Genomic DNA, 56,211 nt, shown 5'->3' with positions numbered 1-56,211 from the left:
TTTCGCAGTCCCAAAGCCGGATCACCCATTTTGGCGCAGGACCGGCAGCGTACCTTCTGGTTTGCCAATCCACTGGGCGTTTTGCGGCATCGGGGCAATGGAGCGTTTGCCTACGACAGTTTGAGTCTGTTGCCGATTCAGCGAAGTGGATTTGCCATTTTACCCGAAGCGAATGGTACGGTCTGGATCGGCAACGACGAGGCTTTATACCGTTACAAGGGCGACCACAAACAACCCTCAACAACGTTTGGAACCATTTTACGAAGTATCCGCCTTACGCAGTCCGACTCCCTTTTGCCCTTAGTAACTCCAAAATCCGGCATTCAACTCATCTATACCGACCGGGCTATCGCCTTTCAGTTTGCTGCCGGTAGTTACGTAGGGGAAGGGGGTAATGACTATCAGTATCGGTTGATGGGGCATGGCCTGATGATGGACGATACAAACTGGTCGAAATGGACAAAAGAAACAAAAAAAGAATACACCAACTTACCAGCTGGCATGTACACGTTTTTCGTACGGGCACGGAATCCCTATGGGCAATTCAGTCGGGAAAGCGCCTATGTGTTTGTGGTGTTGCCTCCCTGGTATCAGACGAAACTGGCTTATCTGATCTATATCTTTACTGCTGCCCTGAGTATTATCGGGATTATTCGGTTCTACACGCGCCACCTGGCCAACGAAAAAACAAAACTCGAACTATTGGTACAGGCCCGAACGGTTCAGGTGGTCCAGCAAAACGAAGCCCTTGAACGTCAGGCCGTTGATTTGAGGGCTGCCAAAGAAACCGCCGAAACGGCCAGTCGGGCCAAAAGCGAATTTCTGGCCAATATGAGCCACGAACTTCGCACACCGCTCAACGGAATTCTGGGTTTTGCGCAACTGCTGCAACAGGACACATCTCTGAATGAAAGCCAGCAAAAAGGCGTTCGGGTGATTCAGGAAAGTGGCGCAAATCTGCTGACCCTGATCAATAAACTCTTGACGATTACCCACGTCGAAGGGCTGGAGAATGCAACATGGAACAATAGTACTGAGCCATCTTCGCTTGATCTAGTAGGTAAGAGTAAGCTCGATGAACCCTGCCTGTTACCGCCCGGTGCTTATTTACAAACACTGCACAGTCTGGCCATGACGGGCGATATTCAGGGAATTATGACCCAACTCCGGCTGATCGAAGACCTTGATCCGGCGTATGCCCCGTTTGCCCGAAAAGTTCGAGCCATGGCTAATGTATTTGACACAAAGCAAATCCGACTGTACCTTAAAACTTGCCTGGAAACCGATGATAAATGAGTCTGACCGTATACCTGCCAATATTCTGATTGTTGACGATACACCCAACAACATTAGTATCCTTTTCGAAACCCTGAGCAGCCATGGGTATAAAGTACTGGTAGAACGGGATGGTAAAAGTGCTATCGAACAGATACGCTATGCCCAGCCTGATCTTGTCCTGCTGGATGTGATGATGCCCGGTATGGATGGGTTTGAAACCTGCCGACGGTTAAAGTTTGACCCCCAAACCCGCGATGTACCTGTCATATTCATGACGGCCCTGTCCGAAACTATCGACAAGGTCAATGGCTTCAATATGGGCGCTGTCGACTACATTACCAAGCCTTTCCAGCTTCAGGAGGTTCTTTCGCGCATTCATACGCACCTGAGTATTCGCCGGTTGCGCCTGGAGTTGCTGGAAGCGAACCAACGCCTTGAGCAACGTGTGGCCGAACGAACCGAAGCCCTGTCCAAAGCTCTGGCCGAAGTAGAACAGCTTACGAATCAACTTCAGGCTGAGAATACCTACCTGCGGGAAGAGATTAAATCGAGCAGTAATTTTGAGGAAATTGTTACCCAGTGCAAACCATTTCGGAAAGTGCTGCGACAGGTGGAGCAGGTAGCCCCGACCAACACATCTGTGCTGATTCTGGGCGAGTCGGGAACGGGCAAGGAGTTACTGGCCCGTGCCGTACACAACCTGAGCGGTAGGCGGAATCGGTCGCTGGTCAAGATCAATTGCGCTGTGCTGCCCGCTACCCTGATCGAAAGTGAGTTGTTTGGGCACGAGAAAGGGGCATTTACGGGCGCAACGGGTCAGAAGATTGGTCGGTTCGAGCTGGCCGATGGCGGTACTATTTTTCTGGACGAGATTGGCGAAATGCCCATCGAACTTCAGGCAAAGCTGCTCCGGGTATTGCAGGAAGGTGAGTTTGAACGGGTGGGGGGCAGCAAAACGCTGAAAGTAAATGTTCGGGTTATTGCCGCTACCAACCGGGACCTGGAAAAAGAAATCCTGGAAGGGCGCTTTCGGGAGGACTTGTTTTACCGACTGAACGTATTTCCGATCCAGAGCTTGCCTCTACGCGACCGAAAAGAAGATATTCCCCTGCTGGTGCAGCATTTCTGCGCCAAACACGGCCCTGGTATTGGTCGCCGAATTGACATCATCAGTCAGGATGTGATCGATGCCCTGATGTCGTATAACTGGCCGGGCAACATTCGCGAGCTGGAAAACATCGTTGAGCGGTCGCTCATTATTTCGTCGGGCCGCAAACTCGAACTAGGTGACTGGCTCACGCGCCGGACCACGCTCGACAAGAAAATAGGTCCTGTGACCCTGGAAGAATGCGAACGGATGCATATCCTGTCGATTCTGGAAATGACCCGTTGGAAAGTAAGTGGCAAAAATGGAGCAGCGGCCATTCTGGATGTGATTCCTACAACGCTCGAATCGAAAATGAAGAAATTAGGTATCAGTCGGACTCCATGAACTAGCTTTTTCCGTTGCGGTTAAAATTACCAGTTGTATTTAGTGCCTACGTAAAGCGCCTACTACGTTTGGATGCGGGTCAAAATCATTTGGTTAAGCCGTGGTCACTGACCAAGTCAGGTTCATCATCCTGCCAGGGCGGGGCGGTGCTGATCGCTCCAGTTGTATAGGCCGTTAATCCAGCGCCAGCCGGATATGAGCGAGGTGATGCTCAAGGTGCCAGGCCGACATGGCGAGTGCCTGGGCCTGATTCACCCAATACTGACGGATTGGATGGTAATACTGAATAGCCCGTTGTGCATCCGTCAACGATTGACCCAGCCGTACATAGCGCGGAGTGATACCTTCGAGCAACCGTATCGAATCGTCGATGGGGGCTGTGGTGGCGTCCGGGGTGTTTACCCAGGCATCCATATCGATCAGGGTTACGGTTGTATAGTCCGATTCGGTCAACGCCTTTTTCATCCGAAAAAAATGCAGGCATTGAATATCGGCTACGTGATGGATCAATTGCTGTACGGTCCAGCTTCCTTCCCGATACGTTTTGGATAGGTCGTCGGGGCTGAGGGTAGCGGCAAGGGCCCTATATTGGGCAGGACTGTCGTCTATGCGCGCCAGAATCGTGTTCAGGTCATCAGAGGAGTAGTGGTCTTGCGGATTGAATGGGCCGATGGGATACCGACGGTCTTGAGGGATGTACATGATAACAAACTTTCGAAGAGGGGAATTTATATTTTAACTATAACTACAGTTTTAGTTTACTGGCAAGCTGATTCTTGTACGTTATGAACTGCGCCTGATTGGCCTGCTTATCCGTTGCAATTTCCAGCAGTTTTGCCTGATGACCCATGCTGAAAAAATCGGGTAGGAGCGATGCTAACCGTTCCCGGGTATCGACCTGTTCGTAAAGGAGTCCAGCGTCGGCAGCCGTATTCCGGGCCGTGTATCCATGGGGCGTCTCGAAATACGTTTCCAGCTCGGGTTGTCGGCTGGGACCGTCGATAATGCGAAAGATGTGCCCGCTGTCATTATTAAGAAGGATAATCCGCAGGTTGGTGGGAATAGTGGCCGACCAGAGGGCGTTTCGGTCGTAAAAAAAGGCAACATCGCCAATGAGCAGGGTAACGATCTGGTCAGTTTTGAGAGCAGCCCCTAAGGCCGTACTCAGGCACCCGTCAATGCCGCTTACGCCCCGGTTGGCCGATACCTGGATGGCCTGTTGTTCGGTCAGACCACAAAGATTGGCATAGCGTACAGGCATGCTATTGGCCAGGTGGAGGCCTGAATTCCGGGGGAGTTGCTCCAGCACGGTTTGCACGGCCGACCAGTCGGTTAGGGGTTGATCGGGTTGAGCCAGCATGTGTTGTACGTATCTGGCAGCCTGTCGGTCGTGTGCCTGCCATTGGTTTAAAAACGGCCGCTCGTCGTCATCATCATCCCCCTGTAAGAACCGCTGGTAATCAAGATCCGCGAATAATTTTTCCAGAAAAGCTATTGGGTCACTGGGAATAAGGGTTGTCAGGCTCTGAAAGGCATCGGTAATCCGATCAATTGTCAGTTGAATATGCCAGTGTCTGTGAGCAGGATAGGTTCGAAAAAAGGTTTTCAGGTTTCGGGTCAGAAACGAACCGCCGAGGGTAATGAGCAGATCCGGACGGAGTGCATTGGCCTGCTGCTCATCCAGACTCGCCATCATCGTATCGGTATGGGTGATGAAAGCACCGTTGGCGTGCAGGTTGCTGATGATCTCGCCAACTACGGGTATTCCCCATTCGTCAGTAATCCGATTCAGAATCGACCCTAAAGCGGGCGTGTAGGGGAATTGGCCCACCGCTATCAAAATTCGGCTACTTTGTTCCCACTCTTGCTGTAACCGATGCCAGGTGTCGGGGGCCAGGGTGGGTGTGGCTGGTAACGTCTCAATACGCCGTACCCGCTCAAAGGTGAATGATTCGTCCGCTTTTGGGTAAAAGGGTTCCCGCAGCGGGACATTGATATGAACCGGCCCGGCCGGTTCCAGCCGGCAGAGGGTGATGGCTTCGTTGAGCGATCGTTCAATGGCCCAGCGGGCATCCGAATGAGTATAATCGGCGGGAAGGTCATAGCTTCGTTTTACCTGATTGCCGAAAATCCCGATCTGATCGATCGTTTGACCATCCTGCTGATGCAGCCATTCGTGTGGCCGGTCGGCCGTAAGGAGCAGGAGGGGGACCTGTTGAAAAAACGCTTCGGCGACGGCGGGGGCGAGGTTATAGACGGCACTGCCTGAGGTACAGATCACGGCTACCGGATTACGAGTCTGCTGGGCAATCCCCAGAGCGACGAATCCCGCCGAACGTTCGTCGGCCATGACCCGAACCTGCAACTGGGGGTGCCGGGCAACGGCCAGGGTTAACGGAGCGGAACGGGAGCCCGGCGAAACGACAACATCGGAAATCCCTTTTTGATGGAGCAGTTCAGCGATGTTGACGATGGGTTGAAGGACGGGCATGGTACACGAATGATTTACAGAAATGGACTGTCGACACAAAATGAGGGTTTATCCCCCCGAATTACAAACATACATGGAAAGCAGATGTCCTGACGGGCTTTGTATCGGAGAATTTATGTTACTTTGTTCTGTTTACAACCTACAGATTCATCTTGCATAAACGATGTGCTTGGTTTCTGCGTTATAAACCCACACATGAGGTTGTAACGCATCTGAACCGATCAGATCCCGAATTAGCCCAACAAGTTAGCCATGAACCGCATTACATTCGAAAACGAAGACGAAATTCGGGTCAAATCCCTAGCCGGAGCCGTTGTGATCAACGTCCTGCTGATCATCCTGCTCCTGCTGGTGAAGCTTACGCAGACCATCCCGAACCCGCCCCCCATTCAGTTCGTGGAAGTGAATTTTGGTACCGATGCGCGGGGCAGCGGGCGGATTCAAACCTACAATAAAGCGTCGGATTCGCCGAGGGAGGAGGATGTGAAGCCGGCCGAGAAACGCCCGAACCGAACCGTCGGACCGCCTAAAATCAATCCAACCCCGCCTATTGAAAAAGTAAAGGCTACCCCAAGTCCTAAGGTGGAGGAGGCTAAACCGGCAAAGACCGCTACAGAGAAACCCCTAATTGTCAGTAAAGCCGAAAGTCCGGTTACGACCCCAGAGCGGCCCGAACCCAAACGAGTGGAAAGTCCGAAGAATACGGCCCCGGTAGAACGGCCGGTTCCACCAGCTCCCGCAAAAAAAGTAGAGACCATCAATACGGATGCGCTGTTTAAAAAATCGTCCGGTGGCGGTGGATCGAATGGTGGTGGGTCGAACGGTACGGTTGGTAAAGCAGCCGGAACGGGCGGTAACAACAATGGTGACGACGCCAGCGGTGTAGGGGATAAGGGGAATCCAAACGGAAAGATCAACGCCAAAGAATTTTACGGCACTCCAGGTGGAGCAGCAACCGGCGTGGCTTTCGATGTATCCGGATGGGCGATGGCCAGTCGGCCGGCAGTCAACGACGATTCGGACGAAACCGGAAAGATCGTATTCAAAATTACCGTCGATGGTGATGGCGAAATCATCCGGGTGCAGCAACAGCAATCGACCGTAAGCCCATCGGTAGCCGAGCAGTATCGGAAAGCCGTTCAACGGCTCCGGTTACGGCCCAAGGGAGGCTCTACGCCCCCCACCTCGACCGGAACCATTACCTTTATCATTAAGGCAAGAGATTAATGCAGTACACGGAAGCGATCGACTACTTGTATAGTCGGCTCCCGGTTTTTCACCGGATCGGTCCCAAAGCCCTTAAACCCGGTCTGGGTAATACCCTGGCCCTTTGCGAAGCCCTCGGCAATCCGCATCAGCAGTTTCGGAGTATACACGTTGGGGGTACCAACGGCAAAGGCAGTACGTCGCACATGCTGGCGGCTATTTACCAGTCGGCGGGTTACCGGGTTGGTTTATACACGTCTCCCCATCTGCAATCGTTCACCGAGCGCATCCGGATCAACGGGCAACCCATTCCAGACGCTGAAGTAGCCAGGTTCGTTGCGCAGAATCAGGCGTTGATTGAATCCATTGAACCCTCGTTTTTCGAGGTGACCGTGGCCATGGCCTTTGCTTATTTCGCTCGGCAGCAGGTCGATCTGGCGATTATCGAAGTCGGCCTGGGTGGACGGCTCGATTCAACGAATGTGATTACCCCACGGGTGTCGGTCATCACCAACATTGGGTACGACCACACGGATATTCTGGGGGATACATTACCCCAGATTGCCGGAGAAAAAGCGGGAATTATTAAACCGGGTGTACCTGTCGTGATTGGGGAGACCCATCCCGATACGGAGTCTGTGTTCACCCAAACCGCTCGTCAGCAACAAGCCCCCCTGGTATTTGCCGATCAGGAATATGTGATAACTGATCTTGGGATTCTGCAGGGGTATCGACGGGTAGCCGTACGGACTTCAAGCGACGAACGCCCGGAAGTCTATACCCTGGATTTACTGGGGGCTTACCAGTTGCGTAATCTGCCGACGGCGTTAGCCGCCGTTTCGACGCTGCAAGCTGAATGGCCCGTATCCGTTGACGCCATCCAGAAAGCCCTTCGGGCGGTCACAGAACTGACCGGATTAAAGGGGCGGTTTCAAACCATACGTGAGCAGCCCCGGGTTATTGCCGATACTGCCCATAATCAGCCTGGACTGGAAGCCCTGTTTGAAACGATTCGGAGTTTCCCGTTCGATACATTACGGATCGTGATTGGGGTAGTGGCGGATAAAGACCGGGAGAAAGTTCTGGCGGTTTTACCTCCGTCAGCCGTCTATTATTTTTGTCAGGCTCATACACCCCGGTCCCTGTCAGCTGAGGTGCTACAGAGTGAAGCGGCTGCGGTTGGGCGAGTAGGTAAAGCGTATGCCGATGTGAATCTGGCCCTGGCGGCCGCCCTGCAGGAATCGTCCGGTGGGGACCTTATCCTGATTACAGGAAGCAACTATACCATTGCCGAATTGACCGATCTAGGATCGTTTTGCTAAAGAACTGTTTTTGCTTATGAAATCCATTGCTGTTTTGCTAATGCTTTGGTTGATTCTCTCGACCAACCTTTTTGCCCAGACGCCCGCTGTTGAGAACGAAAAATTCGTGTTTCTTAATAACGGCGCCACAGTCGGCATGATCATCAAATCGGTTATCAAGGCCGATAAACAACGGCTGAAATTAACCGATCAGCAACTACCCAAAGCCAAAGAAATTATTACCGCTGCGGTGGTTAAATTTAATAACGGGGTTAAGCAGTTGAAGGCAACGGGCATGAACCAGGCCCGACTGCGTACCTTAGCCGTTGGGGTAGAGAATGAGAAGGTGCTTGCCTATAAGTCGATCCTCACCCCTCAACAATATTCTACTCTGGTTACTCAGCATAAAAAAGTTTACCCAGAAGCTAAGCTGTAAGCTCTTATTTAACCGGGGAGAATCTGTACGCTGCGTACTACAGCATGTGTTGTTTTTACTAAGATTCACCCTGCTTTTGCTGGATTTTCCAGTCCACATACTACTGTATTTTATTTCAATCAATGGCTGCTTTGGCGGCCTTAATTTTTTTAGTTCTGTGACACGACGAAAAACGCATCGGTTTATACAAAATGCCGAAAGTTCAAATGTAATTGAAGCTGGAAAAACACTCTATAAAACGATTCGTGGAAACTGGCGATCGGAATATTTTGGCAATGATCATCCCATTGTGTTGGAACTGGCCTGTGGCAAGGGAGAGTATACGGTAGGGTTGGGGCAGGCTTTTCCGACAACCAATTTTATCGGGGTAGATATTAAAGGGGATCGGATCGCGCGTGGTTCGAAAGCTGCCCAACTGCTGGGTTTATCGAATGTCGCATTTCTACGAACCGATATAAATTTTCTGCAGGAATTTTTTGCCGCAGGTGAGGTAGCTGAAATCTGGATCACATTTCCTGATCCACAACCCCGGCCTAAACAAGAGAAGCATCGCCTGACGCATCCGCGTTTTTTAGCGATGTATAAACAACTTTTAACTCCTGGTGGGACCTTGCATTTAAAAACGGATAATCCAGAATTATTCGCGTATAGTTTAGAGCAGGTTAAAGAAAGCGGAGCTATTGATTTACAATTTACAACTGACCTTTACAATTCACCACTCAACGAAATTCACATGGGTATAAAGACAAAGTATGAGGAATTGTTTTACAATAAAGGATTTACAATTAACTATTTACAATGTAAAATAGGGTGCGATTCACGTATGTAATCGCACCCTATTTTACAAGTTAGACAAATGTAAACAAGCGGTGAAGTTTATAAATGTCAATTATGTGAGCTTGATTTACAATATTAAAATAGCTTCTCCATTAAATCGGCCACCCGGCTAGAGTAACCGTACTCATTGTCGTACCAGCCAACAACCTTTGCAAGGTTACCATTTACAGCCGTTAATTTCGAATCAAAAATGCAGGAGTGAGGATTCCCAACGATGTCGATCGAAACGATTTGATCGGTCGTATATTCTAGAATTCCCTTTAGTGAGGTTTCCGATGCTTCTTTGATCGCATTATTAATTTCCTCAATGGTAGCTGCCTTTTTCAAAATAACCGTTAGGTCAGTGAGCGAGCCATCTGGGGTGGGTACCCGAAGAGCATTTCCATCTAGCTTACCTTTTAATTGAGGCAATACCAGCCCTACCGCTTTAGCCGCACCAGTAGAGGTTGGTACGATAGAGAGGGCTGCTGCCCGAGCCCGACGCAAATCAGAATGGGGAGCATCCTGTAAGTTTTGGTCAGCGGTGTAGGCGTGAATGGTGGTCATGTACCCTTTTTCGATGCCAAATACATCATCGAGTACTTTAGCCATTGGAGCCAGGCAGTTTGTGGTACACGAAGCGTTCGAAATGATTGTTTCACTACCTGTCAGGGTGTCATCATTAACCCCTAATACTACGGTGGGTATATTCCCTTTGGCAGGAGCGGAAATAACAACTTTTTTAGCCCCCGCCTGTAAGTGCATACCGGCTCCGGCCTCATCGACGAACCGCCCGGTCGATTCGAGTACGACATCGATTTCTAGTTCGTTCCAGGGGAGATTTTTAGGATCCCGTTCGGCATACGCATGAATACGCTGTCCGTTTACTGTTAAGCTTTCACTATCGGAAGAGACTTCACCCGTGAATTTTCCATGGACGGAATCATATTTTAGCAGATGGGCCAGGGTCGCATTATCAGTTAAATCGTTAATAGCGACAACTTCGATGTTTTCCTTTTCCAGAAGCCGTCTGAACGATAACCGTCCGATACGACCGAAGCCATTAATAGCAACGCGTATTTTTTTCATGTACAGAGAAAATTGGTTTGTTTTCGGGGCCAAATATACTGATTTAATATGCCGATAGCTAGAAGGAGATAAGTGAAGCAAAGGACAATCATTAGTAAAGATATTTAGTATTTTTAAAGGAATATTTTAGCAAAACCCTATAATTTGTTAAAAAATTAGTATTATTATTAGCATTATGCCATTTTTTCTAGTTAAACGTGCTTATTTTGCCAAAACAGGTAGTATAATACTATTATTTTACTAAAATATTTTGTAATTTCTTCAATTGTTGCTAAATATATTAGTAAATACTATACTAATTACTAAATAAGTTCCATAAGGCCTTTATAATAAGTAATTAGTATTTAAAGATAGGAGAGAAGCTTAAAGCGTTATACTAATAACCCATTCATCAGCTTCTTAAAAATTATTTTAGCACGTAGATACAGAAATACTGTCGTCTTTTAAAATATGTGTTATCTCGATCACTGGATTACTCTATTTTCTCGAAAAGTTTTATTTGTTAGACAAACAAATTCTCCTAACATCTTTTTAAAGTGGTATAAACCCAGTAACCATCATATCCCTGTTAAAGATTCAAAAGCCTACACTGTCTACATTACTTTATCAGTACAAGCTCATCAGCAAATACCTTTTAAATTGATTCCTGCTAACCACAATTCCTTCTACGGCATGAATATTGTAGATTATTTAATGAAATAGATATTTTCTTACCTCTAATGTCATAGCGACTGTTATCTGTAATACAGTGTCAAAGTTCCTTTATAGAGGTGGTAAAACAGTATAATGGTATTCGTGTTTCAGCCAAGCTATTGCTTGGCTATATATGAATATCGCTAATATAATAGTTATTATATGCAGCATCCAAAGGCCAAGCAGGTGCTTGGCTGAAACCATACTCATTGAAAAAATTTGGGTATATGTTTCAACTATACACGCCTTCTTCTTACCTTTGAATTCAGAGAAGATATAGCCTTTGTATTATTGATGTAAGACAATATAATATTTGGTCTTGTTTCATAAAAAACTGTATATCAGTTATTTATAACCCTATTAATAAACAATTACTTTATTTAATGACTGCTGAAATTGAACGTATATGGGCTAATCGTGAGCTATTAGCTAATCCGGAATCAACCGACCTTATTCGGGAGGTAATAAAAAAATTAGATAGGGGGGAGTTACGAGTAGCCGCTCCACCTAAAGCCGAGGGAGAAGAATGGACGGTAAATGAGTGGGTCAAAAAGGCCATTTTACTCTACTTTATTAGTCAGCAAATGGCTCCTCAGGAAGTAGGTATTTTTGCCTTTAATGACAAGATTCCGTTAAAGACGAATTTTGCCGAAGCTAAAGTACGGGTTGTTCCACCTGCTGTAGCCCGCTATGGATCTTATCAGGCACCGGGTGTTATACTGATGCCTTCATACGTAAATATTGGTGCCTACGTAGATGAACGGACAATGGTCGACACTTGGGCAACTGTAGGAAGTTGTGCTCAAATTGGGAAAGATGTTCATCTCAGTGGGGGAGTTGGTATTGGTGGCGTACTGGAGCCGCCCCAGGCTGCACCAGTTATTATTGAGGATGGTGCTTTTATCGGTTCCCGATGTATCGTCGTAGAAGGGGCTCATATTGGTAAACAGGCTGTTTTAGGAGCAGGTGTTACCATTACTGGTTCATCGAAGATCATTGACGTAACAGGGGATAGCCCGATAGAATATAAAGGATTCGTTCCTGCTAATTCTGTAGTGATTCCAGGCAGTTATACTAAAAAGTTTCCGGCTGGAGATTTCCACGTTCCCTGCGCGATTATCATTGGTCAGCGTAAGCCATCCACTGATTTAAAAACTTCGCTGAACGATGCGTTGCGTGAGAATAATGTTTCTGTATAGATTGGTAAATTTGTTTCTTGTTAATTACAATAAACAAAAGCCAATGTAAACATAGTTAACATTTAACAATTATTTACATAAATCAAATTGACAAAAGCCGCACTTATAGTGCGGCTTTATTTTTGTAAAATATCAATTACAATCAGGTTATTACTTATTTAATAATATATTTGTAACACGTTACAGCATTCAACTAGGGTATACCCAATGAGCGATATGAGCATAAATGACAAGATTAAACAGATCCTTATCGATAAGAACCTAACCCCATCTTATTTTGCCGATGAGATTGGTGTTCAGCGATCTAGTATTTCTCATATCCTTTCTGGTAGAAACCGTCCCAGCTTTGACATTATCCAAAAAATAATTCGTCGCTTTCCTGAACTTGGCTATGAATGGATCATGGAGGAGGAGGCCTATGGATCGGCACCCACACCCATGTCCTCTACCTATGGGAATCGAAATGGGAATCAAGTCAGGCCAGCTACTGAGCGCCCCGTCACTGGTCAACCAGCTTTTTATTCCTATAACAGCCAGCCATCCGTCCGTACTCAACGCAATGAGATTCCCCCCGTTAATCACGCTGGACCTTCCACTCCAGTAGCCGACCTGTCAAATCCTGGTTCAGTTACGGAATCTAATACACCCATGTCTGTGGCGTCCGATAAGAAAGTAGAACGGATACTGATCTTTTATACGGACGGATCATTCCGAGAATATACTCCTTCCGCTTAGGGTGTGTTGACAAGACAGAGGCCAGATAAATGAACCCAACCAAACTGATCGCTGTCATCTCATAGCGAGTTACGACTCGCCGGTGTTGCTTTTGCTTGTTGAAGTCCCGCTCCACCTTGTTGCGATCCTTGTACAAATTCTCGTCAATCAGTCGCTAATTACTAATTGATTCTTTTTGGCCGGTATGGCGGCCTCAATTAGGCCATTGGCTAACCAATCCAGCAATGCAGTCGATCATCGGCCAATCTACATTAATAGGGCATGAGATCGTCATCAGTTGGGAGAGTAAAGGGCGAGCTTTGGATACTATCTACCCGGGCCGAAGGGCGGATGTTTATTTGCCAAATTACCAAACCGGGAATGACTTACGAGCAGGTTTAACCAGGTATTTTCAGTACTATAATTAACAACGACCTCATCAGTCTAGGTACCGGACACCAGCGTCAGTGTTCATGGAAAGAAACCAAAACCAACATCATTTGTCGCTCATCATTTGTTGCTATTGAGTTTCTAATTTGTTAGAGTTCGTGCCAGGTCAATTGCTCTTAATGATCGGCTTCTTAGATTTTACTACATAGCTACTAACTAGTTGGTTGCCATTTTATGTTTTAGCCAAGCACTGGCTTGGCTTGCGGCTGTTAACGATTTATTGAAGCCAGAGGAATAATTGATTAGCCTCTTCATCGCTTTTATTCGATTCAATTATGGATCAGATTTAGCATCGATTATAAGATAGGCTTGGATAAAAAACCCCTTTCTACGCTCGAAACGACCTTTTTTTTGCTAGTATTAACCTAACTCCTTGTAAAGCAATACTTTACTGTTCCACGTGGATAACGTGTTGATAAGTGTGTGGATTAAAGAGCTTCTTTTGTTGTATAATTTATATTATGTTAAGTAAAAATAGCTTTAAATAGGGTCGGCAGCTTTTCTACCGACCCTATCCGATTACTTGCTTTCGATGCAGGTAATCTTTTTCTCTTCATACTGCTTCAGAATATTTTCTGTATTCGTCAGGTTTTCTGTTACCTCAGCTTCGTCTTTAATCGACTTGGCTTTCTGGAAATATGGAAGCGCAGCTCTGAATTTGCCACAGACCCGGCCATCCATTTCTTTACCGTTTTTATTGTACTCAGCCATGTCCATTTTATCAACGGTATTTTTCAGGTTTACCGCATCATTGAACAACCAGACCGCCATGTTGAAATTAGCGTCGTAGTTATTCGCATCGACAGCCAGAGCTTTTTCAAGGTATTGTTTTTCCAGCGCTTTATTGTCAGCTACTACCTTCTTAAGCTCTGCCAGCTTGCTTTCATTCCCTGCATTAGCAGCGGCATTGGCAGCGGCTTCTTTTGCCTCACCTTCCAGACGGGTCACTTCCGTTTTCTGCGCAGCCAGTTTACTCTGCACGTCGGCTAATTGCCGTTTCAACTCAGGCTTGGGTGACTTCTTGATGGCCGCCGTTAACCGGGTTATTTCAGCATTATATGCATCCACAATACTTTTCGCATCGGCTAATTGCTTGGCACTGTTCCCTGATTTTTTGGTTGTTCCCTCCAGCTTCTTGGCATCCTCGTCCGCTTTGCGACCGATGTTGTTGTATACAATCGACAGATTGACCAGATTCTGGACGTTATTTGGATCTTTCTCGATCATCTGCTTCATGCTGGCAATGGCTTCATCCATGCGGTTGGTACGCAACATGATGTTGATCTTTTCATTGGCCAGGTCCTTATTGGCTGGAGCCAGGGCAATCCCTTTGTCCAATGCTGCTATCGCCTTATCCACTTCGTTATCGGCACTATACAACATGGCCAGCGATCCATAGATGGCCGCATCTTTCCCACCTCCGGCAATATACTTTTCCAGTTGGGTTTTGGCCGTTGCATTATCCTTTACCTGCTGAGCGGCAATAGCGGTGTATAAAGGAGCCAGCGTATCTTTTGGATTGATCTCTCCCGCCATCGACATCGCCTTGATCGCATCCGGGAAATTCTTAGACTGGAACTTAGCTACCCCCTGCTGCATAAAAGCACTGTACAGGTTCGGGCTTTTCAGTGCCTCCTCCGCTTCCTTCGCTAGTTTTCCAGGACCACCCTTTTTGTCCTTGTCCAGCTCAATTACTTTTTTGTACGCTTCATAAGCGGTTGTGGCTGCCGCCGAATCGATTTTAATGTTGCCACCTGCCGCAATATTCTGATACGTTTTTGCACGATCCATCCAGGTGCTGGCCTTCGCTCCTGCTTTAGCATCGGTTATATCCTTGTCACTTTTTTCCTTCTCTTTTTTAAGGTTATCCAGCATAGCTGCATCAACGGCATTGCCCTGCTGGGCGCGAACGCCTACCGATGTCAGGCTGCACGCGAGGAGAATTACCAGAACTTGTTTCATGTGTAAATCGGGGTTGTGTTATTATTTCAGAAACGAAATTACGGAATCTGTCTGTATAAGCATGACAGGTTCTAAATTGTTTGAGCCGCCTGTTTGATTATCACATCAATACAGGCGGCTCAATTTACTCTTTTTGACGTACTTATCCGTCGTTATTCGCTCACAGGCATTTCAGAATCAGTGGCACCGGCACTATCGTCCTCAACCTCTTCCTGCTTAATTTTGGTTACTGACGAGATTTCGTCCCCATCGCGCAGACTAATCAGCCGGACACCCTGGGTGTTTCGGCCTATAACACTGATCTCGGCTACCGGGGTCCGAATGGCAATCCCCGATTTATTAATGATCATCAGATCGTCGGCATCTTCCACGTCAAGAATCGCGACCAGCCGACCAACCTTCTCGGTGACCTTCAGCGTACCTACCCCTTTGGCGCCCCGGTTGGTAATGCGGTACTCATCGATTTCGGAACGTTTGCCGTATCCTTTCTCGGATACGACCAGGAGTTGAGCCTGCTGCGAGTCGATGCATACCATCCCGACCACATGATCGGTTGTATCTTCTTCATCCAGCGAAATCCCCCGAACTCCGGCCGCCGTACGACCCATCGGACGAACCCGACTTTCGTGGAACCGAACCGCTTTCCCGGCACTCGACGCAATCACAATATCATTATCCCCGTTGGTCATACAGACCCCGATCAGTTGGTCATCTTCATCAATCGTAATGGCAATGATACCGTTCTGACGCGGGCGGGAGAAGGCTTCGAGCATAGTCTTCTTGATCGTTCCCTGCCGAGTACACATCACAATGTAATTATTGTTGATGTAGTCTTCGTTCTTCAGGTCGGTCACGTTGATCACCGCCCGCACTTTATCATCCGACTCGATATTGATAAAATTGGCCAAAGGCCGTCCTTTTGAAATCCTTGACCCTTCGGGCAGTACATGAACAGGCACCCAGTACAATCGGCCTTTCTGGGTGAACGCCATCAGGGTGTTGTGCATGGTAGCCGTAAAGAGGTGTTCGGTAAAATCCTCTTCTTTGGTGACGGCTGCCTTGGCCCCCACGCCACCGCGTCCCTGCGATCGGTACTCGGTGGTTGGGGTTCGCTTGATGTAGCCCTCGTGGGAAATGGTAATGACCATGTCCTCATCGGCAATCAGCGAGAGATCGCTAATGTTGCCATCGCCAAGCGGGTTGATCTGTGTACGGCGCTCATCGCCATAGCGGGCGCGGATATCCACCAGTTCCCCTTTGATTACCTCCCGCTTACGCTCTTCGCTGGCCAGGATTGCTTTCAATTCGGCAATCTCTTTCATCAGCTCATCGTACTCCTGCTGCAACTTGTCCCGCTCCAGGCCAGTCAGCCGTTGCAGACGCATTTCCAGAATCGCTTTGGCCTGCACATCACTCAGTGAGAACTGCTCCATCAGACCGGTTCGGGCAATTTCCGGATCCCGCGACGAGCGAATCAGGTTGATGACCGCATCGATATTATCCAGTGCAATCAACAGTCCTTCCAGAATATGTGCCCGTTTTTCGGCTTCCCGGAGTTCGTACTGGGTCCGACGGGTGACTACATCGAATCGATGTTCGACGTAGTACTTCATCATATCTTTCAGGTTCAGCAGCATCGGTCGTCCTTTCACAAGGGCCACGTTGTTGATGCTGAACGACGATTGAAGGGCTGTATGCTTATAGAGGTTGTTCAGGACAACATTGGGGATGGCATCTTTGCGCAGGTCATACACGACCCGCAATCCATCCCGGTCCGACTCGTCCCGGAAAGCGGTAATGCCTTCGATCTTCTTTTCATTGATCAGTTCGGCCGTTTTTTCGAGCATCACCGCTTTGTTGACCATGTACGGCACATCGGTCACGATGATCTGGGTTTTACCCTTGTTTTCCTCGATGGTCGCATTGGCCCGGATGACGACTCGCCCACGACCCGTTTTGAAAGCGGACTTTACCCCTTCCATGCCGTAGATGGTGGCGCCCGTCGGAAAATCAGGGGCTTTTACATACTGCATCAGTTCTTCGACCGTGATGTCCGAATTGTCCAGGTAGGCAATAATTCCATCAACTACTTCGGTCAGGTTATGGGGGGCCATATTGGTAGCCATCCCCACCGCAATCCCCGACGACCCGTTGAGCAACAGATTCGGCAGCTTGGCAGGCAAGACCATCGGCTCTTCGAGCGAGTCGTCGAAATTCGGCTGAAAATCAACCGTTTCTTTATAAATGTCGTTCAGCAGTTCTTCGGCAATCCGTTTCAACCGGGCTTCGGTATACCGCATAGCGGCCGGTGAATCGCCATCAATAGAGCCAAAGTTCCCCTGCCCATCGACCAGCGGATACCGGAGCGACCAGTCCTGCGCCATCCGTACCATGGTATCGTATACGGAAGCATCGCCGTGCGGGTGGTATTTCCCCAGTACTTCCCCAACGATACGGGCCGATTTTTTATGGGGTTTGTTGTAACTAACACCCAGTTCAGCCATTCCGAACAACACCCGGCGGTGTACCGGCTTCAGTCCGTCACGCACATCGGGAAGGGCACGGGAAATAATAACCGACATCGAATAATCGATATAGGCACCGCGCATTTCGTCCTCAATGTTGATGGGAATGATGTTACTGGGGGATTCGAGGTCGGGATTTTCTTCCGCCATTTGTTAAAGGAGTTTCGCAGAAAATTACTATTCCGGCTTACACAATTGCTGCAAACCGCGTTATAGACAAATATACAAAATTTTCGGGAGAAAACAGAAATAAACCCCTAAAAATGGGCAAAAATGCGCTAAAAACGGCAAGATTCCACGCATCTGACCACCCATAAAACCGATTGACATACCCCGTTTATCTTCCAGTTGAAATACAATTCTATTTCAACTAAAACCTATACTTTTTTTAACCAAAACTATGTCCCCTGGCGACTGGCTTTCAGGAGTTGATTAACAGGCAATTGGCTAATCAACCCTGCTATCTGATAAAGACTGCTACACGGGGGATTTTATTGGTTGAGGCCAGGCTACTGCCTGGCCCCCGTACTACAACTTAATTCTGGGGTCGAATAGAAAGGGCTCGGTACGTACCAGATTAATTTGTGAAAAGTCAGGATGGGCTGGATTGATCAGGTAATTGGCTTCGTGCGGTATGATGGCCGATGGCACTTTTAGTAGAGCCGTCTGCCCTTTCCGGAGCCACTCCCCTCCTATCTGCTGGCAGCTATCGTACTGCTGAAAGTCAAACCAGTTTTCGGCTAATGTTTCCGGTCGGATCACCGTTATCGCTATAGAGTCGGGAACCTCGATCTCCATCACCCTAAAATCGTCCAGAAGCCCTTCCCCACTCCGGTGTACTACATTTTCCAGACAAGCCAGTGCCCGGCTGGCTGCGGTATAAATAACGAACTGCCCACGACTATTCCAGCGAGCTGCTCCACCTGAGGCCACCAGACGGCTGGCGTAGGCCGCTTTGGTAATTCGATACACCCGCATCAGGCCAGATCCCCATATTCGATCCGAATCAATTCATCCAGAATCAGGTCAATACCGCCGGAGGTATGCAGCAGATCGAACGGAACCTGATTTCCTAATCCATAGGCAGGTTTATCCATCCACCGGCGAAAAGCCGCTGCGGATCCAAATACCGACTCACCCGTTTGAAAAAGGGCCATAATCTTGAGCACTTTCTCACTGTCCTGCGGGTTCAGTTTCTTTTTTTCACGTTCATACCGCTGAAACGTTTTTAGCGAGGTATCGAACACTTCAGCCAGTTGTTCGCGTTTATAACCGCTCAGGTCGGCTATTTCAAAAAAGCGCGTTGCCGGAACCCCCTTGAGGGCTGAAAAAACGAGTGCTGTTCGGTCTAAAGGTTTCATAAGACAAACGTACGAATTTTGTCTTGTAAACACAGAATTTTGTCCAACAATTCGCCACTCCCTCAAATAGTGCAAACCTAATAGCTTCTGACGAGTTGTCTAGGCATGAATCGATCGGGCAGTATTAGCCTTCGGGGGTACTTCCGCTGCCTTTTATTTCATTTTCAATAAATTCAATAACGGTATGAAAAAGGTAACTTTAATGGTATTACTGGCTGTGAGCACTCTCAGTTTTCAGGCATGCAGTAGTAAAAAATCGGAAAGTACGGACAGTGTTGAAAACGCGGAGAATGCCAATGAGGCCAAAGAAGACGCGGGTACAGGTCAGGATGAGCAAACCACAGAATTTGCCGTAAAAGCCGCCAGTGGGGGCATGATGGAGGTCGAACTTGGCCGACTGGCTCAGGAAAAAGCCGCCAGCAAAGATGTAAAGGATTTCGGGGCCATGATGGTAAAAGATCATTCCATGGCCAATGATGAACTAAAAAATATTGCCGCTACCCAGAACATAACCCTCCCGACGACACTCGGTGAAGACGAACAGAAACATGTGAACGATCTGGCCAAACTGTCGGGCAAAGAGTTCGATAAAAAATACGTGAGTATGATGGTTGATGACCATAAAGAAGATATTGATACCTTCAAGAAAGCGGCCGAAGATGATAAAACGAATCCAGCCGTTAAAGACTTCGCCACTAAAACGCTGCCAACGCTACAGAAGCACCTGGATGCCATCACAGCCATCGATAAGGCAATGAAGTAATTTGAGAACGCGCTTTATCTTGCTCAATACCCGTAATGGTCGTTCTGGATCATTACGGGTTCTTTTCATTCACAGGCTATGAAATCAATTGGAATTTGTATGACTTTAGGCGTGTGTCTGCTTTTGTCGAAGCCAACCCGGGCTCAGTCGACAACAGGCGGACGCAGTGGCGGTTCGACGGCCTCAACGGGCACAGGGTATGAGACCAGTGGCCGACGCCCGGCCGAAACCAGCGCATCCAGCATGACCATTGCCGACGAAGGGTCTCAGCGAGGGTATTTGTTTGTTCCTCCGGGCGCAAAACCGAACCGGGCTTCATCGCCTGCACCAGAATCGTCGCAGCCAGCCCATGCCCGGCCATCGGCAGATTCGGTTTATCAGGCCCCTTCTACAAGCCACAAATCGACCCGAAGGCGGCAACCCTAAACGGATTTATATCAATTGAACAGGCTAAAACCAGATGTCAACCCGAAACAGGCATCTGGTTTTAGCCTGTTTGTTTTTAACGGACACCCATCGATACAGCCTGGAGCCGACAACACGGGATTGGAGGCCCCGTATAGAAACCAAAAGCCTCTACCCTTTCGGGCAGAGGCTTTTGCAAATTCAGGTCAATCAGAAAAATCGGATAAATCCTGCCGGGCCGCCAGAGCGGTTCATATTTACTTCACTTCTTCATAAGGAACGTCGGAGACATTGTCACCAGCAGGCTCGCCCTGGCTGGCTCCGTTGCCATTTCCGCCGAAACCGGCCCCATCGGCGGGGTTAGCCCCGGCTCCGTTGGTAGCATTGTATAATTCCTGCGAAGCCGTCGACCAGGCTGCGTTCAGTCCTTCGATCGCACTATCGATCGCGGCTGCGTCACGCGAACCGTGTGCTGTACGCAAGGTAGTCAATGCCGCTTCGATGGCCGACTTATTCCCTTCCGACAGTTTATCGCCGTACTCTTTCAGTTGTTTCTCAGTCTGGAAGATCATCGAATCGGCCTGGTTGACTTTCTCGATCTTCTCCCGCTCAGCTTTGTCGGCAGCCTCGTTGGCTTTAGCCTCTTCACGCATCCGGTTGATTTCGGTTTCCGTCAGCCCGCTCGATGCTTCGATCCGGATTTTCTGTTCTTTGCCCGTGCCTTTATCTTTAGCCGTTACATGCAGAATACCGTTGGCATCCACATCGAACGTTACTTCAATTTGTGGTACCCCACGAGGAGCAGGTGGAATATCGGACAGGATAAACCGGCCTAACTGCCGGTTCTGAGCCGCCATCGGGCGCTCACCCTGCAACACGTTGATTTCTACGCTCGGCTGATTGTCGGAAGCGGTCGAGTAAGTTTCCGTTTTCTTGGTCGGAATGGTCGTGTTGGCATCGATCATCTTGGTAAACACACCACCCATGGTTTCGATACCCAACGACAGCGGAATCACGTCGAGCAGCAGTACGTCTTTCACCTCGCCGGTCAACACCCCACCCTGAATAGCGGCACCAATGGCCACGGCTTCATCCGGGTTAACGGCTTTCGATGGTTTCTTGCCAAACAGTTTTTCAACCTCTTCCTGTACTTTCGGAATCCGGGTCGAACCACCTACCAGAATCACTTCATCGATCTGACCGGCCGACATACCCGCGTTTTTCAACGCACGACGGCAGGGCTCCAGACTCCGCTGAATCAGCGAGTCGGCCAGTTGCTCGAATTTAGCGCGACTCAACGAACGTACCAGGTGCTTGGGAATACCATTCACCGGCATGATGTAGGGCAGGTTGATTTCTGTTGCGTTCGAGCTTGATAGTTCAATTTTGGCTTTTTCGGCCGCTTCTTTCAGCCGTTGCAGGGCCATTGGGTCCTGACGCAGATCGATGCCTTCGTCTTTCTTGAACTCATCGGCCAGCCAGTCGATAATCACCTGGTCGAAATCATCACCACCAAGGTGTGTATCCCCATCGGTCGATTTTACTTCGAAAACGCCATCGCCGAGTTCCAGAATCGAAATATCGAACGTACCACCACCCAGGTCAAATACAGCAATTTTCTGGTCATGGTTCGTCTTGTCCAGACCATAGGCCAGGGCGGCTGCGGTTGGCTCGTTGATGATCCGTTTTACGTCCAGACCAGCGATCTGCCCCGCTTCTTTGGTAGCCTGGCGCTCAGCGTCGTTGAAGTAAGCCGGAACCGTAATCACGGCTTCGGTTACGGTTTGGCCCAGATAATCTTCGGCCGTCTGCTTCATTTTTTGCAGAATCAGCGCCGAAAGTTCCTGAGGAGTATATTGACGGTCACCAATTTTAACCCGTGGGGTGCTGTTGGGACCGCTCTGCACTTCATACGATACGTTCTTAACTTCGTTGGTTACCTCGTTAAAGCGTTTTCCCATGAAGCGCTTAATCGAAGAGATTGTATTTTTCGGGTTGGTGATGGCCTGGCGTTTGGCAGGAGCGCCTACTTTGCGTTCGCCGTTGCCGTTGTCCATAAATGCAACGACCGAGGGGGTTGTCCGGGCTCCTTCGGAGTTGGGGATTACAACCGGCTCGTTACCTTCCATCACGGCCACGCACGAGTTCGTGGTGCCTAAGTCAATACCAATAATTTTTCCCATAACTGGATTTAGTTTCTTTAGAAAGCTGTGTAATAACTGACAGACATGACCTATCTATCAATACAAATGCCAGCCGGGAAAATTGTTTGAATTGCTGTCAGATTGGCAGATTAAACGACCCTTGAGGGCCAGAATGTCGCTTTCTGATCAAGTCCGTCGATAAATCGTGGCAGACCGTCAGTCTTTTCATTTCGTACCCTTAATAATCAGCGTACCGAAAGGAACGGCCAGCGGTCCACGCCCGTATTGCTCCTGTAAACGAACCGATACCTCTTCTTTGATCTGGGCCACAGCGGCAGGATCGGCCTGTTTAAGCGCATTGACCACTGGAGCCGCTATTTCGGTTTTATTAGCCCAATATTCGTCTACATCCCGGTACGTCACCACCCCGGCAACAGGCGTTTCTGTAACCTCTTTAAGTCCGGCTGCTTCGAAAAAACCCGCAATCAACCCTGGTTTAGCACAGCGAAACATTCCTGGCATGCCTGGAGATGGAGCAGGCAATTGTAATCTCCGGTTGATGATACCCATCAGAAGGCTAATCCAGGGATTCTGCTCAGGGCTTGCCCAGACCGAGGTAGCCACACGACCACCCGGTTTGAGTACTCGGGCCATTTCGCTGGCAGCCAGCGCTATATCCGGAAAAAACATAAATCCCATCCGGCAACTCACAGCCTCAAAATGAGCGTCGTCAAACGGCAGGCTACTGACATCGGCCCACTGGGTCTGGTAATTCAATACCCCCATTGCCTGCGCTTTTGCCTGAGCTGTACTAAGCATGTCTTCCGCCAGATCCGTACCGATCACAGTTCCTTTCGTGACCAATGATGCGATGGTCAGGCCAGGCTCCCCAGTTCCGGTAGCAATATCGAGTACTGTATCCGTAGGGGTAAGAGCCAGCGCATCGATAATCGCATCGCCCATCGGTTTCAGGAATTGCATGGTAAACTCATCCCATTTTTTCCACCCTGGCGCAAACTGATTCCACAACGCGCGCTGCTGCATTCGAATCCCTTCTTCAACCGTTGGCATATTCGTTTGTGTTTTGTGATGACTAAAGCTAAGCAACTGACTGTAAGCCTTATCCATTAAATTGAGTTAGCGGCTGCTCCGCCCACTTACCGGCTGTCCCATACGGTCAAAAAAAAACGCCGGCCCCATTGGAACCGGCATTTTCGAACCATGTAATAAAGCTTTTTTTCCAATACGCAGCTGCCTGGTCAGTCGTTGCGTTTCCGTATAATTTATCGGTTAACCCAGTCGATATCTTTTTTCAGTCGATTCAGGGTTTGTTGCTCCGGGCTACCAGGCTCAGGTTGATAATCATAAATCCAGTTGGCTTGTGGCGGCATGCTCATCAGTATCGATTCGGTACGTCCGTTGGTTTCCAGGCCAAATTTTGTACCCCGATCCCAGACCAGATTAAACTCCACATAGCGCCCCCGGCGAAGCAGTTGCCAGTTTTTCTCCCGTTCGGTAAATGACAGACCACGATTCTGCGCCATGAAATGGGTATATATAGGGGCAAAAACATTCCCCACATCCTGAACGAAAGCAAATAGAGCCGCTTTGTGCGCATCGTCGGTGGGTTTCAGGTAATCGAAGAAGATGCCCCCGATACCCCGTGTTTCCTGCCGATGGGGGATGTAAAAATAATTGTCGGCCCAGGGCTTAAATTGATCGTAGTAGGTTGGGTTGTGGCGATCGCAAACGGTTTTCAGCGTTTGGTGAAACCAGCGGGCATCTTCATCCACCACGTAATGTGGGGTTAAATCGATGCCCCCCCCAAACCAGCTCTGTCCTACAACGGAGGTGGCGGTACTCATCTCAAAATACCGCACGTTCATGTGGATGATCGGCACCATCGGATTTCGGGGATGCAGAACGATGGACACACCCGTGGCAAAAAAATCAGCCGGCTCAGTCAGATTCAGGGTTTTCAGGGTGGCGGCCGTTGCTTCGCCCTGTACGGCTGAAAAGCCAACGCCCCCTTTTTCAATCACCTCCCCTTCACTCAGCACCCGCGAGCGGCCTCCGCCCCCACCCGGCCGCTCCCAGGCATCTTCCCGAAAACGTCCCGTTCCGTCGGCCGCTTCCAGCGCCTGACAGATACGGTCCTGAAGATCCATGAAAAAGTGGACTATCGTTTCTTTGGTAATTGCACTAGCTGTTATCATAGTGGCAAAGTTCGCTAAGACCAGCGTATGAGCCCACAGGTTGCCTAAATTATTCTCCCTGTTTCAACACATACCGAACCGGCCTCGATTTATCAACAAGTAACAGGAATCCGCGATCCGCTAATTGACGCAGTAATTTACTGGCCCGATACGACGAAATATTAACCAGTTTAGCAAAACGGTCGGCGGTTATGTGTTCGTTCTTCCGTAAATACTGACGTAACGTTCGTACGGTGGGCGACTGAAGTAATTCGGCATCAGCCGGTAGAGAAACGTGAATCAATTGATTCGTCGGAACGGACTTATCTTTGGCACGTACATAAATGGTTCGTTTTGTTTTATCCTGAATGACGTAATGTGGCTTTTCATCACTTTCTAAAATCGTAACAATGAGCACGATACGACCATCGGGTGCCAACGTTTTATAACTAACGCTCAAGGCAGGTTCAATAAACCGATCCGTAGCTTCTTCAAGGGTAGCAATTTCCCGAAATTCCGATGAAACCCCTATTAGTTTTCCGGTATCGGCTACACCAATTAATAACGTACCTCCGGATGTATTCGCAAACGCAGCGAGGGTTCGGGCAATTTGTGCTGCTGAGGATAACTGCCGTTTAAATTCCAATCGGCTGTGTTCTCCCTGCTGGATAAGTTCATCAAGTTCATGGCGAGTCATACATCAAAAACGCATCAATTGTCAGGTTGTTTTCCAGGAAACAGGCGTCATCTCAACACATTCCTGATGGGCCGTATTCTGCCAACGATACAACAAAAATAAAACGTTGATCCTGCTTTATTTCCTGATACATCGTGAGCCTGGCCGCTATTTTTTTAACTGCCCGGTTAGTAAAAAAGCGGACGATGTGTCCGCTTTTTTATATGCTAAATAGAGCCTGGATACGCTAAGCCATTCAGGCCAATTCGTCTGACTATTCGTCAGCAACTGGATTTTGACGTTTCCGTCCACGAGGTTTGCCGGTATATTCAGGCTTTGGATTCTGGTTAGCCAGTTTTAGTTCATAGCCAGTCACACCTTCCTCATAATCAAAAGGTTTTACTGAAAACGTATACTTTGTCTCACCAAAATCGATTCCTCCCTTCTGAAGAATAAATGGCAGAGAAAGGCTATAACTTTTAGCAGCTTTTTCCAGAGTAAACGCTTCTTCGCCTTCGCCTGTATCGGGAATCAGGTAAAGCGATTTGATTTTCCGCTTGCCATCCTGAGTGCCAACTTTAAATCGATTATTCTCCGTATCGATGCCTAATTGGACAGCCGATTTATTCGGAAAAACAACCTTACCCGCCGGGGAAATATATCCTGTGACCGGCGCAGATTTTACTGCACTCTTCTTTTTTGTTTTTTTAGCCTCGCTGTTCTCGTCGAGAGAGAAGAATCGAATTTGTTTAGCTTTCATTCGATAATCTATTTATTGTCTTCGTATTGTCCGTTCGCAAATATAGTGAGTCTATTTGCGAAAAAACCAAATTCATTTCAGAAGAATTTATATACAAACTTCAAAACGTAACTTTTATACCTGCCTGCTGATAAAAAACAGGAAACTATGCATCAATTTATGCAGAAACAGTTTTTAAATTTATACGATTCAGGGTGTCTGTTTGATTTTAAAACGTCACTTTTTGAACAACCCTTCGAGCTACCAAATACGTCATGATACGCCGACCAGAATACTATTTCCTTACACAGAAGCCATTCGATTGTACATTTTCCCGGATTGATATCGCATTATTATCTATTGCATTTACATATAGTCATGCAAATTCAGTAAATCAGTCAGATAACTCTCTGAGGCCACTGATTTCTTTACGCCTACTAATTCCCTAATTCACTAGAAAAAATACCCTGTCGATTTCCAGACAGCGGACTATCACCTGGCATAAGGTCGATCTGTTTTTACTACGTTGCAGCAAAACTGCTTTTATGGATACGGCTCTGTATCGATTGAGGTAACAGCAATAAATGAGGGCTAAAGTTTACTCCATAAAAAACCCCAAAAACAAACTGTTTTTGGGGTTTGTGGAGACGGAGGGATTTGAACAACCAACCGAATGCCCTAAAAAGGCCCGTAAACGCATTTTTCGCTTGCTGCTGTGGCAAGTCCCTTTTGCCATGCTTAGGTGATCAAGCAGCAATTTTTTATACCTATATATATAGCGGAACCTTTGCGGGTTCTGCATGTCCTAAAGCTTCAAGAATCCCTTCACGCTGGAAAGGGCGTTGCTTCACTTATCATTCCCGGCTTTATCCCGCTCCTCGTCCATCTGCTTGATAACCCGGCGCTGAAGATCAATGAACTCCTCCATCGGTACACTGATGTACCCTGCCCTTGGTTCACCTACGGCAACAGCGGGCTCTACCCCTTCAATCAAATACGACAAGGTCGTTTCCAGCGCTTCAGCAACTTTACGGATGTCGCTCAGGGTTGGCTCAGTTTTTTCGTTCTCCCAGTTGGAGATGGTTTGCTTCCCACTTTTGACGCCAACTTTTTCGGCTAATTCCTCCTGGCTCAGCCCTTTACTCTTCCTAAGTTCTTTCAGCCTAGACGCAAACGAACCCATTTGTATAAATTATTTATTACTTTTTCTTAAAAGTTATAATTCAATTATTACATTTGTAATGTTATTTTTGACAAGACAAACATTACATGTAAAAGTATGGGACAGGTACCCCAAAAACAAACCCCTACCGGGGGTTTTGCCCCAGCGGTTGATGAGCGCCAACTAACGGTAGAATACTGGCATGAGCGGTACAAAGTAGCGTATAAGGAATTCAGGAGTTTTGTCGAAATGGCCGATGCCCTAGCCCAGGAAGATCCCCTGTTCGGGGGAGCAGCCGGCGTACTGCTGCTTCAACGGGTACAGGCCGGACGCGCCCGTCTGCAGGTGATGGCCAAAGCCGTTCAGATCATGGAACGAATCCGGCCGCCGAAAGTCGATCTGGCCAAAGTCATGAAGCGCCAGAAGTTAATAACCCCTCACTAACAACGCATTCCCATTTTTTTCAAATACATCTAAGATTAACATGAACCTGTTCCGATTCCCCATTCGACCAGCGGGCCAACCCGCCCATTCGACTCCGGCCAATACGTTCCGGGATGTCGCCGTCACCTACGAACATGAAGCGGCCGATGCGCTGCCGCTGGTGCGCCGACTCATCGACAAGCAACTCTACGGTGGCGTGATCGATCCCTCCTCGGGCAAAGTCTATGACCTGATGGTGATCAGCTTTCTGGTTCCGACCGAACCCGGCACGATTGCCATGAATGCCGACCAGCAACGCAGGCTAAGCGACTACCTGGCTATGCAGAAATACCAGTTGATCCGGGATAAAACCAGTCCATTTTTTGACGTATCCGCCCAGCATCTCTATCAGGCCCTGCTGGATGTCTCGCACGTTGTAGAGAACTACACATCCCTACAGTTTACCACCCTTAATGCTTTCTGGACATGGAAAAAATCGTCTTAACCCATCTGCCGGTACTACTCATACTTGCAGCCATCCTACTGATAGGCACAGCCATTCTCTCCGTTTGGACAGTCACTCAAACCGCATCCCTCATGCAGCCAACTACGCCCCGTAGCCAGATCGAGGACATTGTTACCCGCTACAAAACCGATCAGTTATCAGAACTCGATGACCTCACCCTGGCAAAAGCGGCCGACCAGCTGGAGTATGCCCATAAGCACTATTTCGATCAGGTGGCCCTCTCTCAGCTGCCGCTAAGCGAATTCTATCTGGCCCAGGTTCAGCAACGGGAGTTACGCCAGATTGCCGATACCATCTGGCGATTGCTGCAAACCCGCTACGGCTGTAATGACTAATAAAACAGCCCGGCCGCAGGGCGGTCGGGCTGAATAAAAATCATCTAAGATTAACGCATGCCTGATTGAAGAATGCGCCAAGGTGCAAACCTACGAAATCAGCATGAGAACCACGCAAACTAGTTCCCAAGGGGCCCAATTCCCCCAAAACAAAAGACCGGACATGACACTTGAACGCATTTTACTGGCCTATTTGAACGGCCAACCCCTGGGTATAACCAGTTACCTGACGGGCGAGGAAAGTCTGGAGGAAGCCCATACCGACGTGCTGGTTGATCTGATGACAGCCCAGCGGTTACTGGATAAATTCCGGGAGCAACTGCTACTACTGATGCATCCTAACCGATTTCCGGCTTCCAGTGGCCGAAAAGCCCTTCACCTGGGCAACCTGATGGGCATCATTATGCTCGCCCAGGATGAGCTAAAAACGGAGATCAACCAGTTCATGCAAGCCGATAAGCCCCATGATCAGAGCTGAGTATGTCCAGCGGGTCAAAGACCGAACCGACCTCATTGATCTGATTCAGGCCTTTCACGTTCCGCTCAAAAAAGCGGGCAGCAAATACCTGGGGTGCTGCCCCTTCCACAACGAAAAGACCCCCTCCTTCAACGTAGATCCCCTCAAGCAGATCTACAAGTGCTTTGGCTGCGGTGAAGCAGGTGATGCACTGGCGTTTGTCCAAAAATTTAAAAATCTTGATTTCCCGGAAGCCGTCGAATTTCTAGCCGGCCGACTTAATGATACTGTCGAGTATGAATCCAGTACCAGACCTAAATCCCGATTCTTCGGAAAACGACTATGACAGTCTCAACGACTTATACGAACTTAATTTTCTGGTGGCCGAGCGCTACCACCGGCACCTGATGGAGGATGTGTTACCCTTACCCGAGCACCCTGCTACGCAGTATCTGCATGGCAAACGGGGGCTTAACGCCGACCAGATCAATGCCTGGAACGTAGGCTATGCCCCCGAAAACTGGCGCTTTCTAACCGATGCCGTCAAAAAGCTGGAGGCCTTCGATCAGGCGGTAGCCATCGGAGCCTGCCGCGATCACAACAACCGGCATTACGACGTGTTCAACAGCCGGGTCATGCTGCCCATCTACAATGCCGATCGGCGGGTATCGGGTTTTTCGGGGCGCAGTGTCGGGGTGCAGACAAACAAGGAAGGCCAGGAGCTTCCCAAGTACCTCAATACGGCCAACACCATCCTCTTCAAGAAGGAAGAACTCTTTTTTGGCATGAACCGGGCCCTGACCGAAATTCTGAGGACCCGGACGGTCACCCTGACCGAAGGCCCCTTCGATGTGATTGCCCTGCACCGGGCTTCGATCATTAACACGCTGGGTAAACAGGGGTCAGCCCTAACCGATCCTCAGTTAAAATGGCTGGTTGATCATTGCGACCTGATTACGCTGATTTATGACGTGGACCCGAACGAATCGGGGCAAAAAGCACTCGAAAAGGATACCGAAAAATTACTCCGTGCAGGCCTGCGCGTTCGGGTGTTCCGGCTCCCTCAACCCGAAGGCGCTGAAGAAGGCAAACTGGCAAAGGTCGATGCCGATTCGTGGGTGCAATCGTTTTTAATGCTTCAGCCCGGCGACCAAACCCAACTGGCGGAACAGAGCCAGCCGGTAGACGGCCCGGCCTGTAAACTGCCGGAGGAAAAAGGGAAGCTGTTCAAACGGTTTGGCAAACTGGACCTGACCGGTATCATCAAGCAGGAAGCCGTCGATGGGCTGATGGATCTGGCCACTCGCTGGCTGAATCAGGAAGAAGTGGACGATGAAGTACTGGCCCAGAAGCAGCTCATCAGCATCGTGGCCAGCGTCCGGGATGATACCTACGTCGATGCCTACATCGAACGGCTCAGCAAACAGTTCGCCTGGAACAAGCGGACGCTTCGTAAATCCATCGAAACGGCCCGTAAGGCCAAAAAAGGGGAATCCTCGGAGGAAAACGATCCGGACAAAATGCCCGAGTGGGTGAACGTGAAAGACTATTATTACTGGGGATTTGCCGAGCACATCAATACCGAACAACCCGACAAAACGGGCTACTATTTCCCTGGTTACAATGGCATTTCGACCTCGCCCATTACCAACTTCGTGATCACCCCGCTGTATCTGATTAAGGAGCAGGGACACGTCCGGCGACTGGTCGAATTCAACAATGGATTCCGAAAGGAATATGCCGAACTGGATTCGAAGGTGCTAACGGGTATGACCTCCTTCGAACAAACCCTGACCGATCTGGGCTACTATACGGTCGAAGAGGATTTTGAGCGGAAGCACCTCAAGCGCATCGTCAATAAGCTTTTGGCCAAAACACCAACCGCTTTTCCGATCCGAACACTGGGCTGGCAACCGGAAGGGTTCTTTGCCTTCAGTAACGTGGTATTCAATGGACATCTGGAGAAGTTCAATGAACACGGCATCGTCGAGGTAAACAACCAGACGTTCTATTCACCATCGCTCTCCCCGACCCATCATAGTTATCGGCAGGAAGATGATGCGTATAAGCACGACCGTTACTTAAGCTGGCGAACAACGGAAGTGACCTTTCGGCAGTGGGGTGAGCAGCTTCGACTAGTGTATGGAGACCGGGCTATGGTCGGCGTTACGTTCGTGGTGGCCACCCTGTTCAAGGACATCGTTAAAAAGATTGCCAAAATCCCCCTGATGTATTTCTACGGCCCTAAAGACTCGGGGAAATCGACCTATGCCGAAAGTCTATTGTACGTCTTTTTTTCCGGGAAAGATGCCAATGGTGATCTGATGAAACCCATGAACCTGGGCGCTCAGCCGACGCTGGCCGCCTTCTGGACGGCCTTGGCCCGCTACCGCAATTGTCCGTTTGTGTTCAACGAGTTTGATGTCAACCGGGTAGAATCCTTTGTGCCGACCGCCTTTAAAGCCGCCTGGGATAATGAGGGACGTTCCCGGCAAAGTAAGGACAACAAATACCAGACCGAAGAGCAAAGTGTCAACTGCACCCCCATCATTGTCGGGCAGTACCTGGCCACCGGCGATGACGGAGCGGTTCTGAGCCGTAGTCTGGTATTTGAATTCAATAATCGGAAGGATGATCCCTTTACGCCCGAGGAAATTAAAAACTACAGCCAGCTCCGGCAGTGGGAACAGGCAGGCCTTAATGGCCTTTTAAGTGAACTGCTACCCCTTCGCCCCAAACTCGAGAAAGAGTTTAGTGAAACCTTCCGGCTGGTGAGTGACGAGTTTTTTCACGATCTGGAGAAGCGGGAAATCCCGTATGAAACCCGCACATTTCAGAATATCGTCTGTTTGCTAGCCATTTATGACGTGCTGGCCACCAGTATCCAATGGCCGATGAGCCGGACTGAATTCTGGAACTACGGCCGGCATCTGATTCAGGAAATGAAGTCGCAAATGCACGAATCCGACGTACTGACGGGCTTCTGGGGCATGCTGGAGTATTTACTTGGACGGGGGGATATTACTGAGGGTTGGGATTATAAAATCGAAACCAGCCTACAAGCTAAAATCACCTCATCGGCAGGTAAACAAGAAACGATCACCTTCGACAAGCCCGTCCGGATCCTGTACCTGCGTATGGGCAATGTGCACCGGCCGTACGCAGAAAACCTGCGCAAGCAGTCCAGTGAAAAACCCCATTCGGAGCAGACCTTAAGCACCTACATCCAGCAGCAGAAGTATTACCTGGGCAAAAACGGCAAGACGTATTTCTCCCGAAAAGGCGGGGAATATCAGAACACGAATGCGCTGGTGATCAACTATGATCTGCTGAGCGAGAAAACCGGCATCTCCCTGGAGAAGGCGATGGAGACGCCGGAAGAGCATCTGGAGCAAAAGACCTATACAGGTCTGGTTAATAAGGATTTTAAAATCCATCCGCTGGCTACGGGCCCCAAGGTTGAATTCTCGCTTCAGGTTACCGAAACCAACAATCTGACCACCGTGCAATACAATGTCAAATGCTTTATCGACGAAATCCGCATTAGCCTGACGGATCTAACGATCGGCAGCCGCTGGAAGGTAATGGGTAAGTACAGCGAGAAAAGCTGGAAAAATGGCAATCAAGACGTGATCACCCGCCAGCTCGATGTGCTGACGGCCGAGACGCTGGACAAACCCGTAACCCTGGCCAATGGCTATTCCGATGAATTTTCTTCACCCGTTCAAAAAGGCCAGGAGGGCTTTTAACTATGGCAGAGCGAACCACAATTCACCAGTTGACCCAGACCGATATTCTGATCACCAGGCCCCCGGATGATCCAGACAAACCACGGCGTGGCTACGTGGTACGGCGGATCTGGCAAAAGCCGGTTGTCGTTCCCAATTCCAATTTTCTGCATTACAAAATCGTGGGGTTCACCCTATTCGACACGGCGGATCTGGTTGACAAGGAAGTTAGTGCCGAAGAGCTTCAGGATCAGCTTGACAATGACGTCTTAACCCTCTTTACCCCGCAAACAGTCCGGCAGGTAAAGGGACTCACACCCAGGGACTATCACAAACCAAACAATGGAAAAATTCGCCAGGCTTCTTGACACCTCCCAGGGTCAGGTTTTATTGCTCATCGACTGGGACAACGACGAAGGGGGGTACCGGCTCAGTACGATCATCGAACGCGGTGGCGTCCGGGCAACGACCAGCGTAGTTTTTGCGGCCAAAGAAACCGCCCTTGAAAAAATGGAAAGCTTCGAGGAATCGGAGGCTGAAGGGCTGGCCCAAAGGCTCTATCAGTGGCTTGATGTGCCAGGCCAGAAGGAGGTGCGCTATGCATGAACCCGAATTCAGTTGGCGGGAAGAAACGCGCGCTAATTCCGTGCAGCAACTAGCCATCCTGGTGGCTATCCTGCTCTACCCCGGTATCGCCTGCTATCGACGTACCAAACGTTATATGCTCCCCTATCTGCCCAAAGGTTTTTTAAAAGCCTTATACCGGCTTAACCAGTGGCGGAACCGTCAGTTTGTTTTTCTCTTCTTTCCGATTCATCCCATGAGCCACTTTGATTTAGAAAAGCAGAATTACGCCCAGATGAGCAGACCTATGCTCAGCAAGCTGTTAGCGATCCTTAAACCGCGCTCGGAAAATCCGCAGACCAACTGGGATAAAGCCAATGCGCAAACGCATGTGATGGCCATTAAGACCGAATTACAAATCCGTCCAACACAAAGCAATTATTGACCTTTAAAACCAATTTATTATGTCTAATCAAACCGAGAACCCGTATCAATTAGCACAGTACATCATTGATGAATCACCTCAAAAAGGTAAGTTCAACACCTTCGATGCGAATCCAACTTTACAAAATCTGGAAAAATGCCTGCTGCGGTACATCGCTGAAATCCTCGTAGTAGGTGAGTTTTTTGAGAATCTCAAGGATGATTCCCACCCCAATCAACTCATAAAAAGGCTGGCCATTAAAGCGGATGAATTTTGCCCTAGCCGAACCACAGCCGACTTGTTGATGAAATCTGAAATCGTCAATCACGTTTTTGAACACTTCATGACGACGCTGATGAAGGTGACGCTCAATCGCACTACGGACTCCTTATTTGGCGGGCTATCTGGGCTTAGCGGGCTGTCAGGGTTTGGAAGCAGCTCTATTATCGAGGTCATCTTAAAACGCAAAAAAACAGACAAGTAAGATGGAAGCCGCACACCTCACTCAAAAACGTAGTTTAACCGATCTGGTGATGGTCGAATACCAGGCCCTGTTTGCCAAAGCGTTTGGTTACGTCCCGAACGAGAACACCTTGGAAACTTTTGTGGGTACCGATGGTAATTATTTCATACTCACCGATGGGACCCTCTCCCTGTACCTGCATACGGATGGGGGCATGCAGGCCGAGCGACGGGATCACAGCGACGACACTGTTACAGCAACCAAGTTTTTTCCTTATCAGGTACTTTACCAATTGATCCTGTTTGGTATCGAGACGACGGGAAAACTAACGCCGAAAACGCCAGCAGATCGGCAGCGGGAACAGGAAGCCATTTTTGCCCAGTCTGCTGTATTTCCTGCTGATGAGGTCGGTCCTCGGTTTCACTTCAGACTTTTATCATCCAACCTGCCACGGGTAGACGACGATGCCCTGAATCAGCTTCTGATGACGGCCTGGCACTGGACAAAAGGCGAAACCCTGCATCAGCTGCCAACCCTGGAGGATTTTCAGCAGAAGCTGCATCAGGAACTCTACTACCTGGAAGCAGACAAGCTGAACGTGAAAGGTATTCAGTTGCAATGGCTCGATGACCACCAGACGCTGACCATTGCCTCCAGTGCAGTTCCCGTCACGATCTACGCCATGATTAGTCTGAGTGAGTAACGCCCTATGCCTGTCAACTACAAACTATACCACCCCAAATGGAGGCTGATTCGCAGGTTGATCCTCAAACGGGCCAATCACCGGTGCGAGCGGTGTAGGGTAGCGGATAAGGTATGGGGCTACTGGATCGATGATCGATTCTGGACAGGCGATGAGCTGCTCGATTATTTAGAAAAAACGGGCGAGGATCTATCTGCCAATATTCCTGTCGACAAAAAGCCCTGGCAGGTCAATATCGGAGTAGCTCATCTGGATCATGACATTAACAATAATCGATTCTGGAATCTGATGGCTTTATGTCCAGTCTGCCACTTAACGCACGATCGGCCGGACAATGCCATAAGGCGCAAGTATGGCCCGAAAGGCAGGTTTTATAATCAGATCCGAATCAGCTTCGAAAAGGCCGCAGAAGAAGCGGCCACCTAACAATCCCTGACCATTTATGAATCATTTCCATCCGCAGCGAGGGCCACCGCCCGGCTGTATCAGGTGCGTCGTTGTCTTATGGGCTCAGAATTGGGATCGACGCACCTTTTTTTCAAGATTTATACTTTTCAAAAACATGCTGATTCGCTTTTTACGTCTGAAGAAACCGACGCTCAAATTCGAGGAAGCCCTGGTCAATCAGGCGGAACGCCTGGTGGTTAGTGGCGAATTTGAGAACGCTCTGGATCTGTTTCTGGCTCTTAGCATTTACAAATGCCAGATTCAGGGCTGCTACAAAGGGAATCCTGATCAGGTACAGATAAATCTAATCAAAAACGAGGCCGAAACTGGACTCAGAATCTTTCGAATTAGTAAAGGAGGCGATACGGCCAGGGTAATACAGTTTAAATGATATCCCTTTATACATTGAAAAATTAACCTGCTATTCATGCCAGGTACGTATATACTAACACAATCGCTTGGTATTCATCACAGCTAGAATTACCCAATCACTAATCTCACAAACTCATATACCCTTTAATGTTTAATACATTGTTTTATGAGATGGCAATTTGAGACTATTAATAACAAACGATTCTATGGATGGATTGCTCCAGCACATTTCCCTAAAAACGGGCGTTTAACGAGGCACTGACCTACTGTCCGCTTATGGATGGTATTTGTCCACTTTTGGACAATTTATTCTCACCTAATTTTATAAAAACCACTCTGGAAGGCATCCAAGACTAGTTTGAAAGTTTGGCCGAGTATTTGTACGGCAAACACTATACTAATATGAGTTTAGGTATGAAACGAGCTTTTTTGGGGGAATTGGAGGAAGTGGTCCTGCTGACCGTGGCGGCCCTACAAGAGCAGGCTTACTGTGCCGCCATTACCCAAACCATTGACCAGCAGATGAGACGTAGTATCAGTTTCCCCACGGTCCACACCACCTTACAACGGCTAGGAGAAAAAGGCTTTGTCACTTCACAGATGGGTGGGGCGACGGCCGAACGGGGAGGCCGTCAGAAACGCCTATTTACAGTAACCACAGCCGGGCAGCGGGCGCTAATCGAATGTCGACACCTGCGGACCCAGTTGTGGGGCCAGATTCCAACCCCAATTCTACAGCTATGGGGCGCTTAACGGACCACCAGGAGCGGCCGCCCCACTGGGCCCACTGGTTACTAAGCCGCTTTAGTCCGCCTGGAATGGAAGATGAATTGCAAGGCGATTTGCTGGAGATGTACACCTACTGGGTGAAAGCCGTTGGCTCAAGGCGAGCCCGCTGGCGATATGCACTAGCGGTGCTACGGCTGATTCGCCCCTTTACCTGGCCCAGCACCAAACAAACTGATCACGATTCTCAATCGAAATCGCTCCGGCGAACCGGTCGAACCATCTCAACTATACATCCGGCTATGATCCGCAATTACCTCAAAATCGCCTGGCGAAACTTACTGTACGATAAGGGCTTTTCTTTCCTCAATATCGCAGGACTAGCCCTGGGTATGATCACTAGTTTGTTGATTGGGCTATGGGTTCTCGATGAACAAAGTTATGATCGCTTTCATACCCACGCATCGCATATTCTCCGAATGACGGCAACCGTCGGAGACATGCAGGCGGCCGTCACCCCGACCCGGATGGCCCCCGCTATAGCGGCTCAGCTACCCGCCGTAAAAGACGTCGTTCGCTTGAAGCAAGCCCAAGAATTAGTGGCGGTGGGTAACCAAAAGTTTGACGAAAAACGCGTGTTCTATACCGATCCATCGCTGTTGACGATGTTCTCGTTTGGTTTAGAGCAAGGTGACCCAAGCCAAGCCTTATCGCAACCCAATGGTGTGGTAATTACTCAACAGACTGCCCTCAACTATTTTGGCACAACCCAGGCACTCGGTAAGACCCTACGGATCTTACCACAACGTATCCAAACCAATACCTGGGACGAGTTAACTGTTACCGGTGTCGTACGGGATGTGCCGACCAATTCCCATTTACAATTTGATCTGCTATTGCCACTTTCCCGTCTTTACAACACCGAAACGTATGCCCGTAACGATGCCTGGGATGCCTTCAGCGTCTATACGTATCTGCAACTAGCCGACTCATTCAAGCTAACCCCCGACAGTCGCTCGCAACTGACAGGCCAACTGGATGAGCTGTACAAAAAAAATAACGCATCTACCAAGGCCCAATTCCACCTACAGCCGTTGACGGATATTCACTTGGGGACGAGTCCTAAACTGATTCAGGATGTAGAAGGCCACGGCAATCGTCAGTACGTGCGCATCTTTCTGGTGGTAGCCCTGGTCATCTTGTTAATTGCCTGTATCAATTTCATGAACTTAACGACGGCTCGCTCGGCTCGGCGGGCCAAAGAAGTAGGGCTTCGAAAAGTAGTAGGCGCTGGACGAGGCCAATTAATTAGTCAGTTCTTAGGCGAATCCTTCCTGGTTTCTTTAGTAGCTAGCCTGATTGCCATTGGCGTAGGGGCTGTTCTGCTGCCGACCTTTAATGAATTGACCGGAAAAGCGTTATCGATTCGTCTCCTAACGCCTACCGTTGTCGGAATCATTACCGGCACTACCCTGCTGACAGCCCTGGTAGCCGGTAGTTACCCCGCCCTGGTTTTATCCCGGTTTCAGCCGATTCAAATGGTCAGTGGCAAATTGACCAAAGGCCCCGTTCGTTCCTTTCGAAATGGATTAGTCGTTGTCCAATTTGTCATCTCCACGGTGCTGCTGGTTGGAACAGCCGTTGTCTATGGCCAACTTCGGTTCATTCAACAGCGGAGCATCGGCTTTGATAAAGAGAACCTGCTGTATGTGTCCATGCCCAAATGGGGAGATCTGCAGGCTAACACCCAAACCCTAAAAGGGCTTTTAAGCGAATACCCTCAAACCAGCAATCATACCATCATTTCTGACCTGCCAATTGATTTGCAAACCGGCAAATCTAATTTTGACTGGGCCGGTAAAGACCCCAGCACGCAGGTGATTATTCCCTACCTGTTGGTCGATGCCAACTTTAGCAAAACCTTTAAGATGAAGTTGCTGGCTGGGCGCAACTTTAGGGCGGATTCGCAAGCCGATCAAGCCAACTACTTAGTCAATGAAACAGCGCTAAAATTGATGAAGTTGGATGTCGCCACCGCTCTAGGCAAATCCATTTCGTATGGGGACAACAAAGGGCAAATCGTGGGCGTACTGAAAGATTTTCATTTTAAACCGCTTCAGAGCGCCATTGAACCTTTAATCCTTCGGTTCAACCAGTTTGGGGGCTATGTAGTCATTCGGGTTCAACCGGGCACCCTACCCAGCACGATCAACCGACTGGAGACAGCTTTTGCCAAGCTCTATCCTAATCATCCGTTCGAGTATAGTTTTCTGGACGATGACTTGGCCAAACTCTACCGCTCGGAACAACGAATGGGTAGCCTATTTAATGCGTTTGCCCTGTTGTCGGTCTTAATTTCCTGTTTAGGGTTGTTCGGCTTAGCCACCTTCACGGCGGAGCAACGCACCAAAGAAATCGGCGTGCGAAAAGTCTTAGGCGCGTCCGTGACGAGCATCGTAACCCTGTTATCAACGGATTTTCTTAAACCCGTCGTCGGTGGGATTCTGCTGGCTATTCCAATTTCCTGGTATGCCATCCATCGGTGGTTGCAGAGTTTTGCTTACCGGGTGTCACTAGACTGGTGGCTCTTCCTGTTCATCGGCTCACTGACCATTCTGATCGCTTTAGTTACGGTGAGTTATCAAGGTATCAAAGCGGCCCTGATGAATCCAGTACGTTCCTTACGAGGTGAATAAGCTTATCAATAGGCAAAATTGACAGGAATGGGGTAAACCCATGATTGAGTTTTAGCTTACGGGGCCTGTGTATTAGGTCAGTTATGAATTTATACAACACGCCTACTGAATCGTATACAACTAGAATGAATCAACAACGCAGCTAATGAAAAAACTTTTTATGCGACAGAATTTTTCACTTATCTGGGTACTTCTGTGCCTGTCCTACTCCGCTTTCGGTCAACCGAGTGAGCTGGCAATGCCCCCTCAAAGAGGCACGTTTGTGGATCCCAGAGATCAGCGTACCTATAAAACCGTCCAAATTGGTACCCAAGTCTGGTTGGCCGAAAACTTTGCTTATTTGCCTAAGGTAGACTCGGTTACCCTATCGGTCTATGACTATAAGGGGAACTCCCTCCAGAAAGCCAAATCGACAGCGTCTTATAAAACCTACGGGGCTTTGTACAGTTGGCAGGCAGCCAACGAACTAGCTCCTCCAGGCTGGCATCTGCCCACCGATGCGGATTGGCAGCAGTTGGAAAAACATATCGGTATCAGCCAACAAACCGTTAACACCGGGGGCTGGCGCGGAACCGATAATGTGGCCAATCGGCTCAAACCAGGTGGAGACACCGGATTTAATGTGGTGTTTGGCGGGTGGAAGACGGATCAGGGCGAAGCGAAGTTCCAGGGCCAGCATGCCAATTTCTGGTGTGCGGATAGTTATGATACAGGACGAGCCATTGAACGCTTACTAGGCGTCAATAATGGAAAGATTGGCCGAGACGTTGGCAATAAAGGTTGCGGCTTCAGTGTACGGTATGTCCGGGATCGACCCGCGGAGGAAGCCATTTATTTTCCGGCTAAATCCTGGGAGTATCTGCAGAACGCGGCTGCTTACGGATGGGACAAGGATAAATGGGGCCAACTCACTGATTTTGTCCGAGATAGTACTCAGGCCACGGGGCTGGTCGTCATTCAGAGTGGTAAAATTCTGTATGAGTATGGCAATACAGAAGAATTAAGCTACATCGCTTCGGTACGAAAAAGTATTTTGGCGATGCTCTATGGCCGCTATGTAGAGAAAGGGACGATTCGGCTGACCAAAACCTTAGCCGAGCTCGGCATTGACGACGTGGGGGGCCTATCGATAGGCGAAAAAAAAGCAACCGTATTGGATTTACTCAAATCTAAATCGGGGGTGTATCATGCCGCCAGTAACGAAGGAGGCAACGAGTTTTTATTTCCTCAGCGAGGTAGTCAAGCCCCGGGTAGCTACTACGTGTATAACAATTGGGATTTCAATACGGCGGGCTACGTTTTTGAAAAAGAAACGGGCCTAAGCATCTATGATGCCTTCGAGAAGGATATTGCTCAACCCATCGGCTTGGAAGATTGGGATAAAAGCAAACAATATCGAAGCGGGGACACGACAAAATCTCAGTTCAAAGCCTATCATTTTGTTTTCTCGACCCGAGACATGGCCCGACTAGGGTATTTAATGCTGCGCCAAGGCCAATGGCAACACCAATCGGTCATTCCCCATGACTGGGTGAGACAGCTAACGACACTAACGACCCGTTACGAGGAGATGAAGCAAGTAGACCCCCGCTTAAAAGAGTGGCCCTGGTGGCCGTGGGGTTATGGTTTGATGTGGCGTTTATGGGATAGCCCTCAGCAGAAACCAGCTTTCAACAAAGCGTTTACGGCAACGGGTAATATGGGTCAATACATTACAGTGCTTCCTGAGATGGATTTAGTCATTGCCTTGAAAACTAAAGCGGATTATGGCCGCCGGACGGAATACGAAACGTATTTACGGTTTTTGACTAAATTAATTTCCCTAAAAGACTGACGGATAAAAGATACCCATTCGTTCACCGCTATTGGCCACCGTAGCGCAAGGCGACAGCAGCGGCTGAGCGTTTGTATGGATACACTTGATGCTTATTATCGCTAAGTGTTGATTATTCTCCTAAAACGCTCATTTTCAGGAACAGGCTCCTTTTACCATCATTCCAAGTTCAAATTGGTTACTGCATTAATCAAGCTACCCTTACCGGGTGGCTTTTTGTATTTTTCCCGTTTTCGGCCATTTCATCGAAATCGTTGTCAATTGAGCAACTCACGCCGATCGACAGGCCTCCCATCCGCGAAATGCTTAAAATTCCGTCAAAACCTGTCCAACATACTGTCATTATCCGCGAATCGCCCCGACCATCCGCGACGCTTTGCCCCCAGTCTGCCGCCCCCAGCGGGATTTACATTGTTGAACTGCCCACCCGGCCAAATCCGAAAACCTCATTTCCAGCTAATAGAGAAGGGGTCCCGAATTGAAAAAATAAAAAAATCCAAAACGAAAAATTCTTCAAAAAACCATCCGCGAACATCCGCGAAATCCGCGAAGTAGTTAAGTAATTGATAATCATATATATTCTTAATTTATATACTCTAAAACCTTCGCGGATAATCGCGGATTTCGCGGAGGATCGCGGATATCGCGGATACTTTTTTCGCGGAAATCGCATGTGTGGCGATATTTTTTAATTTTTCCGGTTGGTAGCCGCCATCGCGCCGGGCAGACGCCAGGTAACCAAATTGACTTTTTCCTATGTTGCCCTGCAACCCGCTGATCGGTATCAATTCGCCGTCAAAAAATATTGTGTAACCCGTAGGGGTTAGTACTTAAAAAGATTCAGGAATTATGTCTATCTTTCTGAGACATTTTTACCGTACTCCTCGTAACATGCTCTTTTCTGAACCTGTACTTTTTGAGATTCCGGTTTTGCCGCGAATCAAGAAGTTTATTGCGGCCAAACTACGCGATGACGCTGGCCATCCCCAGCCGCTCCTGCTAAGCCCAACCTGCCAGGGAGCGGGTCTATTTTTATGGGCTATGGCCCAGTCCGAAAAGGTCATGCTGCACCTGGGCTACAAGCGCAGGCTCTCTACCGGTGGCCAGCCTGTTTTTGTCCCGGACATTATGAGCCAGACGCTCGGCCTGGGTATCCGTGGGTTCCATAAATCCCGCCACCAGATCCTGTTCAATCCAGCGGAACTGATGGCCTTTTCCAATTTTGTGGACTACCTGATTTATAATGAGCTGATCTGTAGCTGCCAGGAGAACCCGGATCTGCCCCTCTCGGCCCACGTCAAAGGCTTCTGCGACTATTATGATTTCTCGGATGAGGAAGTCTCCGAGCGGGCGCTGAAGCAAAAACTGTGGCGCAATCAAACGGGCCAGCTTTCGGCTTCGCTCAATTACGACGTTAGCCTGACCAAAGTCCATCATTTCCAGCCCTATACGTATGGACTAGCTGCTTAACGGGCATTCCGTCTGTTACGTGAAGCTTGGCAAAACCCGGCAGGTTTGACCAACTTCTCTCTGACTGACGTGAACGAAAACCTACGCAACTCCCTTGTCGGTATTCTGGTAATTGCCCTACTGGCCTTCTGCGTGACAGATTGTAGTATGGGTACCCATCGCTATTGCCCTGGCATAATTCGCCAGCATGTCTACCATGCCCCCTACACCACGCTTTCCTGCACATCGGATAAACACGGTCCGCACTGTCATACCGTGTATCATCCGGCTCAGTACCGGCTGCTGATCGAGTGTCAACAGCCTCACCATGTGGCGGATATAAACGTTGGCTTAACCTGGTATACCCTGAAACAGGATGGGCAATCAGTACTAGTAGGCGAGCGTATAGGACGCTGGAGCCACATTATCTGGAATGACTGGATCGATCAGGATTACGATTAATACGAATGAACTTATTTCGTAATATCCTATAGCGGCATTCCGTCTGTTACGCCTACACTCCGTTTAATGGGCCAATTTCGGCCCTATGACGGACTTACTCTTTTCGACTGGTGTAAACAATCCGGGCGGGAACTTCCTGATCCGGTTTGTGCCGGTTGCTGGCATTGCATCGATGCGGCCACCGGCCACCAGCAGTCCCTCCACCCCGCCAACGTTTAAAACCGGCTTTCGCTGGTTTTTATGCTACGGTACGGAAGGAACCAAAACCATCGACGAGCAGCAGGCCGATTCGGACCAGGCTCCAGTCTGGAGCGTACAGGTCGCCACATTTTTACCGGGTGATTCGGCCGAGATTCGCCAGACGCTGGCAGAAATGGTTCGCCACCGATTCGTGCTGGAGGTAGAAGATAACCTAGGCGTTATTCGCCGGATCGGTACGTCCTCCGAGAACCTTACCCTTTCGTGTGGCTTTAAAACGGGCGGTGCGCTGGGTGATCGTAAAGGAACTATTCTAACGTTTTCCGGCCAGTTGACCAGTCCGATTCCAATTGTTACGTATTAGAAGTTTATACTATTTCTGTTGAGGTTTGATTTTGTTTTTGCATGTGATATTTCAAAAACGTGCCCGGCAAAGCCAGGCACGTTTTTTTTATGCCTGTTGCTGTAGCCAGCCATGCCGAACCAGGTCACTCACAAAGTTTTCAGCAGTCTCCGTATTGAGCAGCAAGCCTCCCGACAGATCGTGAAACGCAATGGCAAAATGACGCATATACACGCGGTCGGAAAACTGGAGGTAGGTGCGGGAATTGCTCAGCTGAAAGTAGACTAATTCCCTGGGAGATTGGGCCGGTAGCGGACGGGCAGCACCTGGAATCTGATAGGTCATAGCTGGAAGCGTTACGGTTACAATTTTAAAGTTAATAAAAGCGGCATTCCGTCTGTTACGGGCTCCGGCTGGCCACTAGGCAGTTTCGGGGCATGAATCGTAATTTCCGTACAGTGTCGGCCCTGCTTCGTCAGGATTGGTTGATTGAGGCCAGCTATGCCCAGGCCCATGAACAACTGATTAATGCCTATCTGTCGGGGCAGCTTACCGATGTCGATGAAGAAGACAAAAAGCCTGTTGGTTATTTCCTCAGTGGCTTTCAGCGCGCAAAACAGACCGGGCAAAAAACGATTTCGGGTACTCTCCAACGACTCGGAATCTCTGGGCTTCTCTCCTTCACTGGAAGTTCACAAGCCGGTCAGGGTCATTCCATCGTTCGTCATGAAATAGCAAGTGACACGCCCCTTCCCCCCAATTCAGTTTTTATCCTGGACGTACGGGGGGCCATCATGAAAGAGAGTTCCTGCTTTAGCTACGGAACCGAAGACTACACCCAGCTCCTCAATGCTGCCTATGCCAATCCAAATGTCATAGGTGCCATCCTGTTGATGGACTCTCCAGGTGGCCAGCTATCGGGCACCCCTTCTTTTTACGACGCGGTTCGTAATCCCATCAAGCCCACGGGTGTGCTCATCAGCGAAGGCATGATCGCCAGCGCTGCCTACTGGATTGCCTGCGGAGCCGATTTTATCTATGCGTCTCAGAAAAGCGATTCGGTTGGCTCAATTGGCGTTTTTGTCCGGCTACGGGATGCCCGCCAGGCCATGGAAAATGCGGGTATAAAATCCTGGGAAGTTTACTCCGATCGATCGCCAGAAAAGAACCTGCCTGTCCGGGAAGCCCTGGATGGCAAACCCGAACTGCTGAAGGCTGAACTCAACAAAGCCGCCGATCTGTTCCGGGCTGCCGTGGAAGCGGGTCGGGGTGATAAGTTAAAGCCAGCCACTGATAAAGTTGATGTCTTTAAAGGAGCCATGTTCAGCGCTGACGAAGCGATTGATCTGGGACTCATCGATGGCTTTGGGGACCTCTATTCTGCCATCGGCAAGATCTACGAACTCGCTGATGCGAGTAAAAGCCCGTCTGCCCCTTCACCCGCAGCGAGCAACCCATCCACTGATTTTTCTGCGCAATCGACTGCGCCGGCTGCCTCTGGCCAAACAGAGGATATAACGCCTGAGGCTGACGGCCTGGCGACTGACTCCAATTCCAACCCCCAAACCCAAAACGACATGTTTGGCGACAAACACAAAAAACTCTCGGCCCTGGCAGGCCAGGAGGCATCGGCTATTACCGATGAGGCCTTGAACGGAATCAATGCGGACCTGGATACCCAGAACATCACCGGCGTGCGCGTGATCAGTGCGACCTACCTCCAGGAAGCCGAACAGGCGATATCCAATCTGGCAACCGCTAACGGCAAGATCACCACCCTGGAAGGCTCGATTACGGACCTGACCAAAGAACGTGATGACGCCCGCGCGGAGGCCGCAAAATTCGGTTCGCAGCCCGGCCACTTAGGTTCAAAATCGCCCAAGGCTGAGGAAAAAACGGTAGAAGGTCAGCAAGCTGAAGACCCCTTCTACTCCGAAACGGACGCGGAAGCCGCCCGGCTTCGTGCTCAGGTGAAAGCGATGCAATAACCCATTGCCTAGTCCCCCATCAGGCCTGAACACCCTGAGCCTAACCCGTAACTTTTAGACAACAAATACTAGTGGCTAACACTCCGCAAAACGACATCTCCGCGATCCAGAACTACGCGGGGACGTACGCTCCAAAAATCATTACGCAAATCGTCAACGGGCTCGATCTAGCCAAGGACTTGACGGTTCGGCGTAATCTGAATGCCCCGGTCAACCTGCCGAAATACTCGGCTACCGATGGTTTCCGGCCCATCGACACCTCGATTGAAGAACCAGATGGTCAGTCCGGTGCTTTCGGGATTCGTAAACTGACGCCACGCGTTGGTATGAAGATCCTTAAAATCGTTCCTGAAGACCTTCGGGGTACGTATTTGAGTGATATTCTGGATCCCAACGCCAAAGAACTTCCGGCCAATTTTGCTCAATATTTCTGGGATGCCCAGATTAAAAAGCTCTCCGCCGAAATCAACAACAACTCGTATTTCGGTGTCGATTCAAACGACATTTTGGCCTATAACGCTGGCACGGCCTATAACGTAGGTGATCGGTTCCTGTTTACCGATAAGAGCTTCTATCAGGTTGTAACGGCTACTTCGGCCGGTCAAACGCCAGTAACCAACGCAGCCAAATTCAAGAAGATCAACAACAGTTCGGTTGCCAAAGGGCTGGGTACGATCATCGCCGAAGAGTATGCAGGTCTGCCCTCGCGCAACAAGATCACCACCGGTGCGCTGGACGCGACTAACGCATTCGACAAAGTGACCTCGTTCTACATGTCGTTGCCCGAAGAAATCCGGCCCGTCGGTGGTACGGTGTATTGCAGCCAGTCGACTTACGACAAGTATTCCCTGCATGCCCTGTCGAAGTTCACCAACGGTATTCAGGATCTGAAAATACCTGGTAAAGTTGGTGCGTCGATTTTCGGATCGGATGGCAACTGGATGCTCAAGCCCTGCACCTGGATGAGTGGTTCAGGCCGGTTGATCGGCACGCTGGAAGGCAACCTGGTGATGGGTACCAACCAGACCAGCGACTTTAACTCGATCGGCAACATCGTTCCGTTCCTGCACGGCTACCGGGCGATCATGAAGATGGTACTCGCGTTCCAGATCGCTGACCTGGAAGTACTCTTCGTCAACGACCAGGCTTAAGCTGGGCTCTCGCACTCCTCAAAAATCCTAACCCAACCCTGCCAGTAGCTCACCCTCCATCCCTAACGGGTGGCTACTGGCTTTAACAACACTCCGCCAATCATGGCTGAATTAACTGAAGACCAAATCAAAATCGTCGATCTGGAAAAGAAGGTTGCCACCCTTACGACAGAAAAACAGGCGGCTCTGGATCAGATAAAAATCCTGACCACGGCCAAAGAATCGGCTGAAAAAAATCTGGAACAGGCTACTAAAGTCGTCGCTGATCTAAAAACCCAACTGGCCGAAAAGAAAGCGGGCGTGATCGAACTGCCGACGGTACAGGTCGGTAAAGACACGTACGAGCTGGTCGGTGGTGCATTTACCTGGGCTGGCAAGGAAGTTACCCACGAGGTGCTGCTGGAAGATGCCAAACTGGCCGCTGAGCTGGTGAAGGAAAAGGTGACCAACCTGCGCAAAATCGAAAAGAAATAAGCCGATCCGCGCTCCATTCTCCCCCAATACGAACCCGTAACTTTTTAGACAGCTACCCCAATGGCATTAGATTATCCTGACCTCGTTGGCCCAGATGGGACTGAGGTAAACATGGGTGGAACCTCGCAAACCTGCTATTTCGCCCGCGTTGACGAAATCAATACGTACTCAGCGCCGGCGGCTGCCCCCGCTAACCAGTACGTAATGACGACGGCTTTTGCGATGAAGACCGGTAAAAAATTCCATAAAGGCTATATCACCCAGGATACGGGTGAACTGGAATTTGGCGACAACGGTGAAATCGACGGTAAAAGCTACAAGGCCATCTTCAAATTCTTTTACCCAGGCTTTGGCGATGATGCCCTGCAACTGGCAAACGACATCAAAAACGACAAACTGATCTTTATCGTCGAACTGCCTGACGGTAAGCTGATTCAGCTTGGTTCGGCTCGATTCTTCTGCTCGGTGAAAGGGAATTTCAAAACGACCACCACCTCAGGACGTGGCCGTGGCTTCGAATTCGAAGTACAGTGCTTTGTACCGTACATCTACCGGTATGCAGCGGCTGTACCCCTCACGGCAGCCCCCTAATCCCGTATGAAATCACAAAAACCCGTTGAGCTACCGGCATCGATGCCGGTAGCTCAACCCGATTACCAACTCACAGGCCTTCAGCTTTCCGACTATATGCCTATCGTCTTTGATGGACGGGAGTATAACCTGGCAAAACTGACGCCTGCCGAACTGGACTACCTGAGTCAATACCCCAATCAGGTGCCCTATATCCAAAAAAAAGACGCAAGCCAGACGAGCGTTTAAGTGTGTAAAATGGCAAATGAGCCCGGCATTGCCGGGCTTCATTGTTTAAATCTGAACCTGAATGGAAACCCTTGACAAACTTAATCAGTGGCTCGACCAGCCTGTCTATGAACAGGGGGTTGTCCTGTATCAGCAGGTACTAGGGGATGGCTTTGTGCTGGATATGCTCAAAACCGGACCCGACGCCTACAACCGCCAAACCCTACTGGATGCCCTGACTGCCAAACGGGATGAACTGGCCGCTCAGCGCCAGGCCCGAATCGAAACCTACCCGGAAGAGCTGCTGGATTCGCTGGAGATGGGGAAAACGCTCATGGATGAACGAACTGCCATCAAGGAGCGCATGCGGATGCGGCTCAATTCGGGCGTAACCGAAAGCGAAGAAACTAAAGACTGGGCCTTCCGGATCCTAAGCATCGTCGATCAACTGGGAGGCATTTATGGCCGTCGTGATTTTTTCGATGAACACGGCTATTTACCCGATGCTGTGAGCGTCGACCATGAGCGCACACCAGCTCAGCTGATGCAGCGCATGCTGACGCTTCGCACCTACGTCAGCCGGGAAGGCCGAAAGATTCGCTCCAGGCTGAGCACCGAAGAGCAGGTCCGGCAGGCCACCAGCAAACTCCGTGAATTTCAATCCGAACTCCACCAGGTCGAAAACCTGCTGGCTGCCACGCAACAAACGCTCGACAATGGCTCTATTCCATTCGCATGATGTCGCCGACTATGCCCAACCCCAACACCAGAAAGCCAGCGTGTGCTCAGTTGCTGAGTCAGACGCGCATACGCTCCTCGCTCGAACATCGGATGCTGTTGCTGAAGTGTTCCCATCTATCCATCCAGGGATCAGCTACCACTACGCATCGGCAGGCCTGTGGAGCGTGCACGATCTGCTCTTCCACCTACTTCGCACCACTGGGCCAGCTGACCTGTGGATAGCTACCTGGTCGATGGCTGAAGAATCAGTCCGAATGCTGGTGCAGGGCATGGAATCTGGCCTGATCCGTTCGCTTCAGCTGCTGATTGATGCGCGGGTAATCCGGCGCAATGCCAGTGCCTACGCCTTTGTCAAAGCTCATGCCGACATCGTTCGGGTTACGCCCTGCCACGCCAAAGTAACGGTGCTCCAGAACGAAGCCTGGCATATTGCTATTAACGGCTCACCCAACTACACCAATAATCCGCGTATCGAGTCGGGCGTAGTCACTACGGTTGCCGCCGTCGCTGATTTTCACAGGGACTGGATCACGGCCGAAATGCGTAAACTCAAGCCGTTTGGGGAAACGCTCAAGCAGACGATTCCGCCCCCTCCGGCACCACCCCCAGGTCGCCTTATACGGGAAGGGCATCCGCCCCCCTCACTCCCACCACCACGACCCCGGTCGGTACCAGATCTGCCACTTGGCAACTGGTAACCCTAACCAGATAATAGTCATAAAACCCGCCACTACTCAAGAAACCCAAACCGTGACCCATGAAAAATGACCTGATTCAAATAACCCTGAATGATGACGATGAAGCGGTGCTTCAATTCTCGGTCTCTGAAACTGAACGAACCCTGGAGCAGAAGCTGCTCGGCGCTTTCCTTCGAAAAGCTGGCCCAAAGGGAATTCGCCTGCACCTGAAGCGGACCTATAAGGACGCTGACGAAAAACTGCATTACGATTACGAAATCCGCCCGATCCAATCCGATGAAATTAACCAAGGAACAACTGAGTGAGGTTGAGAACCTGGCCAGCTACTTTTTTACGCCCGATGAAATTGCCATCGTCGTTGGACTCGATGTCGATGATCTGGAAGAAGAACTTTTCGACGAAACCAGCGAAGCCTACCGGTCCTACCAGAAAGGTAAGCTCAAATCCAAGCTTGAACTGAGAAAATCCATCCTAACCCTCGCCAAGCAAGGCTCAGGACCAGCCCAGACGCTGGCCATGCGCGTGCTCGACGATCTGGAATCCCGACAGCCATGAATACTGCCCTCGCCCTGACGACCGACGACAACCGGTACGACAATAAATTCGACCGCATTGTTAAACACTGGCAGGATCCTGACAAGCATAAACTGCCGCAGGATCTGGAAAAACAGCTTAAGCACTGGGTGACTATCCACGGCCTGCTTTCCACCGGCCGCTATCCGAAAACGTCCCAGCAGGTCAATGCCATTTTAAAGGCCATACCGGGCATTTCACCCCGAACCGCCCGCAATTACCTAGCCGATACCAAACGGTTCTTTGGCCTGGCTGAAAAGCCTGATTTAGCCTATGAACGCATTATGGTCATTGAGGAGCTGCGGTCGGATATGCGCCTGGCTCGCCGTCGGGGTGATCTGCGTGCCCTGGCGGCCCTGACCAAACTGTATATCGACGTGATCGGCGCCAACAAACCCGAAGAAGTGGTCGAAAACAAAACGATCATCAACATTCTCAACTACAATCCGGAGCAGTTGGGTGGCCAGGTCATTTCGGATGAAGCCCTTCAGAAAATGATCGCTGGCTTCCTGGAAGACGACAAGAAAAAACGTTCGGAACTATTTGACCAGTACGAAGATGTCAGAGACCAAAAGTAAGCCTGGCAAACTGCTGCCCGATCGGTATAACCTCGATGCATTGTTACGCGACAATCTGGAGGCCGCCATGTATCTGTCCCATGCGGGACTAAACTGGCAATCACTCGATCCCGACGTTGAAACCATCAGCAAGCACTACAATAAACCGCAGCTGCGGTCGATGTGCGTAGGGGCTAAAGAGGAATACGCTGTCTGGGGACGTGGTACCGGAAAATCCGAAGGGCTAATCGCTCCCCGCTCATTTCGAAACGTCGAAGTCATGCCGAGAGGGCATGGCTGTTTTGTCGGTTCTACCTACCTGCAATTGCTCGAACGTACACTCCCCCCCGTTATTAAAGGCTGGGAGCAGATGGGTTGGGTACGAAACCGGGACTTCTGGATCCGGGAGCGCCCACCCAAGCGGCTCAATGTTCCCCAGCCGATTGTGGGGCCCATAACACCCGAGCACTGTATTTTCTTTCGCAATGGAGCCGTGGCCAGCCTAGTTTCCCAGGACCGCCCGGGGAGTGCCAACGGGAAAACGGTGCACTGGATTGTGGGTGATGAGGCCAAATTCCTCAATAAAGAACGGCTCGATAGTGAATTGCTGATGACCAACCGGGGCGATTTCCGCCATTTCGGTCACGTCGCCGAATTTCACAGCCTGCTGTTCTGCACCGACATGCCTACCAGTAAGGCCGCTATGTGGATCCTGGAGGAAGAAAAGCGAATGGATAAAACCCGGATTCAGGCCATCCTGAATCTGAAAACGAAAATCTTTTCGCTTTACGAAGCCCTGCTCGCTTACCCTTCCAAACGCAATGCCATTCTGAATAAAATCAAGGAATTGCAGGCCCAATGGGACGAGTTACGCAAGGGCACCGTTTACTTTTCTGAAGCCAGTACACTGGATAACCTGGCTGGTTTCGGAGCGGAAGCCATCGCCCAGCTTCGGGCCAAACTGCCCAGCTTCATCTTCCAGACGGCCATCCTGAACCGTAGGCCGTTTTTAACGCAGGACGCTTTTTACCCTGATCTGGATGAACGGCACTTCTACGACATGGAAGACCATGCCTTTCTGGATACATTCAATTTCGATCAGTTTGGAAAGGGCTTATTCGACGATAGCCGCAAGGATGCCGACGTGGACAAATACCGCCCGTTAGACATTGCCCTCGACAATGGAGCACACATCAACCCCTTACTGGTCGGGCAATTGCATGGTCGGGAATACCGCATTCTAAAGGAACTCTATGTACGCCATCCAGAGCGGGTGCAGGACGTAGCGATTGCGTTTTGTAAATACTACAAACACCATCCCTGTAAGACGGTCAATTACTTCTTTGACCATACGGCGCTGGGTACCTCAGCCACCAGCAGCGTATCGCCAAAGGATACGTTTGTGGAGATACTGGAGAAGGACGGCTGGAATGTCGAGCAGCAGTACATAGGGCACACCCCCGACCCTGAGAACCGATCTGAACTGTGGGGCCGCTCGCTACGAGGTGGAGACAGCCGACTATTCCGGGTAGGGTTCAACCGCCACAACTGTCAGTACGTGCGTATCTCCATGCAACAGACCCAAATTGAGCAAGGCTCTCAAGGCTTTAGAAAGAACAAGGCCGACGAACGCAACTCCAACCTAGATCAGCGCGAAACGACCCACTTTTCAGATGCGGCTGATACGTTACTGTGGGGGGCGCACCTACTCCACCGCTATAACTCAGAACGCAGTTCATTCCAATCGGTTTTCCTGAGTTAGTAGGGCACCGACAGAGCCAACGCGCAGACATTCAGACCAATGCAAAAGGGGGGCCGGATTGACCGACCCCCCTTTCATATATCGTACCCACCCCCACCCCCTGCAATTGCAATGCTCCCCAGTGCGTGGCATGGGGGGCACTTCGTCCCAAACCGCGAAGCGATTCCAGAAAAACAAAGTAATAGGCTGATTATTAAGAGAATAGCAAAAATTTTATTGCAAAAAAAGCCTCAAAGCCCTATCCTGTAAGATAGGGCTTTGAGGCTTAAGCAATTGTAGATCAAATAGTTAAATTCTATTCTTTCAAAGTAAGACCCGCTTCCTGGCTTTTGGCGAGTAAGTAATTGACTAAGCCACTGCATGTCACTAGGGCCAGTTTAGCACTGTCGAAATTCTCGGTTGCGTCTCCTTTTTTAGCGTGACGTACACCTGATGCGTCGCTAGTCCAGTCATATAGGTATTTAATAGCCATTTTTAGCTTGGTATGGATGCCAGTCTTCTTTTCCACGTCTTCAATAACCTGTGAAAGCGTCGCATTCGGCTTTTGAGCTATTAGCCGGAATAGTGCTTCCATGGCACTAATGGATTCTTTAACTGAGTTATTATAATCAGGCCGCTCCCGGTCCGATAGTAGCATCAGGGCGTTTTTTAGGTGTGATTTTACGGATGAAATAGAATCGGTTCTCGCCAGCGCGTCGGCGACTTCATTTAGTTCAATCTCATCAATGATGGGCGCTAAGTAGTTGCCTAAGAACCGATAGCCGCAAGACTCTTCGGCAAAAATTTTATTGACCCTTTGTGTATACTTCTCAAAGGCAGGATCTTCAATTAAACCACTCCCATACGATTTAAGCGTATCCAGATAATTAGTTAGAGCCTTTTCAACAAACTTAAGGAAATCAAACCAGGGAAGGTCTTTCCTTAGAAGATAGCCTTTAAAAGCTGGAATTAATCCAGACTTTGTAGCGGGGATGGTCGAAGATTCCCAACCTAACAAATCTGACCATAAAGAATAGGTATAGTCATAGAACATCCCAGATCTTGGTATACCTATAGTATTATTTTTACTGCTGTATATGTTGTAAAACAGTATTTGATCTAGTTCATTCCAAACGCGCATTCTCGTTTTCGCGTCAATTGAGTTGACTTGCAAGCCTTTTTTAGGCAGGCCAAAACGCTCTTCAAAGGTTGGTGTGCTCATGGTAGTGGCTATGTTAACTAATCGTTGAAGCGGCCCAACTATACATTGAGTTGGGCGCTTTTCTTATTTTTTCTCAAGAGCCTTTCGAATTAGTTCAATATAAATATCCTCTAAGCTTACCCTCTCTCCTTTCTCTTCTCTATCCAGTTGCATTCTCTTAATCTGTCGATGTAAATCATCAGGAATCTTCTTTAAAGTGATTGTTGCCATCATAGTAATTGTAATGTTTACTACAAATGAAATATTTATAGTAAACACTTGCAAATAAAGAATTTGATACTACATTTGTAGTAACTACTACAATTACTACAATATGACAAAGCAAGATGAATTACGACTGTTTCGATACAGCGAAAAGTACAGTCTTCGAGAAACAGATATCGAGGGTGAACCTTGGTTTATAGCTATCGATGTCTGTGAGATTTTGGATATATCAAATGTTTCAGATGCTGTCCAGAAATTAGACGACGACGAAAAGCTGCTATCGTCCTTACCGATATCAGGTCAGACAAGAAAGACCTGGATTATTAATGAATCTGGCCTATACCATTTAGCACTAAAGTCAGAAAAACCAGAAGCTCAAAACTTCCGGCGATGGATAACTAAAGTGGTTTTACCACAGATTCGAAGAGAGGGCCGATACACCAGCGAGCAGGAAAGAATCAAAGCTGAACGTATTAAAGAGTTACGAGCTGAATTAAAAACCCTGCGATTCTCATTTAGTCAAATGCGACATCTGATTTCACAAAAAGACGCCGAGCTAGATAAACTGATAGATACGGAGCCTAGCCAAATGGAAATTTTTAATAGCCTCAAACATGATAATTAAAAAGGCCATACAGCCTTTTTAATAAAAAGCCCGGCAGTTCGTACCTGCCGGGCCAAAAGCAAAACAGAAGTTTCACCTTTTCAAGTAAGTCAAAACTATGCCACAAGAGTCAAAAATCCAAGAGCCGATCTTGGTGAAGAACCCCTATACGGGTCGCCACATCAATGTGGCCCCCTTATTTGATGCGCTGGATGCATCGGGCGAACACCCGGATAATTCCATTGTAAGCCTAAAAACGATGGTTTCCCGCATCATTCGCCGGGTAAACCTCAACTGGGAAGGCGATGCCACCGATCAGAAGAACGTAAATTTTGATCTGTATCTGCTGGAAGATATGTTTTCTGCCATGTCGGAATATAAATAGCCCTATCCTATGGAAAACACTCAACATTCCGACAAGCACCAGCGAATTAGTCAACTGGAGCAAAGCAAGCTCATTATTGACAGCAAGATCACGCATCTAAACTCGCTAAAAGCCGCTACAGTTGCCGAAATCGCAAAACTACAGCATGAGATTAGCCCATCTACCGCTGTGCCATATACGCGACCAGAAGCAGAGGACATTTGTGCGTCAATGTTAGCCCGTATGAAGCAGGAAGTGGAAACCACTTACTTTCCTATCTGGATTACCTTTGAGTACTACGCCGAGCTTCATGGTCTAGAAAGCCCAGCTATAATTGATGACTGGATCGAAAGGGGTCTTGTTCCCTCGTCTGATCTGTTATCAGTTGGCATTCGGCTTATTCGCGATAAAACGTATATAGATTAACGTTTTTAACACCCAAAAGGACTCTGCTGCTAGAGTCCTTTTGGGTATCTTTGATCATGGCAAAACGAGCGTTAACGACCGATGCGGCCTTTGAAAGGCTACTAAACCGGCCTGATCTTTGGCGTAGAACCGGCAGACCCATGCACCAGCGGCTGAATTTCCTTCAAAAGCTGAAAGCGGGCAAAGTCATAACCTTAGATACAAAAATCAAGATATTGGAGGAGGCTGGCAATCAGCCTTTACAGGTGATGCTGTGGTCAGAGCTTTACTAATCTATTGATCTCCTGAGCCCTACTTCATCATCTGTTCGAATTCAGGAATTGTTACCCCCGAATTCTTCAAATGGACCAACTGTTCCGCAATATTCTGCTTGAAATTAGCATAATCAACCCCAGGTTGCTCATTTTCAGTTAGCTCTTCTTGCTGGCTTTCTTTGATTAAAAGCCATAAGGCTTTTACGCTAAAGCTGATTAAGAAAGTGGCTAACGGAGCTCCCCAGGTAGTAGCAAATGCGGCAGCAATCCAGCTTGAAATATCATTTGTTATTTCTTTGACTTTATCGCTTCCTTTCACAGTGTCGAGTATTCCATCTTCTACTGCCGTCTCGGTGATGCCAGATAAAATATCTGCATCAAACCGGTGAGCCGAGAAGAGCGCATACAGAAATAAATAGACTGTCGTTCGCGTGCTGATTTTATCCAGTAAAAAGAAATAGCTAACAAACTTTAAGTGGGTCTCAATAAAGCGAAAGCCTTTTATTCTCAAATCGTTACGCTTCTCATTCAGCGCGGCTTCATAAATTTGGGCCGCTAAGCGCAATTCCAACTTTTTTGCTGAATGATTTTGAGCATATTCTTTTAGTTGTTCAAAGCGAAAGAATATGGAGTTAACCGCCAATTCGATTTCTTCAGCTACCTGTAAATAGTCAACTCGTTGCTTCATCTGATTCAGCGTCATATCGATCTCAGATAAAATCTGTTCCGCCTGACGCGCCTTCCGAAGAGCAATTATTTCCTCCTGCTCTTGATCGCTCACTTTGAAATCCCAGTATTCATAAAAAGGTGCTATATTAAAAGCCTTATCACCAGCGTAAAACTCCTGAATGACAAGAGAAATTTCCTGATAAAAACAGTAGTGCTGCATTGATATGGTCCTAAAAATCCGGACACGAAACTTTTTAACTTCGTGTACCATGAACCAATCCCAACGCCCCAAACGAAAGTATACCGCCGAGTTTAAAGCCGATGTGCTGCGGCTAGTTGCCAATGGTGAACCCATCATGGCCGTGGCCCGTAAAATGGGCATTAGCGATAGCCTAATTCATGCCTGGCGGAAGACTAATGACAAAGGGGAAAAGAAAACCGATCAAAGTCTTCAACAAGAAGTCGATTCACTCCGTAAGCAACTGCGGCAAAGCGAGATG

The 56,211-nt window shown here is 49.0% G+C and carries 62 protein-coding genes (1 of these 62 only partly in view); 45 read left to right on the top strand and 17 right to left on the bottom strand.

Features of this window, described 5'->3' with window-relative positions; all coding sequences use genetic code 11:
- Together B153_RS38595 and B153_RS0123690 are read left to right on the top strand one after the other, a co-directional pair.
- On the top strand, window positions 1-1,296 hold the final stretch of the coding sequence (locus tag B153_RS38595) for a ligand-binding sensor domain-containing protein (protein ID WP_020599239.1). It extends 1,662 nt beyond the left edge of the window; the window shows 1,296 of its 2,958 coding nt (coding positions 1,663-2,958); the start codon falls outside the window, past its left edge; the stop codon is at window positions 1,294-1,296.
- A complete protein-coding gene (locus tag B153_RS0123690; RefSeq protein WP_020599238.1) occupies window positions 1,286-2,770 on the top strand; it encodes a sigma-54-dependent transcriptional regulator in 1,485 nt (494 codons plus the stop codon). Before B153_RS38595 ends, B153_RS0123690 begins: the two co-directional genes overlap by 11 nt.
- A 174-nt stretch (window positions 2,771-2,944) precedes the next feature.
- Here the strand turns inward: B153_RS0123690 and B153_RS0123685 are convergent, their stop codons facing one another.
- Together B153_RS0123685 and menD are read right to left on the bottom strand one after the other, a co-directional pair.
- Window positions 2,945-3,472 (bottom strand): DinB family protein, encoded by a 528-nt coding sequence (locus tag B153_RS0123685; RefSeq protein ID WP_020599237.1) that lies wholly within the window; start codon window positions 3,470-3,472, stop codon window positions 2,945-2,947.
- Window positions 3,473-3,515: 43 nt separating this feature from the next.
- Window positions 3,516-5,261 (bottom strand): 2-succinyl-5-enolpyruvyl-6-hydroxy-3-cyclohexene-1-carboxylic-acid synthase, encoded by a 1,746-nt coding sequence (menD, locus tag B153_RS0123680; RefSeq protein WP_020599236.1) that lies wholly within the window; start codon window positions 5,259-5,261, stop codon window positions 3,516-3,518.
- Between the two features lie 252 nt (window positions 5,262-5,513).
- Here menD and B153_RS0123675 point away from each other — a divergent pair, with 252 nt between their 5' ends.
- The 4 genes from B153_RS0123675 (at window position 5,514) to trmB (ending at window position 9,033) form a co-directional block, all read left to right on the top strand.
- Window positions 5,514-6,488: a hypothetical protein gene (locus B153_RS0123675; protein WP_020599235.1), complete on the top strand. Its 975-nt coding sequence runs from the start codon at window positions 5,514-5,516 to the stop codon at window positions 6,486-6,488.
- A complete protein-coding gene (locus B153_RS0123670; RefSeq protein ID WP_020599234.1) occupies window positions 6,488-7,789 on the top strand; it encodes a bifunctional folylpolyglutamate synthase/dihydrofolate synthase in 1,302 nt (433 codons plus the stop codon). Before B153_RS0123675 ends, B153_RS0123670 begins: the two co-directional genes overlap by 1 nt.
- A gap of 16 nt (window positions 7,790-7,805) precedes the next feature.
- Window positions 7,806-8,204 carry a hypothetical protein gene (locus B153_RS0123665; RefSeq protein ID WP_020599233.1) on the top strand — a complete coding sequence of 133 codons (399 nt, stop codon included), beginning with the start codon at window positions 7,806-7,808 and terminating at the stop codon, window positions 8,202-8,204.
- Window positions 8,205-8,361: 157 nt separating this feature from the next.
- The gene (gene trmB / locus B153_RS0123660) at window positions 8,362-9,033 is read left to right on the top strand and encodes a tRNA (guanosine(46)-N7)-methyltransferase TrmB (RefSeq protein WP_026262395.1); all 672 of its coding nucleotides are present in this window, start codon (window positions 8,362-8,364) and stop codon (window positions 9,031-9,033) included.
- A gap of 83 nt (window positions 9,034-9,116) precedes the next feature.
- Here the strand turns inward: trmB and gap are convergent, their stop codons facing one another.
- Window positions 9,117-10,109: a type I glyceraldehyde-3-phosphate dehydrogenase gene (gene gap / locus B153_RS0123655; protein WP_020599231.1), complete on the bottom strand. Its 993-nt coding sequence runs from the start codon at window positions 10,107-10,109 to the stop codon at window positions 9,117-9,119.
- A gap of 1,076 nt (window positions 10,110-11,185) precedes the next feature.
- Between gap and B153_RS0123650 the strand changes: the two genes are divergently transcribed.
- Together B153_RS0123650 and B153_RS0123645 are read left to right on the top strand one after the other, a co-directional pair.
- Window positions 11,186-12,001 carry a 2,3,4,5-tetrahydropyridine-2,6-dicarboxylate N-succinyltransferase gene (locus tag B153_RS0123650; RefSeq protein WP_020599230.1) on the top strand — a complete coding sequence of 272 codons (816 nt, stop codon included), beginning with the start codon at window positions 11,186-11,188 and terminating at the stop codon, window positions 11,999-12,001.
- Between the two features lie 207 nt (window positions 12,002-12,208).
- Complete coding sequence (locus tag B153_RS0123645) at window positions 12,209-12,736, top strand: helix-turn-helix domain-containing protein (protein ID WP_020599229.1); 528 nt, start codon at window positions 12,209-12,211, stop codon at window positions 12,734-12,736.
- A 948-nt stretch (window positions 12,737-13,684) separates the two neighbouring features.
- Here B153_RS0123645 and B153_RS0123640 read toward each other — a convergent pair.
- The 4 genes from B153_RS0123640 to parS form a co-directional block, all read right to left on the bottom strand.
- On the bottom strand, window positions 13,685-15,127 hold the full coding sequence (locus B153_RS0123640; protein WP_020599228.1) for a tetratricopeptide repeat protein: 1,443 nt from the start codon (window positions 15,125-15,127) through the stop codon (window positions 13,685-13,687).
- 152 nt (window positions 15,128-15,279) lie between these two features.
- Entirely contained in the window at window positions 15,280-17,802 is a 2,523-nt protein-coding gene (gene gyrA, locus B153_RS0123635) for a DNA gyrase subunit A (RefSeq protein WP_020599227.1), read from the bottom strand.
- A gap of 378 nt (window positions 17,803-18,180) precedes the next feature.
- Window positions 18,181-18,630 carry an RES family NAD+ phosphorylase gene (locus B153_RS0123630; protein WP_020599226.1) on the bottom strand — a complete coding sequence of 150 codons (450 nt, stop codon included), beginning with the start codon at window positions 18,628-18,630 and terminating at the stop codon, window positions 18,181-18,183.
- Window positions 18,630-19,013, bottom strand: coding sequence for a type II RES/Xre toxin-antitoxin system antitoxin (parS, locus tag B153_RS0123625; RefSeq protein WP_020599225.1), 384 nt, complete (start codon window positions 19,011-19,013; stop codon window positions 18,630-18,632). Before parS ends, B153_RS0123630 begins: the two co-directional genes overlap by 1 nt.
- A 184-nt stretch (window positions 19,014-19,197) precedes the next feature.
- Here parS and B153_RS0123620 point away from each other — a divergent pair, with 184 nt between their 5' ends.
- A complete protein-coding gene (locus B153_RS0123620; protein WP_020599224.1) occupies window positions 19,198-19,776 on the top strand; it encodes a DUF4142 domain-containing protein in 579 nt (192 codons plus the stop codon).
- Window positions 19,777-19,854: 78 nt separating this feature from the next.
- Window positions 19,855-20,202, top strand: a complete 348-nt coding sequence (locus B153_RS35730) for a hypothetical protein (protein WP_211221706.1) — start codon at window positions 19,855-19,857, stop codon at window positions 20,200-20,202.
- Between the two features lie 236 nt (window positions 20,203-20,438).
- Here the strand turns inward: B153_RS35730 and dnaK are convergent, their stop codons facing one another.
- The 6 genes from dnaK to B153_RS37110 all read right to left on the bottom strand — a co-directional run bounded on the left by dnaK (window position 20,439) and on the right by B153_RS37110 (window position 27,118).
- Complete coding sequence (gene dnaK, locus B153_RS0123610; protein ID WP_020599222.1) at window positions 20,439-22,364, bottom strand: molecular chaperone DnaK; 1,926 nt, start codon at window positions 22,362-22,364, stop codon at window positions 20,439-20,441.
- 186 nt (window positions 22,365-22,550) lie between these two features.
- Entirely contained in the window at window positions 22,551-23,396 is an 846-nt protein-coding gene (locus B153_RS0123605) for a class I SAM-dependent methyltransferase (protein WP_020599221.1), read from the bottom strand.
- Window positions 23,397-23,608: 212 nt separating this feature from the next.
- On the bottom strand, window positions 23,609-24,541 hold the full coding sequence (hemF, locus tag B153_RS0123600; RefSeq protein ID WP_026262394.1) for an oxygen-dependent coproporphyrinogen oxidase: 933 nt from the start codon (window positions 24,539-24,541) through the stop codon (window positions 23,609-23,611).
- A 49-nt stretch (window positions 24,542-24,590) separates the two neighbouring features.
- A complete protein-coding gene (locus B153_RS0123595) occupies window positions 24,591-25,217 on the bottom strand; it encodes an AlbA family DNA-binding domain-containing protein (RefSeq protein WP_020599219.1) in 627 nt (208 codons plus the stop codon).
- Window positions 25,218-25,470: 253 nt separating this feature from the next.
- Window positions 25,471-25,956, bottom strand: coding sequence for a hypothetical protein (locus B153_RS0123590; protein WP_020599218.1), 486 nt, complete (start codon window positions 25,954-25,956; stop codon window positions 25,471-25,473).
- Between the two features lie 826 nt (window positions 25,957-26,782).
- The gene (locus tag B153_RS37110; protein ID WP_020599216.1) at window positions 26,783-27,118 is read right to left on the bottom strand and encodes a helix-turn-helix domain-containing protein; all 336 of its coding nucleotides are present in this window, start codon (window positions 27,116-27,118) and stop codon (window positions 26,783-26,785) included.
- 96 nt (window positions 27,119-27,214) lie between these two features.
- Here B153_RS37110 and B153_RS0123575 point away from each other — a divergent pair, with 96 nt between their 5' ends.
- From B153_RS0123575 to B153_RS0123480, 19 genes are all read left to right on the top strand, one after another.
- Window positions 27,215-27,541 carry a hypothetical protein gene (locus B153_RS0123575; protein ID WP_020599215.1) on the top strand — a complete coding sequence of 109 codons (327 nt, stop codon included), beginning with the start codon at window positions 27,215-27,217 and terminating at the stop codon, window positions 27,539-27,541.
- Window positions 27,542-27,581: 40 nt separating this feature from the next.
- Window positions 27,582-28,025: a hypothetical protein gene (locus tag B153_RS0123570; RefSeq protein ID WP_020599214.1), complete on the top strand. Its 444-nt coding sequence runs from the start codon at window positions 27,582-27,584 to the stop codon at window positions 28,023-28,025.
- On the top strand, window positions 28,007-28,381 hold the full coding sequence (locus B153_RS0123565; RefSeq protein WP_157634803.1) for a hypothetical protein: 375 nt from the start codon (window positions 28,007-28,009) through the stop codon (window positions 28,379-28,381). The genes B153_RS0123570 and B153_RS0123565 overlap by 19 nt, the downstream gene beginning before the upstream one ends.
- Before the next feature lie 163 nt (window positions 28,382-28,544).
- The gene (locus tag B153_RS0123560) at window positions 28,545-28,859 is read left to right on the top strand and encodes a hypothetical protein (protein WP_020599212.1); all 315 of its coding nucleotides are present in this window, start codon (window positions 28,545-28,547) and stop codon (window positions 28,857-28,859) included.
- Complete coding sequence (locus B153_RS35720) at window positions 28,846-29,184, top strand: CHC2 zinc finger domain-containing protein (RefSeq protein WP_020599211.1); 339 nt, start codon at window positions 28,846-28,848, stop codon at window positions 29,182-29,184. Before B153_RS0123560 ends, B153_RS35720 begins: the two co-directional genes overlap by 14 nt.
- Window positions 29,135-32,587 carry a toprim domain-containing protein gene (locus B153_RS0123550; RefSeq protein WP_020599210.1) on the top strand — a complete coding sequence of 1,151 codons (3,453 nt, stop codon included), beginning with the start codon at window positions 29,135-29,137 and terminating at the stop codon, window positions 32,585-32,587. Before B153_RS35720 ends, B153_RS0123550 begins: the two co-directional genes overlap by 50 nt.
- A gap of 2 nt (window positions 32,588-32,589) precedes the next feature.
- Complete coding sequence (locus B153_RS0123545) at window positions 32,590-32,934, top strand: hypothetical protein (protein ID WP_020599209.1); 345 nt, start codon at window positions 32,590-32,592, stop codon at window positions 32,932-32,934.
- Complete coding sequence (locus B153_RS0123540) at window positions 32,909-33,172, top strand: YfbU family protein (protein WP_020599208.1); 264 nt, start codon at window positions 32,909-32,911, stop codon at window positions 33,170-33,172. Before B153_RS0123545 ends, B153_RS0123540 begins: the two co-directional genes overlap by 26 nt.
- A complete protein-coding gene (locus B153_RS0123535) occupies window positions 33,165-33,575 on the top strand; it encodes a hypothetical protein (RefSeq protein WP_020599207.1) in 411 nt (136 codons plus the stop codon). The genes B153_RS0123540 and B153_RS0123535 overlap by 8 nt, the downstream gene beginning before the upstream one ends.
- A 19-nt stretch (window positions 33,576-33,594) precedes the next feature.
- Window positions 33,595-34,038 carry a hypothetical protein gene (locus B153_RS0123530; protein ID WP_020599206.1) on the top strand — a complete coding sequence of 148 codons (444 nt, stop codon included), beginning with the start codon at window positions 33,595-33,597 and terminating at the stop codon, window positions 34,036-34,038.
- 1 nt (window position 34,039) lies between these two features.
- Complete coding sequence (locus tag B153_RS0123525) at window positions 34,040-34,720, top strand: hypothetical protein (RefSeq protein WP_020599205.1); 681 nt, start codon at window positions 34,040-34,042, stop codon at window positions 34,718-34,720.
- A gap of 6 nt (window positions 34,721-34,726) precedes the next feature.
- On the top strand, window positions 34,727-35,146 hold the full coding sequence (locus B153_RS0123520) for a hypothetical protein (RefSeq protein WP_020599204.1): 420 nt from the start codon (window positions 34,727-34,729) through the stop codon (window positions 35,144-35,146).
- Window positions 35,147-35,282: 136 nt separating this feature from the next.
- Window positions 35,283-35,558, top strand: a complete 276-nt coding sequence (locus tag B153_RS0123515; RefSeq protein WP_020599203.1) for a hypothetical protein — start codon at window positions 35,283-35,285, stop codon at window positions 35,556-35,558.
- Between the two features lie 395 nt (window positions 35,559-35,953).
- Window positions 35,954-36,292, top strand: a complete 339-nt coding sequence (locus tag B153_RS0123510; protein ID WP_026262393.1) for a PadR family transcriptional regulator — start codon at window positions 35,954-35,956, stop codon at window positions 36,290-36,292.
- The gene (locus tag B153_RS0123505) at window positions 36,280-38,961 is read left to right on the top strand and encodes an ABC transporter permease (RefSeq protein WP_020599201.1); all 2,682 of its coding nucleotides are present in this window, start codon (window positions 36,280-36,282) and stop codon (window positions 38,959-38,961) included. Before B153_RS0123510 ends, B153_RS0123505 begins: the two co-directional genes overlap by 13 nt.
- 145 nt (window positions 38,962-39,106) lie before the next feature.
- Window positions 39,107-40,795, top strand: a complete 1,689-nt coding sequence (locus tag B153_RS0123500; protein ID WP_020599200.1) for an FISUMP domain-containing protein — start codon at window positions 39,107-39,109, stop codon at window positions 40,793-40,795.
- Window positions 40,796-41,686: 891 nt separating this feature from the next.
- Window positions 41,687-42,265, top strand: coding sequence for a hypothetical protein (locus B153_RS0123490; RefSeq protein ID WP_020599198.1), 579 nt, complete (start codon window positions 41,687-41,689; stop codon window positions 42,263-42,265).
- A 45-nt stretch (window positions 42,266-42,310) separates the two neighbouring features.
- The gene (locus B153_RS0123485; RefSeq protein ID WP_026262391.1) at window positions 42,311-42,706 is read left to right on the top strand and encodes a hypothetical protein; all 396 of its coding nucleotides are present in this window, start codon (window positions 42,311-42,313) and stop codon (window positions 42,704-42,706) included.
- Between the two features lie 85 nt (window positions 42,707-42,791).
- On the top strand, window positions 42,792-43,268 hold the full coding sequence (locus B153_RS0123480) for a hypothetical protein (protein WP_020599196.1): 477 nt from the start codon (window positions 42,792-42,794) through the stop codon (window positions 43,266-43,268).
- An 87-nt stretch (window positions 43,269-43,355) separates the two neighbouring features.
- On the opposite strand, the gene B153_RS0123475 is transcribed toward B153_RS0123480, so the two are convergent.
- Entirely contained in the window at window positions 43,356-43,592 is a 237-nt protein-coding gene (locus tag B153_RS0123475) for a hypothetical protein (RefSeq protein WP_020599195.1), read from the bottom strand.
- A 92-nt stretch (window positions 43,593-43,684) separates the two neighbouring features.
- Here B153_RS0123475 and B153_RS0123470 point away from each other — a divergent pair, with 92 nt between their 5' ends.
- The 11 genes from B153_RS0123470 to B153_RS0123420 all read left to right on the top strand — a co-directional run bounded on the left by B153_RS0123470 (window position 43,685) and on the right by B153_RS0123420 (window position 51,989).
- Window positions 43,685-45,235 (top strand): S49 family peptidase, encoded by a 1,551-nt coding sequence (locus tag B153_RS0123470; protein WP_020599194.1) that lies wholly within the window; start codon window positions 43,685-43,687, stop codon window positions 45,233-45,235.
- A gap of 71 nt (window positions 45,236-45,306) precedes the next feature.
- The gene (locus B153_RS0123465; RefSeq protein WP_020599193.1) at window positions 45,307-46,386 is read left to right on the top strand and encodes a hypothetical protein; all 1,080 of its coding nucleotides are present in this window, start codon (window positions 45,307-45,309) and stop codon (window positions 46,384-46,386) included.
- Between the two features lie 102 nt (window positions 46,387-46,488).
- Window positions 46,489-46,860, top strand: coding sequence for a hypothetical protein (locus B153_RS0123460; RefSeq protein ID WP_020599192.1), 372 nt, complete (start codon window positions 46,489-46,491; stop codon window positions 46,858-46,860).
- A gap of 60 nt (window positions 46,861-46,920) precedes the next feature.
- Window positions 46,921-47,451, top strand: a complete 531-nt coding sequence (locus tag B153_RS0123455; RefSeq protein ID WP_020599191.1) for a hypothetical protein — start codon at window positions 46,921-46,923, stop codon at window positions 47,449-47,451.
- A gap of 6 nt (window positions 47,452-47,457) precedes the next feature.
- Entirely contained in the window at window positions 47,458-47,679 is a 222-nt protein-coding gene (locus B153_RS0123450; protein ID WP_020599190.1) for a hypothetical protein, read from the top strand.
- 61 nt (window positions 47,680-47,740) lie between these two features.
- Entirely contained in the window at window positions 47,741-48,397 is a 657-nt protein-coding gene (locus B153_RS0123445; protein WP_020599189.1) for a hypothetical protein, read from the top strand.
- A complete protein-coding gene (locus tag B153_RS0123440; protein WP_020599188.1) occupies window positions 48,375-49,097 on the top strand; it encodes a hypothetical protein in 723 nt (240 codons plus the stop codon). The genes B153_RS0123445 and B153_RS0123440 overlap by 23 nt, the downstream gene beginning before the upstream one ends.
- Before the next feature lie 59 nt (window positions 49,098-49,156).
- A complete protein-coding gene (locus B153_RS0123435; RefSeq protein WP_020599187.1) occupies window positions 49,157-49,402 on the top strand; it encodes a hypothetical protein in 246 nt (81 codons plus the stop codon).
- Complete coding sequence (locus B153_RS0123430; RefSeq protein WP_020599186.1) at window positions 49,374-49,652, top strand: hypothetical protein; 279 nt, start codon at window positions 49,374-49,376, stop codon at window positions 49,650-49,652. The genes B153_RS0123435 and B153_RS0123430 overlap by 29 nt, the downstream gene beginning before the upstream one ends.
- Window positions 49,649-50,248, top strand: coding sequence for a hypothetical protein (locus B153_RS0123425; protein ID WP_020599185.1), 600 nt, complete (start codon window positions 49,649-49,651; stop codon window positions 50,246-50,248). Before B153_RS0123430 ends, B153_RS0123425 begins: the two co-directional genes overlap by 4 nt.
- Entirely contained in the window at window positions 50,229-51,989 is a 1,761-nt protein-coding gene (locus B153_RS0123420) for a hypothetical protein (protein ID WP_020599184.1), read from the top strand. The genes B153_RS0123425 and B153_RS0123420 overlap by 20 nt, the downstream gene beginning before the upstream one ends.
- A gap of 295 nt (window positions 51,990-52,284) precedes the next feature.
- On the opposite strand, the gene B153_RS36865 is transcribed toward B153_RS0123420, so the two are convergent.
- Window positions 52,285-53,190, bottom strand: a complete 906-nt coding sequence (locus tag B153_RS36865; protein WP_020599183.1) for an AbiJ-NTD4 domain-containing protein — start codon at window positions 53,188-53,190, stop codon at window positions 52,285-52,287.
- A gap of 63 nt (window positions 53,191-53,253) precedes the next feature.
- Window positions 53,254-53,403: a hypothetical protein gene (locus B153_RS37825; protein WP_020599182.1), complete on the bottom strand. Its 150-nt coding sequence runs from the start codon at window positions 53,401-53,403 to the stop codon at window positions 53,254-53,256.
- Between the two features lie 100 nt (window positions 53,404-53,503).
- On the opposite strand from B153_RS37825, the gene B153_RS36860 reads away from it, so the two are divergent.
- The 4 genes from B153_RS36860 to B153_RS38320 all read left to right on the top strand — a co-directional run bounded on the left by B153_RS36860 (window position 53,504) and on the right by B153_RS38320 (window position 55,060).
- Window positions 53,504-54,019, top strand: a complete 516-nt coding sequence (locus B153_RS36860) for a BRO-N domain-containing protein (RefSeq protein ID WP_020599181.1) — start codon at window positions 53,504-53,506, stop codon at window positions 54,017-54,019.
- A 97-nt stretch (window positions 54,020-54,116) separates the two neighbouring features.
- Window positions 54,117-54,383, top strand: coding sequence for a hypothetical protein (locus tag B153_RS0123400; protein ID WP_020599180.1), 267 nt, complete (start codon window positions 54,117-54,119; stop codon window positions 54,381-54,383).
- 9 nt (window positions 54,384-54,392) lie between these two features.
- Window positions 54,393-54,788 carry a hypothetical protein gene (locus B153_RS0123395; protein ID WP_020599179.1) on the top strand — a complete coding sequence of 132 codons (396 nt, stop codon included), beginning with the start codon at window positions 54,393-54,395 and terminating at the stop codon, window positions 54,786-54,788.
- Window positions 54,789-54,844: 56 nt separating this feature from the next.
- Complete coding sequence (locus tag B153_RS38320; RefSeq protein ID WP_211221705.1) at window positions 54,845-55,060, top strand: hypothetical protein; 216 nt, start codon at window positions 54,845-54,847, stop codon at window positions 55,058-55,060.
- A gap of 19 nt (window positions 55,061-55,079) precedes the next feature.
- On the opposite strand, the gene B153_RS0123385 is transcribed toward B153_RS38320, so the two are convergent.
- Window positions 55,080-55,931, bottom strand: a complete 852-nt coding sequence (locus B153_RS0123385) for a hypothetical protein (protein WP_157634802.1) — start codon at window positions 55,929-55,931, stop codon at window positions 55,080-55,082.
- A gap of 49 nt (window positions 55,932-55,980) precedes the next feature.
- On the opposite strand from B153_RS0123385, the gene B153_RS0123380 reads away from it, so the two are divergent.
- Window positions 55,981-56,211 (top strand): transposase (locus B153_RS0123380; protein WP_020599176.1); only part of this gene is annotated, 231 nt, incomplete at its 3' end.

The sequence above is a fragment of the Spirosoma panaciterrae DSM 21099 genome, assembly GCF_000374025.1.
GTDB classification, from domain to species: domain Bacteria; phylum Bacteroidota; class Bacteroidia; order Cytophagales; family Spirosomataceae; genus Spirosoma; species Spirosoma panaciterrae.
Note: the sequence above shows the minus strand (reverse complement) of the source record. Positions and strands in the feature narration are given on the sequence as shown.

What these genes read in the sequence shown, in the direction of transcription:
- B153_RS35730 (WP_211221706.1), top strand. Translation starts at nt 19,855, where the DNA reads ATGAAATCAATTGGAATTTGTATGACTTTAGGCGTGTGTCTGCTTTTG.
- B153_RS0123430 (WP_020599186.1), top strand. Translation starts at nt 49,374, where the DNA reads ATGAAATTAACCAAGGAACAACTGAGTGAGGTTGAGAACCTGGCCAGC.
- B153_RS36865 (WP_020599183.1), bottom strand. Translation starts at nt 53,190, where the DNA reads ATGAGCACACCAACCTTTGAAGAGCGTTTTGGCCTGCCTAAAAAAGGC.
- B153_RS35720 (WP_020599211.1), top strand. Translation starts at nt 28,846, where the DNA reads ATGATCAGAGCTGAGTATGTCCAGCGGGTCAAAGACCGAACCGACCTC.
- B153_RS0123595 (WP_020599219.1), bottom strand. Translation starts at nt 25,217, where the DNA reads ATGACTCGCCATGAACTTGATGAACTTATCCAGCAGGGAGAACACAGC.
- hemF (WP_026262394.1), bottom strand. Translation starts at nt 24,541, where the DNA reads ATGATAACAGCTAGTGCAATTACCAAAGAAACGATAGTCCACTTTTTC.
- B153_RS0123455 (WP_020599191.1), top strand. Translation starts at nt 46,921, where the DNA reads ATGGCATTAGATTATCCTGACCTCGTTGGCCCAGATGGGACTGAGGTA.
- B153_RS0123565 (WP_157634803.1), top strand. Translation starts at nt 28,007, where the DNA reads ATGGAAAAAATCGTCTTAACCCATCTGCCGGTACTACTCATACTTGCA.
- B153_RS0123530 (WP_020599206.1), top strand. Translation starts at nt 33,595, where the DNA reads ATGTCTAATCAAACCGAGAACCCGTATCAATTAGCACAGTACATCATT.
- B153_RS0123475 (WP_020599195.1), bottom strand. Translation starts at nt 43,592, where the DNA reads ATGACCTATCAGATTCCAGGTGCTGCCCGTCCGCTACCGGCCCAATCT.
- B153_RS0123645 (WP_020599229.1), top strand. Translation starts at nt 12,209, where the DNA reads ATGAGCGATATGAGCATAAATGACAAGATTAAACAGATCCTTATCGAT.
- B153_RS37110 (WP_020599216.1), bottom strand. Translation starts at nt 27,118, where the DNA reads ATGGGTTCGTTTGCGTCTAGGCTGAAAGAACTTAGGAAGAGTAAAGGG.
- B153_RS37825 (WP_020599182.1), bottom strand. Translation starts at nt 53,403, where the DNA reads ATGATGGCAACAATCACTTTAAAGAAGATTCCTGATGATTTACATCGA.
- B153_RS0123515 (WP_020599203.1), top strand. Translation starts at nt 35,283, where the DNA reads ATGCTGATTCGCTTTTTACGTCTGAAGAAACCGACGCTCAAATTCGAG.
- B153_RS0123400 (WP_020599180.1), top strand. Translation starts at nt 54,117, where the DNA reads ATGCCACAAGAGTCAAAAATCCAAGAGCCGATCTTGGTGAAGAACCCC.
- B153_RS0123470 (WP_020599194.1), top strand. Translation starts at nt 43,685, where the DNA reads ATGAATCGTAATTTCCGTACAGTGTCGGCCCTGCTTCGTCAGGATTGG.
- B153_RS0123570 (WP_020599214.1), top strand. Translation starts at nt 27,582, where the DNA reads ATGAACCTGTTCCGATTCCCCATTCGACCAGCGGGCCAACCCGCCCAT.
- B153_RS0123685 (WP_020599237.1), bottom strand. Translation starts at nt 3,472, where the DNA reads ATGTACATCCCTCAAGACCGTCGGTATCCCATCGGCCCATTCAATCCG.
- B153_RS0123420 (WP_020599184.1), top strand. Translation starts at nt 50,229, where the DNA reads ATGTCAGAGACCAAAAGTAAGCCTGGCAAACTGCTGCCCGATCGGTAT.
- B153_RS0123525 (WP_020599205.1), top strand. Translation starts at nt 34,040, where the DNA reads ATGGAAGCCGCACACCTCACTCAAAAACGTAGTTTAACCGATCTGGTG.
- B153_RS0123670 (WP_020599234.1), top strand. Translation starts at nt 6,488, where the DNA reads ATGCAGTACACGGAAGCGATCGACTACTTGTATAGTCGGCTCCCGGTT.
- B153_RS38320 (WP_211221705.1), top strand. Translation starts at nt 54,845, where the DNA reads ATGGCAAAACGAGCGTTAACGACCGATGCGGCCTTTGAAAGGCTACTA.
- B153_RS0123560 (WP_020599212.1), top strand. Translation starts at nt 28,545, where the DNA reads ATGACACTTGAACGCATTTTACTGGCCTATTTGAACGGCCAACCCCTG.
- gyrA (WP_020599227.1), bottom strand. Translation starts at nt 17,802, where the DNA reads ATGGCGGAAGAAAATCCCGACCTCGAATCCCCCAGTAACATCATTCCC.
- menD (WP_020599236.1), bottom strand. Translation starts at nt 5,261, where the DNA reads ATGCCCGTCCTTCAACCCATCGTCAACATCGCTGAACTGCTCCATCAA.
- B153_RS0123665 (WP_020599233.1), top strand. Translation starts at nt 7,806, where the DNA reads ATGAAATCCATTGCTGTTTTGCTAATGCTTTGGTTGATTCTCTCGACC.
- B153_RS0123575 (WP_020599215.1), top strand. Translation starts at nt 27,215, where the DNA reads ATGGGACAGGTACCCCAAAAACAAACCCCTACCGGGGGTTTTGCCCCA.
- B153_RS0123620 (WP_020599224.1), top strand. Translation starts at nt 19,198, where the DNA reads ATGAAAAAGGTAACTTTAATGGTATTACTGGCTGTGAGCACTCTCAGT.
- B153_RS0123450 (WP_020599190.1), top strand. Translation starts at nt 47,458, where the DNA reads ATGAAATCACAAAAACCCGTTGAGCTACCGGCATCGATGCCGGTAGCT.
- B153_RS0123425 (WP_020599185.1), top strand. Translation starts at nt 49,649, where the DNA reads ATGAATACTGCCCTCGCCCTGACGACCGACGACAACCGGTACGACAAT.
- B153_RS0123500 (WP_020599200.1), top strand. Translation starts at nt 39,107, where the DNA reads ATGAAAAAACTTTTTATGCGACAGAATTTTTCACTTATCTGGGTACTT.
- B153_RS0123690 (WP_020599238.1), top strand. Translation starts at nt 1,286, where the DNA reads ATGATAAATGAGTCTGACCGTATACCTGCCAATATTCTGATTGTTGAC.
- B153_RS0123480 (WP_020599196.1), top strand. Translation starts at nt 42,792, where the DNA reads ATGACGGACTTACTCTTTTCGACTGGTGTAAACAATCCGGGCGGGAAC.
- dnaK (WP_020599222.1), bottom strand. Translation starts at nt 22,364, where the DNA reads ATGGGAAAAATTATTGGTATTGACTTAGGCACCACGAACTCGTGCGTG.
- parS (WP_020599225.1), bottom strand. Translation starts at nt 19,013, where the DNA reads ATGAAACCTTTAGACCGAACAGCACTCGTTTTTTCAGCCCTCAAGGGG.
- B153_RS0123535 (WP_020599207.1), top strand. Translation starts at nt 33,165, where the DNA reads ATGCATGAACCCGAATTCAGTTGGCGGGAAGAAACGCGCGCTAATTCC.
- B153_RS0123520 (WP_020599204.1), top strand. Translation starts at nt 34,727, where the DNA reads ATGCCTGTCAACTACAAACTATACCACCCCAAATGGAGGCTGATTCGC.
- B153_RS0123490 (WP_020599198.1), top strand. Translation starts at nt 41,687, where the DNA reads ATGCTCTTTTCTGAACCTGTACTTTTTGAGATTCCGGTTTTGCCGCGA.
- B153_RS0123540 (WP_020599208.1), top strand. Translation starts at nt 32,909, where the DNA reads ATGGAAAAATTCGCCAGGCTTCTTGACACCTCCCAGGGTCAGGTTTTA.
- B153_RS0123460 (WP_020599192.1), top strand. Translation starts at nt 46,489, where the DNA reads ATGGCTGAATTAACTGAAGACCAAATCAAAATCGTCGATCTGGAAAAG.
- B153_RS0123545 (WP_020599209.1), top strand. Translation starts at nt 32,590, where the DNA reads ATGGCAGAGCGAACCACAATTCACCAGTTGACCCAGACCGATATTCTG.
- gap (WP_020599231.1), bottom strand. Translation starts at nt 10,109, where the DNA reads ATGAAAAAAATACGCGTTGCTATTAATGGCTTCGGTCGTATCGGACGG.
- B153_RS0123440 (WP_020599188.1), top strand. Translation starts at nt 48,375, where the DNA reads ATGGCTCTATTCCATTCGCATGATGTCGCCGACTATGCCCAACCCCAA.
- B153_RS0123395 (WP_020599179.1), top strand. Translation starts at nt 54,393, where the DNA reads ATGGAAAACACTCAACATTCCGACAAGCACCAGCGAATTAGTCAACTG.
- B153_RS0123550 (WP_020599210.1), top strand. Translation starts at nt 29,135, where the DNA reads ATGAATCCAGTACCAGACCTAAATCCCGATTCTTCGGAAAACGACTAT.
- B153_RS0123385 (WP_157634802.1), bottom strand. Translation starts at nt 55,931, where the DNA reads ATGCAGCACTACTGTTTTTATCAGGAAATTTCTCTTGTCATTCAGGAG.
- B153_RS0123435 (WP_020599187.1), top strand. Translation starts at nt 49,157, where the DNA reads ATGAAAAATGACCTGATTCAAATAACCCTGAATGATGACGATGAAGCG.
- B153_RS36860 (WP_020599181.1), top strand. Translation starts at nt 53,504, where the DNA reads ATGACAAAGCAAGATGAATTACGACTGTTTCGATACAGCGAAAAGTAC.
- B153_RS0123590 (WP_020599218.1), bottom strand. Translation starts at nt 25,956, where the DNA reads ATGAAAGCTAAACAAATTCGATTCTTCTCTCTCGACGAGAACAGCGAG.
- B153_RS0123640 (WP_020599228.1), bottom strand. Translation starts at nt 15,127, where the DNA reads ATGAAACAAGTTCTGGTAATTCTCCTCGCGTGCAGCCTGACATCGGTA.
- B153_RS0123650 (WP_020599230.1), top strand. Translation starts at nt 11,186, where the DNA reads ATGACTGCTGAAATTGAACGTATATGGGCTAATCGTGAGCTATTAGCT.
- B153_RS0123505 (WP_020599201.1), top strand. Translation starts at nt 36,280, where the DNA reads ATGGGGCGCTTAACGGACCACCAGGAGCGGCCGCCCCACTGGGCCCAC.
- B153_RS0123675 (WP_020599235.1), top strand. Translation starts at nt 5,514, where the DNA reads ATGAACCGCATTACATTCGAAAACGAAGACGAAATTCGGGTCAAATCC.
- B153_RS0123630 (WP_020599226.1), bottom strand. Translation starts at nt 18,630, where the DNA reads ATGCGGGTGTATCGAATTACCAAAGCGGCCTACGCCAGCCGTCTGGTG.
- B153_RS0123605 (WP_020599221.1), bottom strand. Translation starts at nt 23,396, where the DNA reads ATGCCAACGGTTGAAGAAGGGATTCGAATGCAGCAGCGCGCGTTGTGG.
- B153_RS0123445 (WP_020599189.1), top strand. Translation starts at nt 47,741, where the DNA reads ATGGAAACCCTTGACAAACTTAATCAGTGGCTCGACCAGCCTGTCTAT.
- B153_RS0123510 (WP_026262393.1), top strand. Translation starts at nt 35,954, where the DNA reads ATGAAACGAGCTTTTTTGGGGGAATTGGAGGAAGTGGTCCTGCTGACC.